This window comes from Oligella sp. HMSC09E12, from assembly GCF_001808505.1.
In the GTDB taxonomy this organism is placed as follows: Bacteria; Pseudomonadota; Gammaproteobacteria; order Burkholderiales; family Burkholderiaceae_B; genus Oligella; species Oligella urethralis.
Genome location: NZ_KV793571.1, coordinates 1 through 51,545 on the forward strand (window position 1 = coordinate 1; position 51,545 = coordinate 51,545).

Annotated in this window: 42 protein-coding genes; 22 read left to right on the forward strand and 20 right to left on the reverse strand. The window is 47.0% G+C overall.

What is annotated here, in order from left to right; genetic code table 11:
• Window positions 1-100: 100 nt before the first annotated feature.
• Window positions 101-1,054, reverse strand: coding sequence for a bile acid:sodium symporter family protein (locus HMPREF3179_RS04860; protein WP_048767977.1), 954 nt, complete (start codon window positions 1,052-1,054; stop codon window positions 101-103).
• A gap of 163 nt (window positions 1,055-1,217) precedes the next feature.
• Here HMPREF3179_RS04860 and HMPREF3179_RS04865 point away from each other — a divergent pair, with 163 nt between their 5' ends.
• Window positions 1,218-2,174 carry an AEC family transporter gene (locus tag HMPREF3179_RS04865; RefSeq protein ID WP_070469894.1) on the forward strand — a complete coding sequence of 319 codons (957 nt, stop codon included), beginning with the start codon at window positions 1,218-1,220 and terminating at the stop codon, window positions 2,172-2,174.
• A 157-nt stretch (window positions 2,175-2,331) separates the two neighbouring features.
• Here the strand turns inward: HMPREF3179_RS04865 and HMPREF3179_RS04870 are convergent, their stop codons facing one another.
• From HMPREF3179_RS04870 to dsrO, 3 genes are read right to left on the reverse strand one after another with little or no spacing between them, the layout of a single operon-like run.
• Window positions 2,332-5,427: a molybdopterin-dependent oxidoreductase gene (locus tag HMPREF3179_RS04870; RefSeq protein ID WP_018026719.1), complete on the reverse strand. Its 3,096-nt coding sequence runs from the start codon at window positions 5,425-5,427 to the stop codon at window positions 2,332-2,334.
• Window positions 5,428-5,442: 15 nt separating this feature from the next.
• The gene (gene nrfD / locus HMPREF3179_RS04875) at window positions 5,443-6,531 is read right to left on the reverse strand and encodes an NrfD/PsrC family molybdoenzyme membrane anchor subunit (RefSeq protein ID WP_018026718.1); all 1,089 of its coding nucleotides are present in this window, start codon (window positions 6,529-6,531) and stop codon (window positions 5,443-5,445) included.
• 16 nt (window positions 6,532-6,547) lie between these two features.
• Window positions 6,548-7,321 carry a sulfate reduction electron transfer complex DsrMKJOP subunit DsrO gene (dsrO, locus tag HMPREF3179_RS04880; RefSeq protein WP_036559091.1) on the reverse strand — a complete coding sequence of 258 codons (774 nt, stop codon included), beginning with the start codon at window positions 7,319-7,321 and terminating at the stop codon, window positions 6,548-6,550.
• 260 nt (window positions 7,322-7,581) lie between these two features.
• On the opposite strand from dsrO, the gene HMPREF3179_RS04885 reads away from it, so the two are divergent.
• The 5 genes from HMPREF3179_RS04885 to putP all read left to right on the forward strand — a co-directional run bounded on the left by HMPREF3179_RS04885 (window position 7,582) and on the right by putP (window position 16,151).
• On the forward strand, window positions 7,582-8,952 hold the full coding sequence (locus tag HMPREF3179_RS04885; protein ID WP_070469895.1) for an FAD-binding oxidoreductase: 1,371 nt from the start codon (window positions 7,582-7,584) through the stop codon (window positions 8,950-8,952).
• Between the two features lie 19 nt (window positions 8,953-8,971).
• Window positions 8,972-9,346, forward strand: coding sequence for a glutaredoxin family protein (locus tag HMPREF3179_RS04890; protein WP_036559084.1), 375 nt, complete (start codon window positions 8,972-8,974; stop codon window positions 9,344-9,346).
• A 60-nt stretch (window positions 9,347-9,406) separates the two neighbouring features.
• Entirely contained in the window at window positions 9,407-10,219 is an 813-nt protein-coding gene (locus tag HMPREF3179_RS04895; protein ID WP_070469896.1) for an aspartate dehydrogenase, read from the forward strand.
• 283 nt (window positions 10,220-10,502) lie between these two features.
• Window positions 10,503-14,483 carry a trifunctional transcriptional regulator/proline dehydrogenase/L-glutamate gamma-semialdehyde dehydrogenase gene (putA, locus tag HMPREF3179_RS04900; protein WP_070469897.1) on the forward strand — a complete coding sequence of 1,327 codons (3,981 nt, stop codon included), beginning with the start codon at window positions 10,503-10,505 and terminating at the stop codon, window positions 14,481-14,483.
• A 147-nt stretch (window positions 14,484-14,630) separates the two neighbouring features.
• A complete protein-coding gene (gene putP / locus HMPREF3179_RS04905; protein WP_018026712.1) occupies window positions 14,631-16,151 on the forward strand; it encodes a sodium/proline symporter PutP in 1,521 nt (506 codons plus the stop codon).
• 58 nt (window positions 16,152-16,209) lie between these two features.
• Here putP and HMPREF3179_RS04910 read toward each other — a convergent pair whose 3' ends face one another.
• The 4 genes from HMPREF3179_RS04910 to HMPREF3179_RS04925 all read right to left on the reverse strand — a co-directional run bounded on the left by HMPREF3179_RS04910 (window position 16,210) and on the right by HMPREF3179_RS04925 (window position 20,388).
• Complete coding sequence (locus tag HMPREF3179_RS04910) at window positions 16,210-16,842, reverse strand: response regulator transcription factor (protein ID WP_070469898.1); 633 nt, start codon at window positions 16,840-16,842, stop codon at window positions 16,210-16,212.
• Window positions 16,843-16,889: 47 nt separating this feature from the next.
• Complete coding sequence (locus tag HMPREF3179_RS04915) at window positions 16,890-18,812, reverse strand: sensor histidine kinase (protein WP_239660540.1); 1,923 nt, start codon at window positions 18,810-18,812, stop codon at window positions 16,890-16,892.
• A 158-nt stretch (window positions 18,813-18,970) separates the two neighbouring features.
• A complete protein-coding gene (locus HMPREF3179_RS04920; protein WP_048767971.1) occupies window positions 18,971-19,588 on the reverse strand; it encodes a pseudouridine synthase in 618 nt (205 codons plus the stop codon).
• A complete protein-coding gene (locus HMPREF3179_RS04925) occupies window positions 19,588-20,388 on the reverse strand; it encodes an IclR family transcriptional regulator (protein ID WP_070469899.1) in 801 nt (266 codons plus the stop codon). Before HMPREF3179_RS04925 ends, HMPREF3179_RS04920 begins: the two co-directional genes overlap by 1 nt.
• Before the next feature lie 113 nt (window positions 20,389-20,501).
• Between HMPREF3179_RS04925 and HMPREF3179_RS04930 the strand changes: the two genes are divergently transcribed.
• Window positions 20,502-21,683, forward strand: coding sequence for an acyl-CoA dehydrogenase (locus HMPREF3179_RS04930; RefSeq protein WP_018026706.1), 1,182 nt, complete (start codon window positions 20,502-20,504; stop codon window positions 21,681-21,683).
• Window positions 21,684-21,792: 109 nt separating this feature from the next.
• Window positions 21,793-22,974, forward strand: coding sequence for a CaiB/BaiF CoA transferase family protein (locus HMPREF3179_RS04935; RefSeq protein ID WP_048767967.1), 1,182 nt, complete (start codon window positions 21,793-21,795; stop codon window positions 22,972-22,974).
• Between the two features lie 90 nt (window positions 22,975-23,064).
• Here HMPREF3179_RS04935 and HMPREF3179_RS04940 read toward each other — a convergent pair whose 3' ends face one another.
• From HMPREF3179_RS04940 to HMPREF3179_RS04950, 3 genes are read right to left on the reverse strand one after another with little or no spacing between them, the layout of a single operon-like run.
• Window positions 23,065-23,856 carry an ABC transporter ATP-binding protein gene (locus tag HMPREF3179_RS04940; RefSeq protein ID WP_070469900.1) on the reverse strand — a complete coding sequence of 264 codons (792 nt, stop codon included), beginning with the start codon at window positions 23,854-23,856 and terminating at the stop codon, window positions 23,065-23,067.
• On the reverse strand, window positions 23,849-24,853 hold the full coding sequence (locus HMPREF3179_RS04945) for a FecCD family ABC transporter permease (RefSeq protein ID WP_070469901.1): 1,005 nt from the start codon (window positions 24,851-24,853) through the stop codon (window positions 23,849-23,851). Before HMPREF3179_RS04945 ends, HMPREF3179_RS04940 begins: the two co-directional genes overlap by 8 nt.
• Before the next feature lie 9 nt (window positions 24,854-24,862).
• Window positions 24,863-25,327 carry an ABC transporter substrate-binding protein gene (locus HMPREF3179_RS04950; protein ID WP_070469902.1) on the reverse strand — a complete coding sequence of 155 codons (465 nt, stop codon included), beginning with the start codon at window positions 25,325-25,327 and terminating at the stop codon, window positions 24,863-24,865.
• 325 nt (window positions 25,328-25,652) lie between these two features.
• Between HMPREF3179_RS04950 and HMPREF3179_RS04955 the strand changes: the two genes are divergently transcribed.
• On the forward strand, window positions 25,653-27,617 hold the full coding sequence (locus HMPREF3179_RS04955) for a Dam family site-specific DNA-(adenine-N6)-methyltransferase (protein ID WP_083290695.1): 1,965 nt from the start codon (window positions 25,653-25,655) through the stop codon (window positions 27,615-27,617).
• Between the two features lie 46 nt (window positions 27,618-27,663).
• Here HMPREF3179_RS04955 and HMPREF3179_RS11950 read toward each other — a convergent pair whose 3' ends face one another.
• The 3 genes from HMPREF3179_RS11950 to cysG form a co-directional block, all read right to left on the reverse strand.
• Complete coding sequence (locus HMPREF3179_RS11950) at window positions 27,664-28,518, reverse strand: restriction endonuclease FokI C-terminal domain-containing protein (protein WP_083290696.1); 855 nt, start codon at window positions 28,516-28,518, stop codon at window positions 27,664-27,666.
• Complete coding sequence (locus HMPREF3179_RS12495; RefSeq protein ID WP_083290697.1) at window positions 28,518-29,405, reverse strand: restriction endonuclease FokI recognition domain-containing protein; 888 nt, start codon at window positions 29,403-29,405, stop codon at window positions 28,518-28,520. Before HMPREF3179_RS12495 ends, HMPREF3179_RS11950 begins: the two co-directional genes overlap by 1 nt.
• A gap of 342 nt (window positions 29,406-29,747) precedes the next feature.
• Window positions 29,748-31,178 (reverse strand): siroheme synthase CysG, encoded by a 1,431-nt coding sequence (gene cysG / locus HMPREF3179_RS04965; RefSeq protein ID WP_070469904.1) that lies wholly within the window; start codon window positions 31,176-31,178, stop codon window positions 29,748-29,750.
• Between the two features lie 345 nt (window positions 31,179-31,523).
• Here cysG and HMPREF3179_RS04970 point away from each other — a divergent pair, with 345 nt between their 5' ends.
• The 7 genes from HMPREF3179_RS04970 to HMPREF3179_RS05000 all read left to right on the forward strand — a co-directional run bounded on the left by HMPREF3179_RS04970 (window position 31,524) and on the right by HMPREF3179_RS05000 (window position 41,403).
• Window positions 31,524-32,258, forward strand: a complete 735-nt coding sequence (locus HMPREF3179_RS04970) for a phosphoadenylyl-sulfate reductase (protein ID WP_204369813.1) — start codon at window positions 31,524-31,526, stop codon at window positions 32,256-32,258.
• A gap of 27 nt (window positions 32,259-32,285) precedes the next feature.
• On the forward strand, window positions 32,286-33,200 hold the full coding sequence (cysD, locus tag HMPREF3179_RS04975) for a sulfate adenylyltransferase subunit CysD (protein ID WP_018026697.1): 915 nt from the start codon (window positions 32,286-32,288) through the stop codon (window positions 33,198-33,200).
• Window positions 33,201-33,215: 15 nt separating this feature from the next.
• A complete protein-coding gene (locus HMPREF3179_RS04980) occupies window positions 33,216-34,514 on the forward strand; it encodes a sulfate adenylyltransferase subunit 1 (protein WP_018026696.1) in 1,299 nt (432 codons plus the stop codon).
• Window positions 34,515-34,527: 13 nt separating this feature from the next.
• On the forward strand, window positions 34,528-36,405 hold the full coding sequence (locus tag HMPREF3179_RS04985; protein ID WP_070469905.1) for an assimilatory sulfite reductase (NADPH) flavoprotein subunit: 1,878 nt from the start codon (window positions 34,528-34,530) through the stop codon (window positions 36,403-36,405).
• A 30-nt stretch (window positions 36,406-36,435) separates the two neighbouring features.
• Window positions 36,436-38,202, forward strand: coding sequence for an assimilatory sulfite reductase (NADPH) hemoprotein subunit (gene cysI / locus HMPREF3179_RS04990; RefSeq protein WP_070469906.1), 1,767 nt, complete (start codon window positions 36,436-36,438; stop codon window positions 38,200-38,202).
• Between the two features lie 634 nt (window positions 38,203-38,836).
• Window positions 38,837-39,961, forward strand: coding sequence for a cobalamin-independent methionine synthase II family protein (locus tag HMPREF3179_RS04995; RefSeq protein ID WP_036559671.1), 1,125 nt, complete (start codon window positions 38,837-38,839; stop codon window positions 39,959-39,961).
• A gap of 104 nt (window positions 39,962-40,065) precedes the next feature.
• Entirely contained in the window at window positions 40,066-41,403 is a 1,338-nt protein-coding gene (locus tag HMPREF3179_RS05000) for an MFS transporter (protein ID WP_048767492.1), read from the forward strand.
• Here the strand turns inward: HMPREF3179_RS05000 and HMPREF3179_RS12390 are convergent.
• Window positions 41,377-41,553: an integrase core domain-containing protein gene (locus HMPREF3179_RS12390; protein WP_210398754.1), complete on the reverse strand. Its 177-nt coding sequence runs from the start codon at window positions 41,551-41,553 to the stop codon at window positions 41,377-41,379. The two genes, HMPREF3179_RS05000 and HMPREF3179_RS12390, sit on opposite strands and share 27 nt — an antisense overlap.
• 322 nt (window positions 41,554-41,875) lie before the next feature.
• Here HMPREF3179_RS12390 and HMPREF3179_RS05005 point away from each other — a divergent pair, with 322 nt between their 5' ends.
• A complete protein-coding gene (locus tag HMPREF3179_RS05005; RefSeq protein ID WP_036559677.1) occupies window positions 41,876-42,133 on the forward strand; it encodes a DUF2789 domain-containing protein in 258 nt (85 codons plus the stop codon).
• A 407-nt stretch (window positions 42,134-42,540) separates the two neighbouring features.
• Entirely contained in the window at window positions 42,541-44,121 is a 1,581-nt protein-coding gene (locus HMPREF3179_RS05010; RefSeq protein ID WP_070469907.1) for a fatty acyl-CoA synthetase, read from the forward strand.
• A 132-nt stretch (window positions 44,122-44,253) separates the two neighbouring features.
• On the opposite strand, the gene HMPREF3179_RS05015 is transcribed toward HMPREF3179_RS05010, so the two are convergent.
• Window positions 44,254-45,066: an enoyl-CoA hydratase/isomerase family protein gene (locus HMPREF3179_RS05015; RefSeq protein ID WP_070469908.1), complete on the reverse strand. Its 813-nt coding sequence runs from the start codon at window positions 45,064-45,066 to the stop codon at window positions 44,254-44,256.
• Between the two features lie 118 nt (window positions 45,067-45,184).
• Complete coding sequence (locus HMPREF3179_RS05020) at window positions 45,185-46,198, reverse strand: AraC family transcriptional regulator (protein ID WP_070469909.1); 1,014 nt, start codon at window positions 46,196-46,198, stop codon at window positions 45,185-45,187.
• 444 nt (window positions 46,199-46,642) lie between these two features.
• Between HMPREF3179_RS05020 and HMPREF3179_RS05025 the strand changes: the two genes are divergently transcribed.
• The 3 genes from HMPREF3179_RS05025 to HMPREF3179_RS05035 all read left to right on the forward strand — a co-directional run bounded on the left by HMPREF3179_RS05025 (window position 46,643) and on the right by HMPREF3179_RS05035 (window position 49,447).
• A complete protein-coding gene (locus tag HMPREF3179_RS05025; protein ID WP_070469910.1) occupies window positions 46,643-47,773 on the forward strand; it encodes an acyl-CoA dehydrogenase family protein in 1,131 nt (376 codons plus the stop codon).
• Between the two features lie 23 nt (window positions 47,774-47,796).
• Window positions 47,797-48,990, forward strand: coding sequence for a thiolase family protein (locus HMPREF3179_RS05030; protein WP_070469911.1), 1,194 nt, complete (start codon window positions 47,797-47,799; stop codon window positions 48,988-48,990).
• Window positions 48,991-49,201: 211 nt separating this feature from the next.
• Window positions 49,202-49,447: a DUF2789 domain-containing protein gene (locus HMPREF3179_RS05035; protein WP_070469912.1), complete on the forward strand. Its 246-nt coding sequence runs from the start codon at window positions 49,202-49,204 to the stop codon at window positions 49,445-49,447.
• Window positions 49,448-49,688: 241 nt separating this feature from the next.
• Here the strand turns inward: HMPREF3179_RS05035 and HMPREF3179_RS05040 are convergent, their stop codons facing one another.
• Window positions 49,689-50,477, reverse strand: coding sequence for a hypothetical protein (locus tag HMPREF3179_RS05040; RefSeq protein ID WP_052043644.1), 789 nt, complete (start codon window positions 50,475-50,477; stop codon window positions 49,689-49,691).
• 31 nt (window positions 50,478-50,508) lie between these two features.
• Window positions 50,509-50,721, reverse strand: coding sequence for a hypothetical protein (locus HMPREF3179_RS05045; protein ID WP_036559696.1), 213 nt, complete (start codon window positions 50,719-50,721; stop codon window positions 50,509-50,511).
• 131 nt (window positions 50,722-50,852) lie between these two features.
• Here HMPREF3179_RS05045 and HMPREF3179_RS05050 point away from each other — a divergent pair, with 131 nt between their 5' ends.
• Window positions 50,853-51,206, forward strand: coding sequence for a hypothetical protein (locus tag HMPREF3179_RS05050; RefSeq protein WP_070469913.1), 354 nt, complete (start codon window positions 50,853-50,855; stop codon window positions 51,204-51,206).
• Between the two features lie 247 nt (window positions 51,207-51,453).
• Here HMPREF3179_RS05050 and HMPREF3179_RS12500 read toward each other — a convergent pair.
• Window positions 51,454-51,545: YadA-like family protein (locus HMPREF3179_RS12500; RefSeq protein WP_246824379.1), on the reverse strand; the 92-nt coding region annotated here is incomplete at its 5' end.

Consider the following 51,545-nt stretch of genomic DNA (forward strand, 5'->3'; position numbering starts at 1 on the left):
TAAAGGAAGGGGTCTTACGGCAATTGTTGATAAACAAGATAAAAAACGATTTTTTTACCTAAAGATCACTGGGCGCACTTGGCGCCCAGTTTTGTATCAATTACTTGGTGCTCGGCGTAGTGTCTGCTGCACTGCCTTTACCAGCCCAATAGGTTGCCAATAAAGGCCCTGAAATATTGTGCCAAAAACTAAAGATAGCACTTGGCACCGCTGTTACTGGACTCGCCGCAAAATGCACGCCCGCCAAAGCAACACCCAGGCCTGAGTTTTGCATACCAACCTCAATCGAGACCGCTTTCTGATCGGCATAATTTAGGCGGCAAACTTTCGCTACGATAAAGCCGATCAAATACCCCAAGCCATTATGCAAAACAACCACCGCAAAGATTAGCAGCCCCGATTCGATAATGCGATCTTTGGAGGCACCCACCACAAAAGCGACAATCAGCACAATACCGATGACGGACACTAAAGGCATCACCTCACCATAGGAGGCGGCCTTTTTACCCAACACAGAGCGCACAATCAAACCTAAGACGATGGGTACCAGCACAATTTGTAAAATGCTTTTAAACATAGCGACTGCGTTAATATCAAGCCATTCGCTTGCGAGCAAAAAGAAAATCGCTGGCGTCAAGAGCGGGGATAGCACGGTAGACACTGCGGTCGTACTGACGGATAAAGCGGTATTACCACGTGCCAGATAAGTCATCACATTAGACGAGGTACCCCCAGGGCAACATCCCACCAGAATCACCCCAACCGCTATTTCTGCCGGTAGTTGAAATAGAATGCACAGCCCATAAGCTAATAAGGGCATGATGGTGTACTGAGCTACCGTCGCTATCAGAACAGACTTCGGCTGCTTTAGAACACCTTTAAAATCATCAACCGTCATGGTGACGCCCATACCGAACATGATCACCCCCAAAATCAAGGCAATATAGGGTCCTACGAAGCGAAATAGCGTAGGATTTATAAAGGCAATCGCAGCAAAAAGTAAAACCCACAGGGCAAAGGTTTTTTGAACAAAACGACTAAAACTTATAATCATCGAACTCTCTCTTTCCAATCAAAATACCACTAGTATATCCTAGTGTTAAATTGTTACCTTCGACAAGCTGCCGCTAGTCGCTTATTGTTGCCTGATAGAATGAGCAAGTGCGCAAAATCGCTCACGTTTCAAATGATGTTTTAATTTTTTCTTTGGCGGTGTTATGACGGGATCGTTTTTAGATGCGATGCTCTTCTCGGTGGGCGTCACGCTACCTAGTATTTTATTATTGGTGTTGGGTTGGTATTTACGGCGTTCCGACCAAATTGATCAGCGCTTTTGTGATCAAGCATCAAAAATCGTGTTTAATTATTCCCTGCCCGCACTACTCTTTTTTAGTATTTATCGCAGCGATACCGACTTATTGGAAAACCTTAATTTGATCCTAGCCGGTGTGGTTACGATCATGAGCCTCTTTCTAGGTGCGGAGCTGGTGGCACATCGCCTGGTTAAAGCGCCTCGCGATCATGGCGTGTTTGTACAGGGTGTATTTAGAGCCAATATGATGATTATTGGCTTAGCATTTGTTAGTAGTGCCTACGGCGCTAACGGTGTTGCCATTGCCGCTATTTTTGGTGGTGTACTCACGCTATTACTTAATGTGCTTGCCGTGATTACGCTCAGCAAAGCCACTGGCAACAAAAAATTCAACCCCTTATTAATGGCTCGCCAAATCGTCACTAATCCATTAATTATCGGGATCCTATTGTCGCTCGCTTGTAAATGGCTGCATGTGCCCATCCCTTCACTCATTGCCGAAGCCGGCGGTTATGTGTCGAGTCTGGCCTTACCCCTAGCCTTAATTTGTGCGGGCGCAACGCTAGATTTTAGAAAAATCTTCAGCGCAAGCGATATTGCCATGTGGTCTAGTGTGGGTCGCTTAATTGTCGCCCCCATCGTAGCCGTGATTGTCGGCTTAGTCTTTGCTTTGAGTAGCATGGAGCTCGGTGTGATGCTACTGATGACCGCTTCTCCCGCCGCTGCCGCTAGCTATGTTATGGCCAAAGCAATGGGAGCTAATGACGTTGCCGCTGCCAATATCATTGGCATCACCACAGTCGGCGCCATGCCAACCATGGCCGTCAGCTTAACCCTATTGCGATTTTTTGGATTAATTTAGCAAAGCCATTACGCTCTCGAACACACAAAAAATAACCGACCAACTTACTAACACGAAGTTGGTCGGTCATCCTAGCAGAAGATGCGGGGGAGCCATCATGCTGCTAGCTCAAGCTTATTGTTAAGGGTCCTTGAGTAACCCTCCTTGCCGCATCCTCTTAGCCTGCGATAGGCTCCACCTTGGCAGGTAAGCCATTACGCACGACCGCACCGGACACACTATCAACCCAGATATTTTCATGGTTGCGGGTCGGATCGGTTAAGCCAATATCGTTAATATTGACCCCAGCACGAATAAAGGGTGCATCAGGCCAGGTGTGATCACCGATTTGGTGCGCACGACCGCCCAACTCAGTGTGACCGAAACCATGCTCAATGCCCACACAACCGCGCATCACGCCTGGGTACACAATAATCGTACCTTCAACCGCTCCGCCTGGAGTTGAGACCTTGGCCACTTGACCGGTGGTTAAACCAAAGCGCTTGGCATCATCCGGGTGAATAATCATCGGATTATCCGGCTTTAAAATCGTCAAGGAGGTACCGATGGTATACGGACTTAGCAACTGCGATTTAAAGCTCACCAATAATAATGGCCAATCCTCTTCGCTATAAATCTCACGCATCGGTGTACCGTTAGAGAAGTGCGGCTCACGGAACTGTGCCGTGCCCCAGTTATGCTCGCCGTTAAGGTAGTTTCTGGAGCTGCCGACATTCTCATTCCAAATCCACAGTACATTGCTAAAGCGATGCTTTTGCCACTCAGGGTTGTTTTTATCCTGCGCTTGATCGGCATTTTCAAAGCGTCCACCGCGGGTGTAGAGATAAGCAATTTTACGCCACTCTTCTGGCTTTAAACGGCTTTCTAAATCTGCGCGCATACGCTCTACGCCGGAGAAAAGCAAGTCTTCATCAGTCGCATCAGGCACTGGCTTGCCGCCGGCATACGCAATATTGGCCCCGCCACGGAAGTACCAGTCCTCAGCCGTTTCTAAGGGTACCGGATTACCATCAGCGTCCTTTAAACCCTCCTTACCAAAGCCCGGTAAGCCCATGTACTTCGCCAGCTCAATATGGAAGCTCTCCACCGCAATCGGCTGACCACTCGGTGTTTTGGCTGCGGCGGCTTCGACCACAGGCCAACGTGCTGCCATGGTTTTTGTAGGCACACCGTTCCACGGCGAGACCCAACCCCAGCTTTCATACAGCAAGCTATCCGGCACAATGTAGTCGGCATAGCAGTTTGTCTCATTAATAAATGGATCGATTGAGACAATCAACGGAATTTTCTTCGGATCGAGTAACTGCTCTTCAAACTTTTTCTTGAGACCAGCAATACCGTACACCGGGTTACACATCCAAAGGATCAAGGCATCCAATTTGTATGGATAGTCATTGGCAATGGAAGCAAACCACTCCGTACCTAAACCCGGCGCATTAGGGTACCACTGGGTTGGTGCCGGATAGAGAGGCTCACCCGCTTCCTTACGACGTTTAAACTCGCTGGTACGCTCAAACGGTACATTACGACCAATAGGAATACCGCGTGGCTGCACCTTGCCCTCAAAATCAACTAAGTTATAACGAGGACCGGCACTTGCATCACGGAAGCCGCCACCGCCCATCACAAAACCACCCTTGGTATTAAGGTTGCCAATGAGCGTATTTAAGGTCACCACCGCAAAGGCATTGTAGAAGCCATTACCTGACATCATGCCACCGTGCGCCACAATACTGGCATTGGTGCCGTGTGAGGTAAACTCATCAGCCAAGCCTTCAATCACTGGTACTGGAATACCACAATAGGCTGACGCCTCCTCAATGGTCTGGCGCATAGCGGATTCTTTGAGTAGCTGTAAGGCAGTTTTTAGCTTGATATCTTTGCCGTTTAATAATAAACCCTCTGGCGCTTCTAATTGCGCTGGGCTCATTAGATTAATCGCCGACTCAAATTCATTATGCTCATTGAGCACAATATATGGGTCATCATCACCGTAGCGCTTTTCTTCCTCAATCTCTACGCCAATATCGGAACCGCGTAAATACTTACCGTAACGCGGATGGCTCGGCTCCTGAATCACTAACCAAGCGGCGCTACAGTACGATGGAAAACCACGCGACTCAGCATATTCAGGGTTAGCACAAGATAAATAGTCCTTGTTATGACGGTCATTTTCAAAAATCCAACGCATCATCGCCATCAATAAGGCACTATCCGTACCTGGGATAATTGGCACCCAGTTAGAACGGTCACCGGCGGCGCGGTTATCGGCATTACTCAGCACGGGGTCAATGATGACGTAATCCATTTTACCGTCCGTACGTGCTTTGGCAATTAACTCACCCGTGCGACGGAACGGGTTACCGGTTGCACCCGGCGCGGTACCAATAAAGATAACAAACTCCGCATTTTCCATATCCGGCTTAGCGTGCGGCATGGCTCGGTGATCCCCGAACACTGCACCCGAACCCGAACGCCAAGAGCCACCACACCAAGCACCGTGACGCACAAAGTTTTGCGTACCGAATGACTGGTTCCAGAAGCGACGTATTAAGGCCTCACGACCATCGTTGACCGAGGTGATAACCCCCACTTTATTCGCAATGGGACCAAATTCTGGGGCCTCTGCTTTGATCGGCGTTTTTAAATCGCGTAATTCTTTAAAGCCTTTGACATGACCTTCACCAAACAAATCACCGCCATCGGCCACTTCACGAATTAATTGCTCAAAGGAGATGGGCTCCCATTTACCTGAGTTACGTGGACCCACACGCTTGAGGGGTTGCAATACACGGAATGGCGAGCTATGGTGCTCTTTTACCGCATTACCACGACCGCAAAGCGTGGCACGATTTCGTTGCCCTAACTCCTGATGTTGTGAGGTAGCGATAAAGCTGTCTTTAACCGAGGTTTCATAGGGTAAGTGATTAGCCGCTGCCAATGGATGGAAAGGGTTACCGCCCACTCGTAACACACGACCTGTTTCCTTATCAATGCGCACACGCACACCACAGATGGTGGTACAGCCTAAGCAAGTGGTGTAACTAACCTGCTGCTTCGGATTCAGTGTGATCTCACCAGTCTCTTTATTCACACGATACTCCGGCTCGTGCGAATAACCGTTTAACTTATCCTCTTTGGGATCTTTTTTTGCCAGCATCCCATGAGCCATACGACTAAGAGTTTGTGAAAAACCCAGCGCACCGGCCGCCAGACCACCGGCTGCAATCATTTCTCTACGCTTTAATTTCATGATAGTACTCCTAGATTAATTCTCTTCTAATTCCAACTGTCTTAAAGGCACGAGGGAAGTTAAGACGATATACACAAAGACACATAAACCTAAGGTGCCAACAATCCCCAATAAACCATCTGGACCCCACGGTAGGGTGTAGCTATAAGAACCAGCACCGGTTTTAGGAATTTCCTGACCACCCATAAACACGGTCCAGCGGAACATCCATACCGTAATCACCGTCAATAAGCCTAATAACAAGCCATTACCAGGGAAGCGCCAAGCCATTAATAAGGTGGCAAACACAATCAGCACGCCAACGATGGTAAATAGCTCCCAATGATTAATAAAGGTAATTAAGCTCATGGCCTGAGCAATTTTCGGGCTTAGACCGCTAAAGCCTAAGAGCAACCAAATACCGCCTACCACCACCATCGCTAATTGGGCCCAGAAAATCACCTTTACCAAAGGATTCATCACCGCTTTATCGCCGCGATTGGCAGTAAAAAAATTTAGGATTAAGGCAGCACCCGCAGCACCCGCCATGGCGGTTAAGACAAACTGCACCGGTACCGCAAAGTTATTCCACATCGGGCGTGATTTAATCACTGCGACCTCCATCCCGGTATACACCATCACTAACATGGCGCCAATAAAAGCAAATAAGGCAGCTACCTTAAGCCACGTCGTCTTAGGCTGCTTTTTAAGCGTCACCCAAGCAGCCAATTTAGCGTAACGGTGATTTGCTGCAGCGGATTCTTTGAGTAGGGGCTGCAAGGCTAAAAAGCCGTAAATTACCATCCACGCCACATAGAACACCAAGAAAATCGAACCCCACGACATCCATGACGTTTTTTGGAAATGCAAATAGAAGTTCATAAAGCGTCCCGGCTGGTGTAAGTCAGCCAATAGCGCAACGGGTGCAATTAAGCCACAGGTGAGCATAACAATCAGGGCATAGTTAGACGCCACCTTCCACTGAGGCTTTTTAAATACAACCCCCGGTAGGGATAGTAAGAATGAGCAATAGCAAATACCAATTAAAAAGAAGTACTGCACTGCCCACGGTAACCAACCCACTTTGTGGGTGATGTTTAAGGTTTCAATAATTTGTGCTTCCATGATTCTCTCCTACGCCCTAAGCCTTAGCCGCTTCACCACGATTACGTGGCTTCCATAGGGTGCTATCACCCTCGATTTTGTCGGTAAAGCGATCGTCTAAGCCAATGTAGTAAACGCGTGGTTCCGTTGACATTTCCGGTTTCAACACTTTAAGTTCGGACTTATGCTCTTCCATACGTTGGCGAATTTCACTCTCAGGATCGTTTAAATCACCAAAGATACGGGCACCACCCACACAGGTTTCAACACAACCAGGTAATAAGCCCGCTTCAACGCGGTGCAAACAGAAGGTACATTTATCGGCTTTATGCGTTACGGGATTAATAAAGCGCGCATCGTATGGACAGGCTTGTACACAGTAGGCACAGGCCACACAGCGGTCGCTGTCGACCACCACAATACCGTCTTTACGCTTATAGGTTGCACCGACCGGACAAACTGGCACGCAAGGTGGCTTATCGCAATGATTACAGAGTCGCGGCAAAACGTAGGAGCCGGCCTGTTGTTCTGTCGGATCATCCGACATTTTGACGCTGTAGGAGGAAACAATGGTTCTGAAGTTGCCCTCAGGCACGGCATTTTCCTGAATACAGGTCATGGTACAGGCTTGGCAACCGATGCAACGACGCACATCGATTAACATGGCCCAGTATTTGCTCGCATCATCGGGGGTGGAGGCGGTTGCCACCTTAGGCATTGCCACGGCACCCGCCGTCACCACGGGTATCCCCTTTAAAAAGCTACGACGCGACTTTTCGACTTGGTGTTTACAGTTGACGTGAGTATTCATTTTTAACTCCTTTTGTTTATATGCTTATTCTAGGAGTCGGCTATTTTTTTGCCTATCGGAAGTTCTTACCCTCACTAGATGAAATCATCTAGTTCTGGGGCTTTTTAAGAAAAATTAGCGCTAACACTTGATGTAGATCAATTGACGTACAATAGTAAAAAAGCTTTGTTATGCTGCTCTTGTTGAAGCGGCATAGCGTTTAATTTATAAGCTAGAGCGAGTAAAATACCCGCATCGCTATTTTTTTAAGGAACGCATCCATGACAGCACAGGAACAATTCCTACAAGCAACCGCATCCCTACAACCGATTAAGGATGAAAGTTTATACACCCAATTTTTAACGGATTTTACCGATATCAAGCCGGGCAAGCCCTTGGCTGTATTTCGCCCTAAAAGCACTGAGCAGGTGGCCGCCATTATGCGCGCCTGCACCGAGTATGGCATTAAGGCAGTGGTGCAAGGTGGCCTCACCGGTCTAGCCGGCGGCGCCACGGTGCAAGATGATGAAGTCATCATCAATATGGGACAAATGAATCAAGTAGTGGAGTTCGACGAGGTTGGCGGCACCCTCTGCGTTGAGGCCGGTATGGTGTTAGAGGAGCTATGCCAATTGGTTGAGGCCAAAGACTGGTACTTCCCACTGGATCTGGGTGCACGTGGCAGCTGCCGTATCGGTGGCAATGTTAGCACCAATGCGGGTGGTAATCGCGTGCTACGCTACGGCACCACACGTGACTTAGTGATGGGGATTGAGGTCGTGCTACCTGATGGTACCGTACTCAATATGTTGCGACGCCTGATCAAAAATAACACAGGCTTAGACTTAAAGCACCTCTTTATCGGCACAGAGGGTCGCTACGGTATTATCACCAAGGTCATGTTACGACTCTTTCCAAAACCGCAACGACGCTACTCCGCCCTCCTAGCCACTGACAGTTTTACGCAAGTCACGGACTTATTAAAGGCCGCCCGTGCTCAACTGCCTGAGCTTTCTAGCTTTGAGCTTATGTGGAAAAACTACATCTCGGTCGCGGCCGAGGTCACACAATCTGAGATACCTTTTGAGGGCGCTTATGCGCATTACATCTTAATTGAAATTGAAGGCGCTGATGACGAGCAATTAGAAGAAAAATTCCAGCGCTTTTTAGAGCACGCGATTGAAGCAGGCCTAGCTGATGACGCCATTATTCCGCAAAATATGACCCAGGCTAAAGCGCTATGGGTATTACGTGATGCGGCTGCGGAGGCCATGCGTGCGCGTGCCCCCTACGTAGCCTTTGATATTGGCATCCCATTGCGAGATATGCCTAAGTTTATCGAGGAGGCGGAGGCTGCTATTGCTGCTGCCTACCCACAGATAGAGTGTCAGTTATTCGGCCACTTGGGCGACGGTAACTTACACCTTACCACGGGTAAAATGCGTGAGGAGGACTATATTCCAATTGAGCAATTAGTCTATGAAATCGTTGAAAAATATCATGGCAGTGTCACTGCGGAACATGGTATTGGGGTGATTAAAAAGCCATTTTTGCACCATAGCCGTAGCGGTGAAGAGCTACTGTTAATGTCGCTCATCCGTAAACTACTTAACCCGCACAACACCCTGAATCCAGGGCGTGTGATTGATTAATGCATTCAGGAGAAAGCGCATGTTAGCCAAAGCACTTAGAAACGGCTTAGGGTGTATCCTTGCCAGCGTCGACCAACTGACGCGACCTACACCACGACAACGCAGCGCAGAAGCGCAGGCAGAGGTTAATGCACGCACCGCCAAGATGAGCTTATACCAGTTTCACGGCTGCCCTTTTTGCATTAAGGTACGCCGTGAAATGCATAAGTTGAATTTAGCGATACAAACGCATGATGTGAATAAGGATCCGCAAGCCGAGCAAGCATTAATTAGTGGTGGCGGTAAACGCACCGTGCCTTGCTTACGCATTGAGCATGAGGATGGCACGGTACAGTGGATGTACGAGTCGCAAGATATTATTAACTATTTACAGGATCAGTTCGGCTCACTTTAAGTCCTGCTATTGAGCGGGAGAGACGGTCGTAGTCGCATTGCTAGAGGATTTAATTAAGTCATGATGAAACGTATTGCTGTGATTGGCTACGGCGCCATTGCCAAGGATGTCTTAAAGGCATTGCAGGCATTGATAGACACGCATCACATTGCCATCTTAGTACATACGCGCTCAGCACTCAGTGATGCCGACTTAGCAAGCCTACCCACGACAGCCGAGGTTACGCAGGAGCCGGCACGGCTTTGGTCATTTAAGCCAGACTTAGTGATTGAAGCAGCGGGACAGGCAGCGGTGGCCCAATATGTGCCTGCCTGTTTAAGTGCCGGCGCCGATGTGTTAATCAGCTCCATTGGCGCCTTGGCCGATACGGATTTGTACGCCGAGCTACTTAAAGTGGCGCAGCAGTTTCAGCGCCGTATTCTCCTGCCGGCTGGCGCCATTGCCGGTTTAGACTATCTCCAATCCATTCAAGGAGCAACAGCGCTACAGGTTATTTACGAATCACATAAACCGGTGGCTGCGTGGTTGCCAGAGCTTGTAGCATTAGGCATTGCACCGGCATCGGTGCAGGAGCCTTTAACGCTGTTTGAGGGTTCGGCCGCTGAAGCCGCTAAACGCTACCCACAAAATCTTAATGTTGCCGCCACCCTCGCCTTGGCCGGGATTGGCATGGAGCAAACACAGGTGCGGGTAGTGGTCGATCCTCACATTCAAGAAAATCAACACCATATTTTGATCCGCAGTGAATATGGCGAAATGCGTCTGCAACTCAGCAATACCCCTGCACCGAGTAATCCTAAATCCTCCCGGGTGGTTGCGCAAAGCATTGCTGCCGTGGTGAAAAAAGAGTTTGCGCAGTTAAGAATTGCTTAAACAGCGACTTGCGAGGCTTTGACTGCTAGTACCAACGGCCTAGCGTGCGTTGAGAGCCTAAGGCGGTTGCTCAGGTGCTATTTTAGAGGCTCGCCCCACACCCCGGTTGCACCCCTACCCCCCTAATAAACACCAGCTATCCTATTATTTTTACGCTTATTTTTATCCTATCAAGGGTTATTCCTGATTGTTCAAATATAGCAAAAAGCTATATAAAACAACCGCAAAGTATAAAAGGTTGCGCCTTTTTTGCGCTGTTTGCAACCCACCTTAGGAGAATGTGATGAGTGCCACCACCTTGGGCGTCAAGGTTGACCCCGTTTTAAAAGAGCGTATCCGTGAGGCCGCCGAACGCATCGGTCGTACCCAGCATTGGTTTATTAAGCAATCCATTTATTCCATGTTGGAGGAAATTGAGGCCGGACGTCTACCCGCCTCCCTGCAACATGCCTTAGCCTCAGAGGCTGTCAGCCTAGCGGATTTAGAAGAGGCCGGTCTTAGCCCGAGCAATGAGGAGCAGCGTCAGCCCTTTTTACATTTTGCACAAAACATCGCCGCCCAATCGGTTTTGCGTGCCGCCATTACTGCCGCCTATCGCCGCAGCGAGCCAGAATGTCTACCGATGTTATTGGCCTTGGCCGATCCCGGCGAACAAAAAAATGCCATTTTACAAACTGCCCGCAAACTGGTTGATGCCCTACGCAATAAGCGCATCGGCAGTGGCGTCGATGGTTTAATTCATGAGTACTCTCTGTCCAGTCAAGAAGGCGTCGCCTTAATGTGCTTAGCGGAAGCGTTGTTGCGCATCCCAGATAAAGAAAGCCGCGATGCCTTGATTCGCGACAAAATCAGCCGCGGTGACTGGCAATCGCACCTCAGCTCCGGTTCCTTATTTGTAAATGCCGCAACCTGGGGGCTCATGATCACTGGCAAACTCGTTTCCACCAACAGTGAAAAGCGGATGTCATCTGCCCTCAGCCGTCTCATCGCCAAAGGCGGTGAGCCTTTAATTCGCCAAGGGGTAGATCGTGCGATGCGACTGATGGGCGAGCATTTTGTCTGCGGTCAAACCATCGCCAACGCCCTCGCTAACAGTCGCAAATGGGTTAATAAAGGCTTTAACTACTCCTACGATATGCTGGGCGAAGCGGCGATGACAGATGCCGATGCCTTAAACTACTACGCCGCCTATGAGCAAGCGATTCACGCCATCGGTAAAAGTGCCGCCGGCTTGGGTATTTATCAGGGACCGGGCATTTCCATTAAACTCTCCGCTCTGCACCCGCGCTACTCGCGTTCACGCTACGATACCGTGATGACAGAGCTGTATCCACGCTTACGCGACTTAACCCTGTTAGCGCATCGCTACGATATCGGCATTAATATTGATGCCGAAGAAGCCGATCGCTTAGAGCTCTCGCTTGACCTCTTAGAGCGTCTCTGCCATGAGCCAGCACTTAGTGGCTGGAATGGCATTGGCTTTGTGATTCAAGCCTATCAAAAACGCGCGCCGTTTGTAATTGATTACGTTATTGATCTGGCACGCCGCACTAAGCGCAGACTGATGATCCGCTTGGTCAAAGGCGCTTACTGGGATAGCGAAATCAAGCGAGCGCAAGTTGACGGTTTGGAGGGTTACCCAGTCTATACGCGCAAAGTGCATACCGATGTGTGCTATCTCGCCTGCGCACGTAAGCTATTGGATGCCCCAGAATTTATTTTCCCGCAATTTGCCACGCATAATGCACAAACCGTGGCCTCCATCTACCATATGGCGGGCAATAACTACTATCAGGGGCAGTTTGAGTTCCAATGTTTACATGGCATGGGTGAGCCGCTATACGAGGAGGTCGTGGGCGCAAGCAGTGCCGGTAAGCTCAATCGTCCTTGCCGTATCTACGCCCCCGTTGGTTCTCACGAAACACTACTGGCTTATTTGGTGCGTCGTTTATTGGAAAATGGCGCTAACTCGTCCTTTGTTAACCAAATTGCCAATAAAGAGATCGCTATTGACGGCTTAATTGCCAACCCGGTTGATGTCGCTCGTGCCATTGAACCGCTGGGCTCAGCCCATCCAATGATTCCAGAGCCGCGCAAGCTCTATCAAAGCCAAGGTGAGGATCGATTAAATTCCCTCGGCTTAGATCTATCCAATGAGCATCGCTTAGCCTCACTATCGGCGGGTTTATTAGCGAGCGCCCTAAAACATCGCTTAGCCCTACCAGCAAGCTTTAAGCATGGTGAAGACAGTGAAACATGGCCAGCGGCGGCGCAAACGCGCTTAATCGATATTATTAATCCGGCCGATCAGCGCGATATCATAGGTCAAGCCGTATTTAGTAATGAGGAGGAAATCGCTGCTGCCTTAGCACGTGCCGAGCAGGAACAAGCGATTTGGGCAGTCACACCAGCCCAGGAACGTGCCGACTATCTACTTAAAGCAGCCGATTTACTAGAACATAAAAGTTCGGATTTTATTGCGCTAGCGGTACGTGAAGCGGGCAAAAGCTACCCCAATGCCATTGCCGAACTACGTGAAGCGGTGGATTTTCTACGTTACTATGCACGCCAAGTGGCAGAAAACTTTGAAATCGACACCCACCCACCCTTAGGCCCAGTGCTATGCATTAGCCCGTGGAATTTCCCCCTAGCCATTTTCTTAGGGCAAATCAGTGCGGCCTTGGCAGCCGGTAATGTGGTGCTTGCCAAGCCAGCAGAACAAACACCCTTAATTGCTTATTATGCGGTGCAGTTACTACATCAAGCAGGTGTGCCGGAAGCAGCGCTACAACTACTACCCGGTGAGGGTGATGTGGGGGCTGCGCTGGTGGCAGATGCACGTATCCAAGGGGTGCTCTTTACGGGCTCCACGGCGGTTGCCAAAGCCATTGCCGACACCCTATCACAGCGTTTAAATGCAGCGGGTCAGCCGATTCCTTTGATTGCCGAAACCGGTGGTCTTAACGCCATGATTGTGGATTCCTCTGCCTTGGCTGAACAAGTGACTGCCGACGTGATTAATTCGGCCTTTGACTCGGCCGGTCAACGCTGCTCCGCCTTACGCTTATTATGTGTGCAGGAGGATGTGGCAGAAGCCATTATCACCATGATCAAAGGGGCCATGAAGGAATTATGCTTAGGAAACCCTGACCGCTTACGCACTGATGTGGGGCCAGTCATTGATGCGGAAGCACAAAAGAACATCGCCGATTATATTGAATCAATGCGAAGCAAAGGCTTTAAGGTTGAACAGTTGCCTCGCCCTGCGCACACAAATCACGGCACCTTTATTCCGCCCACCATCATTGAAATCAATCAGGCAGGCGATTTGGAGCGCGAAGTCTTCGGTCCCGTGCTGCATATTGTGCGCTACCGTCGCGAGCAGTTAAATGACTTAATGACGCAGATTAATGCCAGCGGCTACGGTCTGACCTTTGGCGTGCATTCACGTATTGATGAAAGCATTGATAAACTAACTGCACAAATCAAAGCAGGTAATGTCTATGTGAACCGCAATATTGTCGGTGCGGTGGTGGGCGTACAGCCCTTTGGTGGTCAAGGGCTGTCTGGTACAGGCCCGAAAGCAGGTGGACCGCTCTACCTACATCGTTTAGTACAACAAAGCCCAGCCTTAACCCTGGATCCTGATGCATTCAACGAGGAAACCAGGGATGCGGCGGCATTCAATGCGATTCAACATTATCGCGAGTGGATTAAGACGCACGCTGAGGCCGAGGAAGCCGCCCTAGTGGAAAAAACTTTAAATCAGCAGACCCTGGGCTATAGTCAAACGCTACCCGGCCCTACCGGTGAGCGTAATATTTACCGCTTATTACCACGCGGTCGTGTGCTATGTATGCCAAGCACGGCATTAGGTTTTAAAGTGCAATTGGCTGCGTGCCTAGCGGGGGGTAATCAGGCCGTCTTTGTGACGGAGGCAGCCTTAGATAGTCAGAATTTACGAGCACAATTACCGCCGGAAGTTCAAGCCTATGTTGAGCTACAGCCCGCCTTAGAGCCATTACTCAAGGATCAGGCGAAGCCACTGGATGCGGCCTTATTTGAAGGTGATAGTGACCGCTTAAAGCCTTTAGCACAGGCCTTAGCCAATTATGAGGCAGCCATTATTCAACCGCAAGCACTGAGTAGCGAAGCCCTGAAAGCGGGGCAACTGTACCGTGCCGAAAGGCTCTGCGTTGAGCGCTCTCTAAGCATTAACACGGCCGCAGCAGGAGGTAACGCCACCCTAATGACCATGATTTAATCTGAGAGCAGGCAGTGAGGGCTTGAAACATGTTGCGCGCAATTGCTGAAAGCACGGATTTCAAGCCCGATAAGGCTTGATTATTTTAAATAAATACTTTTAAATAAACACACTTTCACTTTTTTCCAATATGCAAAGGAGATTGATATGCATGGTGCAGTGAGCTCATCGATTATTATCGTCTTCTCGATTTATATTATCGGGATGGTACTAATCGGTTATTTAGGCTACCGTTCGACTAAGGACTTATCCGACTATATCTTAGGCGGCCGCAGTCTAGGTCCTTTTGTGGTGGCATTAGCAGCCGGCGCTTCCGATATGAGTGGTTGGCTGTTGATGGGTTTACCAGGTGAGGTATTTACAGCCGGTATTTCCGCTTCGTGGATTGCCATCGGCTTAACCATCGGTGCTTATATTAACTGGTTACTCGTTGCTGGTCGTTTGCGTGCCTACACCGAAACAGCGGGCAATGCCCTCACCCTATCGGACTATTTTGCTAATCGCTTTGAGGACCGTAGCAACTTGCTACGCATTGTATCGTCCATTGTGATTTTGCTATTCTTTACGCTCTATTGTGCCTCCGGTGTGGTCGCTTCGGCACGCCTCTTTGAGAGTATGTTCGGCTGGGATTACAACACCGCCATGCTCTTAGGTGCGTTATTTACCATTGCCTACGTTTTTATCGGCGGTTTCTTAGCCGTCAGCTGGACCGATGCAGTGCAAGCCTCCATGATGTTTACCGCCTTAGTGCTAACGCCAATCATCGTGCTGAATCAAGTGGGTGGTGTTGAAGCGGCTTCAAGCATCAGCTTGGACTTTAACCCCAATAGCTTAAGCATGTTCTCAGGGGTTAGCGCCATCGGCATCATCTCCTCTTTAGCATGGGGTTTAGGCTACTTCGGTCAACCGCATATCTTAGCGCGCTTTATGGCCGCTGAATCCATTAAAAGCATTCCGGCAGCGCGTCGCATCAGTATCACATGGATGATTTTGTGCTTAGCGGGTGCCGTCGCCGTGGGCTTTTTCGGTATTGCTTACTTCTCGCCAGTCGAGACCATCACGGATGAGGCTACCTTGGCCGCTGCTAACCGTGTCTTAGAGAATCCTGAGCGTGTCTTTATTGAGTTCTCCGTACTGCTGTTCCACCCTTTAATTGCGGGTCTACTACTAGCAGCGATTTTAGCAGCGGTGATGAGTACCTTATCAGCGCAATTATTAGTATGCTCTAGCTCGCTGACCCAAGACATTTATAAGCCCTTTATTCGTCCGGGCGCTAGCCAAAAAGAATTGGTCTGGTTCGGTCGCTTTATGGTGTTAGCAGTGGCCTTAGTTGCTATCTACCTCGCCAGAGATCCAAACAGCAAGGTGCTAGGCATGGTGAGCTATGCGTGGGCTGGTTTCGGTGCCGCTTTCGGTCCGATTGTGATCCTCTCTGTCTTCTGGTCACGTCTAACGGCTAAGGGTGCCTTAATCGGTATGATTGTCGGTGCCGCCACCGTATTGCTATGGAAAAACTATGTTGACAGTCAACTCTATGAAATCGTACCGGGCTTTATCTTGTGCGGTTTAGCTGCGATCGTCGTGAGCTTAATCGACAAAAAACCATCGGCCACGATGCTACAAACCTTTGATAAGGTCAATCAAATCATGATCGACTCACGTCGCTAGGTCGATTGCTGACGATTGGATAAAGCGCCTCGCTTACCCCATGGGTGAGCGAGGTTTTTTAATCTAAGCTGTGGGGATCGGCCTTTAGCATCAAATGAGCTAGTTCTGCGGCACTGCTGATCTCCGCCTTTTCCATCACATTTTGACGATGAATATGCACCGTTTTTTCGCTAATATCTAATTGCTGTGCAATTAAGCGATTGGATTGACCACGGGCAAGTAAATTGGCCACCTGCTTTTCGCGCGGCGATAAGCGCGCCAAAATCTCTTCGGCCTCCTGCTGACGTTGTAGACTTTCCCTCGTTTGCTGAGCAAAACGCACCGCTGCCGCCACCTCATCTAACAGCACTTGGTCTTTAAAGGGCTTACTTAAAAAACCATATGCGCCTAACTTCATGGCTTGCACGGCCATTTCAATATCACCATGACCCGTCAGAAAAATGATCGGCGTAATCCAACCCAGCTCATTTAACTTAAGCTGTAATTCCATACCGCTCATCAAGGGCATACGAATATCCAATAAGATACAACCCGCCTCCGCGACCGGTTCGGGACAGGCCTCTAAAAACTCAGCCGCCGAGGCAAATGCTTCGACGCGCCAGTCCAAATCCTCTAATAAAAAAACCAAGGAACGACGAAAGGCATCGTCATCATCAATGACAAAAACTAGATTCGTATCTATGGCGTCCATGGTGATCCTAATAATGCGTGTAATGAATAATTAAGGATAACGACAAATTACTGATCAGGCAAACTTAAGGTGAAAATTGCGCCATTTAATGCCACCCCAGCGTGCCCCGACAAATCATCAGCAGGGGGCGCTAAATCGACCTCCAACTTACCGCCATGGGCCTCGGCAATGGTTCTACAAACCGACACGCCCAGACCCAAACCCTCAGCTTTACTAGTGTAAAAGGTTTCAAATAGATTGTCATAGGCTTCAGCGCTTAAGCCTGGACCATTATCCTGTACCGTAAGATGTACTTGATGCTCCGTTTGCCAGAGGTGTAGGCACATCATCGACTGCTCGACCTTCGCTTCAACCATCGCATCATAGCCATTTTTTAAGAGGTTAATTAAAGCTTGTTGAATTTGCACCGGATCCACGGTCAAGCGCTTATCGGGCGCCAAATGGTCAATTATTAGGACCTCTGGTGGCATGGACAGCATGCCACTAAATAACTGCACCGCCTCCTCACATACCTGACGAATCGGCACCTTTTCTAAACGCATCGGTCGTTTACGGGCAAAGGAACGCACGCCCTGAATAATATTCGACGCCCGTTCAGTTTGCTCGATAATTTCATTGGTGGCCAAGCGTAAATCGTCCTCACTTAAGCGCTGCTTATCCAAACGGCGTAACAGACTGCGCGAGTAATTGCCGATGGTCGCCAAGGGCTGATTCAATTCATGCGCCAAGGTTCCGGACATTTCCCCCAAAATCACCAATTTTGCTTGGTGATTGGACTGTGCCTGCACCTCATTAATACGGTCTTGTAAGGCCTTTTGATATTCCAACGCGTGCTCTAAGGCAGCGGTTCGTTTACTGACCAAATAACGTACCCGCGCGGTATACAAACCACCGCAAGCAATTAACACTAAAAGCGCCGCTAAGAGCCACCAATAGCGCTTAAAATAGTCGAATAGTGGAACCTCAGTGGGTTGATAAAACACCAATTCCAGCTCTTTAAACAAATCAAAGAGGTCAAGTGCATTGCCCAAAACCGACCACAACATGGCACCGCTACCACCATCATGTGGCGGGGCATCTAACAAGCTGCGCAGTAACTCACGATGCTGCTCCAGTTGCTCATTTTTCACGCCAGAAAATACCCAGCCAGGATAGAGGCGAGTGCTCACCAGGCAAGGAAAATCGCTATTTGCCACTGGCTCAAGCACCTCAAAGCGGCTCTGCCAATCAGGCACATTTTCCAACACGCAAGCACGCAGCACGCCCGTGTCGGCTTGACCATTTGCCACCGCCTCCAGCACACGGCTCATGGGGAAGCCCACAGTCTGTAATTGCATTTGCTTTTCAGGATTAACACCGCGTGCGCGAAGCTCACGCAAGATCATACGATAACCACCAAAGGCCTCATTACTCACAATCGCCATACTGTGACCGGGCAAATCCTCAAAGCGCTGAATAGCGTGGTTATCACGCCGTTTAATCAATACCGAACCCAAACTATAAGGCGATAATGGCTTGGCGGCATAAACTTGCACGAGCATATTATTAATGCCATAGTCATAGTGCAATTCGGAATACAGCCCGGGATTGCTTATCACATAGTCCACCGCTTGATGGCGCACCAAGCTAATCAGCTCATCATGCTCCACCGCAATCAATTCAAACTGATACTGAGGCAAGTCCTGACGCAACCAGTCCAACATAAAGCGCCACTCTTCTAAGGTATGCTCGGTGCCCAAATAGCTTTGCGCCGCAATGCGTATCAATGGCTTCTGCGCTAAATCATGCGCTGACTGGGACTGATTGGCAACAGAGGTGGGCGGCTGTTGAACACTCGCAGCTTGTGCAATCACCGGTGTTAACAGAAGTAGCAGGCTTAGGCAAAGTACAGCGAGCAGCCTGCCTATAGTTAACAGGCATTGATTGCTCGCTTGTGTTGGCTGATTTAATACTTGTTCACAATGCTTCACCGCACTCACCATGTATAGGAAAACTCGCCGACTGAGCCTTTACTCTACCCTGGCTAGTATAACCTGAGCCAAAAGCTTGCACTTTACATGTTTCAGCAGTTGCAGGCTTAGGAGGTGCTCTATTGGCACTAGTCTTGAGAGGGATAGTACCTTATCCATCAAATCTTAGGGGCGACTTCTTTCCACTGCCCTGGCTGTAAATCACCTAAAGACCAAGGACCAATTCGTACTCGCACCAAACGCAAGGTCGGCAGCCCCACCGCCGCTGTCATACGGCGCACCTGTCTATTTTTCCCCTCTGTAATCGTCAATGCCAACCAGGCAGTCGGGATAGTGGCGCGATAGCGTATCGGTGGTTGCCGCGGCCACACATCTGGCGTTGCGATTAATTCCACTTGAGCGGGCAAGGTCATACCGTCCTTTAACATCACCCCCTGACGCAACGACTCTAACTGCGCTGCTGTCGGCTCACCCTCTACTTGCGCCCAATAGGTCTTTTGCATACCGTATTTCGGTTCCGCGATACGAGCCTGCAAACTGCCGTCATTTGTTAGCAATAATAAGCCTTCGCTATTTCTATCCAATCGACCGGCAGCGTACACCTGCTGAATCGGAATATAGTCCTTTAAGGTGCGACGTCCAGCCTCATCCGTAAACTGCGTGAGCACATCGTAGGGCTTATTAAAAAGAATCAATCTTGGTGTTTGCGGCGAGCGCTGTGACTGGCGAGTGCGTTGACCACGATAAGGACTACGTTTTTTATTATCAGCTTGCATTATAATTGCTCCAATGCCGCACCCAAGGCCTTAAGTGGCTCAGCTACCTGCTCAATTAACTGCCTCAAATCAAGGCGCGATGAGGGCACACTCGCATTGAGCGCATACAAGCCATTTTTTGCGGCATCATTACGCACGGGGATCGCAATGGCCGTAATATCATGCGAAAACTCGCCCACCGAATAACAAAAGCCATACTGCTGATACACTTCCATTTGTCGTGCTAAGAGCGCTTTTTTAGGACCATAATCCTGCGCTAACAAGGGGCGTAAATGACTCTCCTCCAACAGTATCCGTTGCGCTTCAGTTAAGGCACAATAATAAACCCGTCCAATGGCGGTATCAATCAGCGGCACCGTCGATCCCACCGTCAACTGTACAGCCAGACGCGCAGGCGAACGAATACTTTCAAGGTAAAGCATCTCCCCACTCTCTTCAACCGCCAGACTCACCGAGACCTCGTACTTTTCCGCAAACGCCATTAATAAAGGCTTGGCATCACGCACCAAATGATCGCTATGGAGCGCAAAGGCGCCTAACTCACGTAGGTGTATATCACTCACATATAAGCCGGTCACCGGATGCTTACGTAGAAAGCGCAGTTTAATCAGGGTATTCAATATACGACTGACGGTGGCCTTAGGTAATTGCGTCATCTCCGTGATTTGTTGATGCGAAATACCATGGCTATAAAAACGCAAGGCATATAACACCGCCAGTCCACGTGCCAAGGAGGTAATAAACTGACGGTCCTGCTCCGCTTCGCTCTGCGCAATCGTTGCTAATAATTCATCTAACACTTTACAAAACCATTTAAAAAGAGTAAATTTAAGCCTAGTGTTCCGCTAAGTATATCATTAATTTCGCACAGCGAAACTATATTTTTTTAAACCGGCTGAGGAGAGTTAACACTATGTCACGAGCACCTTTTAAATGGGAAGACCCTTTTTTACTAGATGAGCAGCTTACTGAAGAAGAGCGTATGGTCGCCGAGAGCGCAGAGACCTTCTGTCAGGAAGTATTAATGCCCGGTATTCTTGAGGCGAATCGCAATGAACATTTTGATACCGAGCTAATGAAGCGCATGGGTGAGTTGGGACTATTAGGCGCAACCATTGACGGTTACGGTTGTGCCGGTATGTCACATGTTTCTTATGGCCTTATTGCTCGTGCAGTAGAGCGTGTGGACTCCGGTTATCGTTCGGCCATGAGCGTACAGTCCAGCTTAGTGATGCACCCAATCTGGGCTTATGGTACTGAGGAGCAAAAGCAAAAGTTCCTACCTAAATTAGCCAGCGGTGAGTATATCGGCTGCTTCGGTTTAACTGAACCCGATGCAGGTTCCGACCCCGCCTCCATGAAAACCCGCGCCCGCAAGGTTGAGGGCGGTTACTCGCTAACTGGCAATAAAATGTGGATTACCAATAGCCCCGTGGCGGATGTTTTCGTGGTTTGGGCTAAAGACGATGCCGGCGAGATTCGCGGCTTTATCCTTGAAAAAGGCATGCAGGGCCTATCTGCGCCTAAGATTGAGGGCAAATTCTCCCTCCGCGCTTCCATTACCGGTGAAATCGTGATGGACAATGTCTTTGTCCCAGAAGAAAATGCATTCCCCGATATCCGTGGCCTTAAAGGTCCTTTCGGCTGCTTAAATAAAGCTCGCTACGGTATTGCTTGGGGCGCCATGGGTGCGGCCGAATTCTGCTGGCATGCCGCCCGCCAATATAGTTTAGACCGCAAACAATTCGACCGTCCTTTAGCGGCTACTCAGCTATTCCAATTAAAACTAGCCAATATGCAGACGGAAATCAGCTTAGGGCTACAGGCCGCTTTACGCGTGGGCCGTTTGATGGATGAAAACCGTGCTGCCCCAGAAATGATTTCCCTCATCAAACGTAATAACTGCGGTAAGGCCTTAGATATCGCTCGTATCGCCCGTGATATGCACGGTGGTAACGGTGTGTCCGATGAGTTCCATGTTATCCGTCATGTGATGAACCTAGAAGCCGTTAATACCTACGAGGGTACGCATGATGTGCATGCGCTGATCCTTGGACGTGCCCAAACAGGCATTCAAGCCTTTGCGGCGCGCTAATCACTACCTCCTATGCGTCCCTGTGCCTGCCCTGGCTGTGATTAACACGCGGGCAAGCGCAGGAGCGCAGCTTATACCACCGCATGGTTGATTATCTTAAGAGTAAATTATGACGACGTCCGCCCTTGCTGGCATCAAAGTGCTTGATTTATCACGGGTACTGGCTGCACCCGGCTGCACACAAATTCTGGCTGATTTGGGGGCTGAGGTCCTAAAGATCGAGCGACCCGTTCAGGGTGATGAAACTCGCCAATGGACACCGCCCACCTTTGAAGATGGCACTTCGGCCTACTTTGCCACGGTTAATCGTAATAAAAAATCCCTCACCATTGATATGAGTCGCCCCGAAGGTCAGGCAATAATACGTCGTCTGGCCCAAGAAGCCGATATTCTGGTAGAAAACTTCAAGGTCGGCGGCTTAAAAAAATATGGCTTAGACTATGAATCGCTCAAAGCCGTCAATCCGCGACTGATTTACGCTTCCTTAACCGGTTTTGGACAATACGGCCCCGATGCCCATAAGCCTGGCTATGACTATATTATTCAAGCTTTATCCGGCTTAATGAGCATTACTGGTCCGGCCGACGGCATGCCGCATAAGGTAGGCGTGGCGGTAGTGGATTTATTTACCGGTTTACAGCTTAGCATCGGGATTTTAGCCGCCTTACGTGCACGCGAGCAAAGCGGATGCGGTCAACAGGTTGATGTGTCATTACTAGACAGCGCCTTGGCGATGACAGCAAATATCGGTCAAAACTACCTCGCCAATGGCAAAACGCCTCAGCGCTTGGGCAATGCCCATCAAAGCATTGTGCCTTATCAAGTATTTGAAGTGGCCAATCAACAGCATATGGTCTTGGCTTGTGGCAATGACAAGCAATTTGCCGCGGTCTGCCAAGTGATGTCTGAAGCGTGGGATCAAGATGCGCGTTTTGCCACCAATCCGCTGCGCGTTCAACACCGCAAGGAGTTGATTCCCTTGATGCAGCATGTGTTTTTAAGCAAATCACGAGATGAATGGATTCGCCTATTTGAAGCGGCAGGCGTGCCTTGCGGTGCCATCAATACCATTGATGAGGCCCTGCAATTGCCGCAAGCCGTGGCTCGTGAGATGACAGTCTCATTTGAAAATAGCCCAGTGCGCGTCTTAGGCAATCCGATTAAGCTTTCCGATACACCGGTGCAGTATCAAAGCCCACCACCTCGCTTAGGGCAGCATACGGAAGCGGTGCTAAAGACCTTTTTTGATAGCGCAGAAATTGCACAATGGAAAAAAGACGGCATTATCTAAAACCTAGCGATTGCTAGGCACCATTATGACTAGGGTGAGGCTGCGGCCTTGCCCTAGTTAAGGATGTACTCAAGCACGAGAAGGCGCCCGTTATGGCGCGAGGACTGGCTCTTTAAACAGCCTAGATTGCAAATAATCACGCACTTGTGCCGATTCTAAACCGTACACAGCAGCCAAATTATCTACGCTTAACACATCTTCACTGCGTCCCAAGGCAAAAGGACGTCCAGCCGCTAGCAACAATGCCGTATCCGCCACGCGCGCCGCATGCTCTGGTTGATGCGTACAAAGCAAAATCGCTAAGCCCTGTTGCCTGAGTTGCTGAATTTGCTCCAACACCAAAATCTGATTAGCAAAATCCAAACTGGCCGTTGGCTCATCCAAGATCAAGGCCTGCGGTTGTTGTGCCAAGGCACGTGCCAACAACACCAATTGTTGCTCACCCCCGCTCATTTGCGGAAATAAGCGCTCGGCCAAATGACTAATGCCCAGACGCTCCAATGACTGTGCTGCTATTTCCCGATCGGCTTTGGAGGGCGAAGAAAAAAAATCAACATAGGCACTACGCCCCATCAACACCATATCCAAGGCACTAAAGGAAAAGCTCATACTACTTTGTTGCGGCACAAAGGCCAGCGTTTGCGCTATCTCACGACGACGCCATTGCGCCACATCCTTTGCCAATAACTGCACCGAGCCACCCAGACTCGGTAACAGCGCTAATACCGTTTTTAATAAGGTGGATTTACCGCTGCCGTTGGGACCTAATAAACACAGCACCTGCCCCGCCTCTAGTTCAAAACTAATCCCCTCGGCAACCCGTTTATTGGCATAACCGATGGCCAAATCACGTACGCTTAAAATACTTGCTTGCTTAGCCATCAGTGCGTCTCTTTAATAACAAATAAAGAAAAAAAGGCGCGCCGATTAAGGCTGTCAGCACACCTAAGGGCAATTCAATCGCTGCCGCATTTCGTGCCACATTATCCGTTAAAACTAAAAAAATCGCCCCTATCATCAAGGAGGTCGGCATCAATCGTGAGAACTCGGGACCAACGATCAAGCGCGCAATATGCGGTATAACCAGACCAACCCAAGCAATAATGCCGGTAAAGGACACGGCAGCGGCCGTCAGCAAGGTCGCACACATAATCACCAACACCCGCAATAAAGCCACATTCAGCCCCAAAGCTTGTGCTTCTATCTCGGACAAACTGAGTAAATTAATGCGCCAACGTAGTAGAAATAAGGGGATCAGCGCCACAACCATCAAGGGTGAGGCCCACAACAACTCCTCTCTCGACACCGCATTTAAACCACCTAGCAACCAAAAGGTAATGGTGGCTAACTGCGAATAAGGATCGGCCAATATCTTAAGTAAAGAAATACCTGCGCCTAGTAAACTCCCTACAGCAATGCCGGCTAACACCAGTAATAACACAGGATCATAATGACGGCGACTGCTAAGCGAAATCAAATAAACCACAGCCACTGCGATCAAACCGCCAATAAACGCAAATAACTGCACCGTGGCCAAGGGCAAGGACAGAAAAATGGCCAGCACCGCCCCCAAACTCGCCCCAGCAGAGACGCCTAAAATATCCGGTGACACCAAAGGATTACGAAACATTGACTGATAACTTGCACCGGCAACCGCTAGCGCAGCACCCACCAGTATCGCAGCCGACAAACGCGGCAGGCGTAAATTCCATAACACCACATCAGCGTTGCTACCCTCACGACCGGCGGTCACGAAACTATGCCATAACTCAGCCAGGCTTAAAGGGTATTTGCCGCTCATCAAGGTGAACAGTGAAAGGGCTACCAAAAGCACAAAAAGTAAAGCAAACAACCCCACAGACCGAGTTTTTGCTAACATTGTCACTCCCTAGTGCTCGTCGAAAATGACAGGCGCAATCAAAAAAGAACGGATTTGCTCATCATCCAACGACACATCATAAAATAAGCGATAAAACTCCCTTATTTTAGCGATTTGTTCAGCTTCTGGTGCTTGTTTTAACCAATGACTTAACCACAATAGCCCTAATAATCGATTAACCCCGGGTGGTTCATCTAGCCAACCAAAAGGCAGCGATGGCACAAGATACACTTGTTGCTTTTGTACCGCTGGCACTTTACGCCAGAGCGGATGCTCATAGACGGTGGCTAAAAACGCCTCGCTATGCGTCAAAATCACGTCTGGTTGCCATAGCAACACTTGCTCCATGGACACTCGGGCTAAACGCTCACCTGCCAGCTCATCAGCCACATGGTGAATGCCTAGTGTTCTCAGCACCTCGGTATGGATGGAGTGACTCAGACCAGTTTCTAAACCATCTGCCGAACGCGCCATATAAACCCTATGGTAGTTATAAGCGGAAAAACGGCTGTGCTTAGGATCTTGCAAAGCAAGGTCTAAACCACCAGCAGCTTCCTCTATCTTCGTTATTGGTAAAAAATATAAATACTATAAAATCGCTCTTAAACGATATATCCTAAATAAATAACGAAATTAACATAGAGTAACAACAATAACAAGCAATAACATTTCTTATCACGAAACGCTTACTTTCTAACAACAAAAATCCAAGCCTTCCTTCGAAGGCTTGGGTTTTGAAGCTAGTCCACATCCTTTTTATGCTAGAATTGCTTAAACAACAAGGATGATTAGGGATGTCATGCTGAGATACATTGGCGCAAAAGCGCTGCTGCTTCAAGAGATAGAAGCACTACTGAACAAACATATCAACGGTACCGAAGAAAGCTTCCTAGACCTATTTGCAGGTACAAATATCGTCGGTAGACATTTTAAAAAGGACTACCGAATTATCACTAATGACTTACTATACTTCTCCTATTGTCATAGTAAGGCTGTGATTGAGAATAATTTACCACTTCTGTTCAAAGGCTTAGGCTTCGATCCTTTTGTGTATTTAAATGACAAGAATAATGTCCAGCAATATAGAGGGGACTTATACTACACGAAAAACTATACTCCTCTAGGTGAGGCAATGTATTTCAGTGAAGATAATGGTAGGCGTTTGGACTTTATTCGCAATACCATTGATGAGTGGTTTAGCGAGAAACGATTAGAAGAGCACGAGTATTTTTATCTCCTTGCATGTTTAATAGCAGCTGTCCCGCCAGTAAGCAATACAACAGGCACATATGGCGCCTTTTTAAAGCATTGGGATAATCGAGCCTTAAAACCGCTACAGCTCAACCCCTTAGCAGTATTAAACAATAACAGAGCTAATCAGGCCTACAACCAAGATGCTAACCAGCTGGTGAAAGAGGTTTCGGCAGATATCGTATACATTGACCCGCCATATAATAATAGACAATATGCGGCTAACTACCATGTGCTCGAAAATATTGCGCTCAATACAAAACCACGTTTAAAGGGGGTCACAAGACTTTTTGACTGGCAATCAAAAAGAAGTAACTACTCCACATCAAACGGAGCCTTAGCGGCGATGACAAACCTTATCGATAATATTGAGGCCACTCATATTATTATTAGTTACAACGATGAGGGAATCATAAACCACGAGGATATGTTGAATTTACTAAAAGAACGTGCTATTGATAAACGCATAGATGTAGTTAAAATTCCTTACCGTAAATATCAATCCAAAATTTCCTCAAAAAAAGCCGATCTAAACGAGTATCTCTTTTATATCAAGAAGAAAGAATTACAGCAAAATAAGCAATTTTTTTTAAGAAGTCCAACGCATGAGGAAAGCACGTGGACACCAAAAAGAAATGCTTATATCAAAAGCCCTTTGAACTACATAGGGGGCAAATATCGCCTGCTAAGTCAAATTATTCCTTTATTCCCAAAGCATATTGATACCTTTGTGGATTTGTTTTCTGGCGGTGCTAATGTGGGCATTAACGTGCCTGCTAAAAAACATATCTTTAATGATATGAACACTAAGGTTAATGAGATGTTCATTTTTTTTGCTAGTCAAGATACGGAACGTTGTATTGCGGCCATCAAAAACAATATCGAAAAATATGACTTAAGCAAAACAAATGAAGAAGGTTTTTTGAAGTTGCGTGAAGCTTACAATGCGCAGCCTAATCCACTCGACTTATATACTCTGGTGTCGTATAGCTACAATTATCAGCTGCGATTTAATAATGAGATGAAGTTCAATAATCCATTTGGTAGGAATCGAAGCTCCTTTAGCCAAAATATGGAAAATAATTTGCGTGCGTTTAATAATAAGCTACAGACCTTAGACTATCAGTTTACTAGCGATTATTTTGACAATGCGGACTTAACATTTTTAGATAGTAATGACTTTGTGTATCTTGACCCGCCATACCTAATCACCACTGGAAACTATAATGATGGCAACCGTGGTTTTAAGAACTGGGGTGATGAAGAAGAGCGTAAGCTTTTGAAGCTTTTAGATTACCTAAACGCTAAAGGTGTTAGGTATGCGCTTAGCAATGTCATTTCTCATAAGGGCAAGGAAAATTACTTACTAAAAGAATATCTTAATAATACAAACACAACTGTGCATCAAATAAATTCCTCTTATGGAAACGCTTCGTATAACACCAAGAAAGAGACCAGCAAAGAGGTTTTAGTGACAAATTATTGTCCTACCAGCTTTGAGCTCTTAAACTAAGTTGTTAGTCAATCGATCTTTGATGAATTAGATTGATTGACAGCCTCTACTCAAAACTGATCACGCTGTTATTAAAATAAGATGGTAAATCGTTAATATTGATTTTACCCTTTTGAATTGCATCGGCTCCAATTAAAAACTGCCGTGCGCTTAGCGCCCCGCCTCTATAACCCGTATCATAATTCAACTGATTAATCTGTGTATCGCAGTTTCTTTGAAATTTACCTGATATCCATAAAAAGTAAAAGTTATTCGCTGGAATATGCTCATTAAATGAGCGCCACCATAATGACTGATTCCTCTTCGGGTCTCTTTTCTTGTTATCTTCGATATAGCGGAACATTTTATCTGCCTCAGCTCTACTCCTCGAATAAGCACCTTTATACGCTTTAGTGTCAACAATGATGCCGAAGTTTTGATTAAAGGCTATACCATCGGGCTTTAAACCACCTCCTAAATGGATAGACTCTAATTGATAGTAATTCTTAAAAACCTCTGCACTTAAAATTTCTAAATCCCGATTTTTGGAGCCATCAAAAGCTATTTCTAATATTGAAATATGTCGTTTGCTGAGAGCCGTATTTTTGTAAAAATATGCTTTCTCTTTCTGTAACGCAATATCAGAAATCTCCTCAGTTACTTCAACTATTGGAATATCAAAATCTTTGATCTCGTCCAATAATTTAATTCTATCCGAATCAAGCTCTATTCTTAAGCCAAAATTAATTAAACCCTCGATATCCAGGTTCATGATGGCCGGCTCTGTATAAAATCCAAGATATTGCATCCGTTTTATAATTTCATTTGCAGAGCTCGTTTTTTGTAGGTTTTTAATAAGATGCGCTCTCCTTGTCCTTATATAATCGACGCTAGAAACATCAGTAGCCAAAAACTCCCACATTAGAAATTTTGCTTGTTTTTTATGCCTTGATTTACCAAGCGACTGATTATAACGGTGAATACCCTTTGCAGTAATACTATACTTTTGAAGAGCGCTATCCCTTCTTTTTTTACTGATTGCGTTTTCACAAGACCTAACTTGTTCAGCCAACTACAAATCATTCGTGCATACTTGTCACTCGTCCCCTCCACATTCGAACGTATTTTTGTCCGCTCCTTAGGGTCAGTTTCTTCCATCAAATAGTCCAACATCACTTCTTCACCGTACGAAGTGAAGCCACTTTCACCTATAAAACCCAAACGGTTGCCAATATAAAACTTATTTTTTGGTTCATTAGCATCAGATAAGAGCTGTAGCACTCTAGTTGCAGGAGGATATGACAATAAGGCTGTAATTAGGATTTCTTGTTGCTCTTCTGAATCATTGTCGGACTCAGAAAACTGCTTGCCTAATTCAGTTATTTTAAAGCTGTCATTTTTGCGGTCTACTTCTACAAAGTTAAGACTAACTGCCCATCTAAGAAAGCCATCTGAAGTCCAATCGTCAACATATGCTTTCGCTGTTTTTTTATGAGTTTGTGGCAATAGTGAAATCTGTATCAGTCCATTCGCTACCGCATCAGCCCTTTTCGCTGCACTCTCATTATTTTTATTACGGCTGCTGCCAACAAGCTCAGCATATGTAAACTCCTCAACAGCATGATTAAACTTTTCTTGTAAAGAGCTTCTTAGCTGAGGGAAATAAATTTTTTGATTTATCCAATCGTCTCTTAATAATTGATAATGACTTGAACGATTATCGAAAATTTGTACAGTGGTTTTGAGCTTATTAAAATCCGATGGATTTTGAATCCAACCATAAGTGCGACGTTTAAAATTAATAGACATGGACTTAACACAAAAGCAGCTTTAAAGGTTCAAACTAACTTCTTATTCAACAAAGCAACGGTAACACTATATGGTCACCTAGCAATCATTATGCCTTTAATTGTATTTAATTGTTAGCTTATCTTAAGCTTATCTGTATATGTGCATCATGAATCTAAGGGTAACGCTCTCTTTTTCAAAAGCTGCATCAGAGCAAGTCGAAATGCATATATAAATTAATGCACCTATTACCCGCCTTTTATACCCACACCTACTCTGTCGCAACGGCAACCACCCTAGGGTAGTATTACCCAAGCCTTCCTTCGAAGACTTGGGCTTTGAAGCTAGTCATTTAGCGGCTGTTTAAACGGCTACTGCTTCAACGATAGGTTCTTGAGTTTGCTGAAACCAAGCTAACTGCTTTTGCAAACTAACCACCTCACCAATCACTATCAATGCTGGACGAGGCACTTCAGTTGCTAGCTGAACTAAATCACTCAACACACCGAGTCTGACCTCTTGCGCTGCCGTGGTACCGCGACTAATAATCGCTACCGGCGTATTAGCGTCACGACCATGAGCAACTAATTGCTCCTGTATCACCGTCGCTTTCAACGTGCCCATATAGATCACCAAGGTTTGCTGACTCTTGGCCAAGGCCTGCCAATCATTAGCGTCATGATCCTCCGTACCATGGCCACTAATCAAAATAGCGCTATGTGCAAGCTCTCGATGAGTTAAAGGAATACCTGCATAAGCCGTGGCGCCGAGTGCCGCACTAACACCGGGCACCACTCGATAAGGTATCCCTTCAGCAGTCAACACCTGCGCTTCTTCACCGCCCCGACCAAAGACAAAAGGATCGCCGCCTTTGAGACGAACCACGCGTTTACCCTCTTTGGCTAATTTCACCATCAATGCGTTGGTATTTTCCTGAATCACATGGTGCGCGCCAGCACGTTTACCGACATTCACCCGATCTGCATCACGACGCACTAACTCTAGCACCTCAGGTGAGACTAGGGCATCATACAGCACGACATCTGCGGCTTGTATCGCTTGTAAAGCCTTTAAGGTCAGCAAACCCGCATCGCCCGGACCCGCCCCCACGAGCACCACCTCGCCAAGCGGTTTTTTCTTCTGATTAATTTGAGCCTGCAATAGCGTCTCACGCATAATTTGATCAGCGCGTTCCTCGTCGCCCACCTCAATGGTTCCGCTTAATGGACCGATAAAGATTTCTTCCCAAAAATAACGACGCTTAGCAAGGGTTTTAAGCGTACGTCTCACCTCTTGGCGCCACTTCTCAACAAAGCTCGCCACCCTGCCGATATGTTGAGGCAAAATGCGCTCAATCCGCTCACGCCATAAACGTGCCAACACCGGTGCCGTACCGCCACTACTGATCGCAACTTGTAAGGGGTGCCTATCGATCACCGCAGGCGTAATATAAGAACAATGCGCTGGACTATCCACCACATTGCAAAGTTTAGACCGAGCCTCTGCTGCTGCAAAAACACGTTGATTTAAGGCCTCATCATCGGTTGCCGCTACCGCTAAATACACTGGCGCTAAGAGTTCAGGAGAAAACTCCTTGCCCAGATACTCAATGGTGCCCTCTTCTTGCCAACACACAAATCGCTCAGATAACTCCTGCGCTACGACTTGGATGCGTGCGCCGGCTTTTAATAATGCGAGCGCTTTACGCTCAGCCACGACACCAGCCCCAACTAAAAGCACAGGTCGGTTCTGTAAATTCACAAAAAGTGCAAAAAAACTTGGAGAGTCACTCATAACAAACGCTTAATCATTTAAATAAAAAACAGACTCTTCATTAAAGGACAATTTTTCTCTAAAACAAACGAATAAAAAACTCTATGCTTAGTCAATTTGGTTATATGCCCCTCAGATATAAAGCCTGTTATTAAAGGCCAAATGATACTTTTTACATAGTTTAAGATTAAATAATATGCTTATTAGCTTAAAACCAAATGGCATATACACAGGCAAGCGCTGATCAAGCCTAGCTTATGATTTAAAGGTATATGGATAGAAAAAATAAGTCTTTTTAATCTTGAAGTGCCTGTTGCTAGACTGAATGACACCCAAATTAACACGAATGTATTTCGGTAAATAGCTATGTTTAATCAGCAACTATGGCACGTTCCCATGGTGAGCGAAGCCATTTTTAAACAATTGCCCCTGCTGCAAGAGGAGCTTCAAGAAAATTTGCGCCATATCGCCACCAGCCATCATGACGTTCGCTTTGCGTCTAGTTTAGCGATTGAGGATATGGTGATCACAGAAGTGATTGCCCGTCTTAAACTGCCAATTAAGGTGTTTACCTTAAACACTGGCAAATTACACAAAGAGACGCTGGAACTACTGGCTGCCATCAATACGCGCTTTCCAACACTACAAATCACACAGTACGAGCCAAGAGAAGAGGCGCTTCGTGACTTTGATCGTAAGCATGGCATCCATTCAATTTACGAAAGTCTTGAACAGCGAAAACTCTGCTGCCACATCCGCAAAATCGAGCCCCTGCAACGTGCACTCACAGGTGCTGATGCCTGGATCACCGGACAGCGTCGGGCTCAATCAACGACTCGCAGTGAGCTCGCTTATGAAGAATGGGATGAACAACGAGGCATTGCTAAATTCAATCCACTTTATGCGTGGTGTGAGGACGCCGTTTGGGGCTATAGCAAAGCCCACAAGCTACCACTAAATAAACTCTACGAAAATGGTTACCCCAGTATTGGCTGTGAACCGTGTACCCGCCCCATCAGACTACATGAAGACATTCGCGCCGGTCGTTGGTGGTGGGAACAACAAAACAGCAAAGAATGCGGTCTCCACCAACAACAATAATTAATCACATCAGTAGGATGAACAACCATGTTTATTGATAATCAACATTTAAATGACTTAGAAGCGGAATCGATTTATATCATTCGCGAAGTCATCGCTGAGGCCAACCATCCGGCCTTGTTATTTTCCGGGGGTAAAGACTCTGTCGTGCTTCTTGCCTTAGCCGTCAAAGCCTTTCAGATCCCTGGTCGTCCCTTGCGTTTACCTTTTAAATTACTGCACGTCGACACGGGTCATAACTACCCCGAAGTGATTGCATTTCGCGACCAAACCGTGGCCGAACTACGCGCCGATTTAGTGGTTGCGCATGTGGAAGACTCGATCAAAAAAGGGACCGTGGTGTTACGTCATGAGACCGACTCTCGCAATGCAGCGCAGGCCATTACCTTACTTGAAGCCATTGAAACTCACGGTTTTGATGCCCTGATGGGTGGCGCTCGACGTGATGAAGAAAAGGCTCGTGCTAAAGAACGTATCTTCTCCTTTAGAGATGCGTTTGGTCAATGGGATCCCAAAGCGCAACGACCCGAACTTTGGGACATATACAACATGCGCCTAAACCCAGATGAAAGCATGCGAATTTTTCCCATCTCTAACTGGACTGAACTGGATGTTTGGCAATACATTAAGCGTGAACAACTTGCCTTACCACCGATTTATTACGCTCATCAACGTGAAGTCGTCAACCGTAACGGTCTGCTCGTACCAGTTACTCCACTCACGCCAAAACGTGAGAATGAAACCAGTGAGCTTCGCTCTGTACGCTTTAGAACAGTAGGTGATATTTCATGCACCTGCCCAGTAGCCAGTCATGCACTTAGCGCCGCAGAAATCATTGCTGAAACGGCGAGTAGCACCATTTCAGAACGCCGTGCCACCCGCTTGGACGACCAAGTTTCTGAGGTGGCCATGGAAGAAAGAAAGCGCGCGGGTTATTTTTAAATTGGAAGGTCAGGTATGTCAAACAATTCTCTTTTACGCATTATTACCGCCGGCAGCGTGGATGACGGTAAATCCACCTTGATCGGCCGTCTTTTATACGATAGCCATAGCCTGATGAGCGATCAAATAGCGCATCTGGAAAAAAGTCATGATGCCACCAATAACAGCTTGGATTTTGCTCAATTAACTGACGGTCTAGCGGCCGAGCGGGAACAAGGCATCACGATTGATGTAGCCTATCGCTACTTTGCCACACCTAAACGAAAGTTTATTTTGGCAGATACCCCGGGGCATGAGCAATACACCCGCAATATGGTCACCGGTGCTTCAACAGCCGATGTTGCCATTCTCTTAATTGATGCAAGTCGTTTAAACCTAAACCAGGCAAATATCGAGCTGCAAAGACAAAGCAAAAGACATAGTGCGCTGTTAAAGCTGCTCGCGACACCAACGATTATCGTGGCCATTAATAAGTTGGATTTACTAAATTACGAGGAGACGGCTTTTCATCAAATCGTTGATGCCTATAAAAAACTAGCCGCACAAATTAACTTAACCGCCAGCTTACACTTCATCCCCATCTCAGCGTTGCACGGTGAAAACATCGTCACAAGCAGCGCTCAAACGCCGTGGTATGGTGGACTTGCCCTATTACCTTTATTAGAAAGCCTACCGAGTAAAAAGCAAGCCCAAGACGACAGCATTCAACACAGTCTATTTCCGGTGCAACGCGTGCTGCGACAAGACGGTAGTGCCCTCGATGATTTCCGAGGTTATCAGGGCCGTTTAAACGTCGGCACCTTACGCATCGGTCAAGAAGTACGCGTGGAACCTCAAGGTCAACGCAGTCGCATCAAAGAAATTTTTGGTCCTAACGGATCCCAAGATGAAGCCCACAGTTCTCAGGTTTTAACCATCACCTTAGAAGATGATATTGATATCTCTCGCGGCAATACCCTAGTCGCCGCTGACCATCCAATTCAAGCCAGTCGTTCTATTCGCGCGCATCTTGCCTGGATGGACGATAAACCACTGAATCCGGCTCGCCGCTATTGGTTAAAACATGGTCACCAGTCCGTTTACGCCAAAATTAAGCACTTGGATTATCGATGGGATGTCAATAACTTAGCTCGCGAAGAAAACATCGACCAGCTCGCGATAAATGATATCGGCCAAGTTCAACTATCGTTACAACAAGCCATTACCGCTACCCCCTATGCCGATAATCAACTGAGTGGCGCCTTTATTTTAATTGATGAGGCAACGAATAACACGGTTGCTGCTGGCATGATTAACCAGCTGTTAGACCAATAGGAGCAAGAATAACATGCTTGATCAAGCACCACAATCAGTCATAGGGAGCAATAACCCTCCGCTGACATACATTATCCAACAACTTACGACCCTGGATCCGACTCAGTTAGCTTGGGTTTCTGGCTACAGCTGGGCTCTCAGTCAACAAAACACGAGCTTAAATAACGGCGATAATTTAAACGGCATCAATGGTATCAGCCCTCCTGAGACCCTAGCGCCTAATGTAGCCATCGACGCTGTCGCGCCTGCAGAAGAACGACGGATTTTGATTTTATCGTGTTCTCAAACCGGCAATGCCCAAAGCGTTGCCAAGCTTTTATTTGAACAATTACAAGGCCTTCATGCCGACATTCGTTTTGTGTCGGCCAACGATTATCGCAGCCGTAGCTTAGTCAGCGAAGACATTGTGCTGTTAGTTACCTCAACTCAAGGTGAAGGTGAGGCACCGGAAGAAGCGGTACCGTTGTACAAATTTATGTTCCACAAAAAAGCACCGGATTTGAGCGGTGTCAGCTTTGCTGTATTAGGTCTTGGCGACTCAAGTTACCCTAAATACAATCAAGCGGCCAAAGACTTTGATAAGCAATTTGAAAAGCTAGGGGCGAAGCGCTTAGTTGAACGTGTGGACTGTGATCTGGACTTTAGCGCTCAGGCTAACGAATGGCGCAATGCAATTGAAAAACAGCTAAAAACCTTGCTGATCGATACCCCGAGCAATGGCACTACCGATCATACCGTTACCATTAGCACGCCCGTAGAACAAGGCCAACACTATGGCAAAAGCAATCCCTACCGGGCCGAGCTATTGACTAAGCAGCGCATCACGACGGAACAGGCGAATGAAGTCATTCATTATGAAATTGACCTTGGCGATTCCGGTATCCGCTACCAAGCAGGGGACGCCTTAGGCATCTATTTCTCAAACGCCGAACGCCTAGTCGATGAACTCTTAGACTTATCCTCAATCAATGCAGATGAGCTCATCCACCTAGCCGACGGTACCGAAACAACGATCAAAGATGCGCTTATCAATCACCTTGATATCACGGAAACCACACCACAATTCGTGCGCGCTTACGCCGAATACCTAGCCAGCACGGACAATCAGGCGTTGTCTGCTATCGTGGCAGACTCCACCACGCTGAGCGAATTTATTCAGGCCCGTCCGCCGGTATTTATTATGGCTGAGCACCCCATCACACTGAAGGCACAGCAATTGCACGACTTATTCAGACCGTTAACGCCAAGACTCTACTCCATTGCCAGTTCACAGGAGGAAGTAGGTAATGAAGTGCACATCACTGTCAAAACTGTACGCTTCAACAAGGATGATACGGCTTATCAAGGTGCAGCTAGTGGCTTTTTGGCTGATCAACTCGAAGAAGGTGATGAGGTCAACGTTTATATTGAACCTAACCGCAACTTCCGCCTCCCTGAAGAGGGTGAAACCCCCATCATTATGATTGGCGCAGGCACCGGCATCGCCCCTTTTAGAGCCTTTTTACAGGAGCGTCACGCCAAAGGAGACGCTGGCCAAAACTGGTTAATTTTCGGCAATCAACGCTTTACGGAAGACTTCTTATATCAAAACGAATGGATTCAGTTAAACCAAGCCGGCTTTTTGCCCAAATACGATTTTGCTTGGTCGCGCCAAGGCGACAAAAAAGAATATGTTCAACACAAACTCGCTCAGCGTAGTCGAGATGTTTGGGACTGGCTACAACAAGGTGCGCATATTTACCTCTGTGGTGACGCTAACCGCATGGCTAAGGACGTAGAAAACACCTTAATCGACATTATCAGCCAGGAAGGAAAACTATCCCTAGACGATGCAGAGGACTATTTAAATGAACTCCGCGAAGAAAAACGCTACCAACGCGATGTTTATTAACTTAACAACAAAGCATTTAGGATATTAACAATGAGTCAACACAAGTTTACAGAGGACGATCGCCTAGTCGTTGATGGCCCTCTCTCAGATAACGAACGCTTAAAGGAGCAAAGTGACTATCTCAGGGGTGGCATTGCCGATGACCTGCAGGATGGCTTAACGGGTGGTTTTAGAGGCGATAACTTTCAATTAATTCGCTTCCATGGCATGTACGAACAGGACGATCGCGACATCCGTGCCGCTCGACTAGAGAAAAAACTAGAACCCAAAAAAAACGTCATGCTAAGATGCCGCTTGCCAGGCGGCATCATCACACCCAAGCAATGGTTAGGGATCGATGAATTTGCCACTCAGCATACGGACTACGGTAGTATTCGTATTACCAATCGTCAAACCTTTCAATTCCACGGCGTCTTAAAAGACGATATTAAGCCAATGCACCAATGGCTCCACCAATTAGGATTAGATTCGCTAGCTACGGCCGGCGATGTTAATCGTAATGTGCTTTGCACCTCGAATCCAGTCGAAAGTGAGTTACACCAAGAGGCCTATGAATGGGCTAAAAAGATTTCGGAACACTTATTACCCAAAACCAATGCCTATGCGGATATTTGGTTAGATGGTGAAAAGCTCTTTAGCACTGAGCACTCAAAACCCACAACCCGTGAGGCTAAGGATCCTAATGAGCCGATCTTAGGAAAAAGCTATTTGCCGCGCAAATTCAAAACCGCCGTGGTTATCCCACCGCACAACGACGTGGACATCCATGCCAATGATATGAGCTTTGTGGTCATTGGGGACAATGGCAAACTGATTGGTTTTAACCTCTTGGTTGGTGGCGGTTTATCTTTTGAACACGGTAATACCAACACCTTCCCTGAACTTGCGTATGAGGTCGGTTTTGTAAAACTGGATGATGTGCTTAAAGTCGCCGAGTCGGTTGTCACCACACAACGCGACTGGGGTAATCGTAGCGACCGCAAAAACGCTAAAACCCGCTATACAATCCAGCGAGTTGGTCTTGAGCGCTTTATCGCTGAGGTAGAAAAACGTGCCGGTATTACCTTTGGTGAGCTGCGACCATACGAGTTTACAAGTCGTGGGGATCGTATCGGTTGGGTAGAAGGGCTTGATAAAAAATGGCACCTTACGCTCTTTATTGAAAATGGGCGTTTAATAGACTATCCAGATCGCCCGCTTAAAACCGGCGTGCGTAAAATCGCCGAAATTCATACTGGCGATTTTCGCTTAACGGCCAACCAGAATATCATTGTCGCCAATGTCTCAGCAGCACAGAAAGAAACGATCGAAGCTATCGCTCGCGAACACGCCTTACTGCTTGATAGCGTAACGCCTCTACGCAAACAAGCCATGGCTTGCGTCTCCTTGCCGACTTGCCCATTAGCCATGGCTGAAGCGGAGCGCTACTTACCATCCTTTATCGATACGCTAGACGGTATTATGGCTAAGCACGGTGTGGCCGATGAAACCATCATCACGCGGATCACTGGCTGTCCGAACGGATGTGGTCGTGCCATGCTCGCTGAAATCGCCTTAGTCGGCAAAGCGCCTGGTCGCTATAACTTGCATGTGGGCGGCAATCTGATCGGCACACGGATTCCTAAACTGTATAAGGAAAACATCAGCACCGATGACATTATCGAAATCATCGATGGCTGGGTCAAGGATTGGTCTGAGCACCGCTTGGATAACGAATGCTTTGGCGATTTTGCGATTCGACGTGAGATTGTAAAGCCGGTCATTAATTCAGCCAAGGACTTTTGGGCGGCGAATTAAACAACCCACATAGTCATAGCACACATCAAAACATGGTCCATACTTCTTTATATGAGTATGGACTATGTTTTATTTTTAGTAGAGCTAATTAAGCACGACGTATTTAGTAACTAGCTTCCCATTTCTTAACTTCTCCCGCTTGCTGACGTGCATAGCCGTTCTGCGCTCAGACTCGACCAACGGTTCACGATAATCACGCGCCAAAAACATCTCGATTTCCAGACGAACGGTGGCGTAACTGATGGATTTAACGATTTTATAGATAGCGTTCAATTCATTGATTTAAGACTGAGTAGCTATCATCAGACATCATCAATGCTCGTCTGAATGAGGTTTCCACTATAGGTCCAAGCACAAAGCCTAAAACAAAAGGAGCCCTAAGACACCATCTCTCTGAAACGTTGTCTCACATTCCGACTATTTGCCAGCTTTACCCAGACTACATTCATTTAGCTATCACAAAACATCTCTAAAAGAAAATGCAATGCATTCATGTCAAAAACCATTAACATGAATAAAATTCATACCAAAGTGAAAAACTATCATTTTCTTTTATCGCTTATAACGAATATGATTTAACTATTGATTTTTTTCACTCATGCTGAGGCATGAGGACGCTTTTTAGAGGTATTACATGTCTTTATTCCGATCCTTGCCCCCTTTTCGTGCAGATGTAGTGGGCAGCTATTTACGTCCAACTGCTTTAAAACAAGCACGTCAAGCCTTTGAAAAAGGCGAATTATCCGCCAGTGGGTTACGTGAAGAAGAAGATAAAGCCATCCGTCATAGCGTACAAAACCAGTGTAGTTGCGGTCTACACGTTGTTACCGATGGCGAGTTCCGTCGCACCTGGTGGCACTTTGACTTTTTTGATGGGCTTGAGGGCGTTGAGCGCTACGACGCCGACGAAGGCATTCAGTTTTCTGGCATACAAACTAAATCACACAACGTACGTGTCATCGGCAAGGTCAAGTTTGGTGATCACCCCATGCTTAAAGACTTCGAGTTCTTAAAATCACTCGAATCCGGCGCCACCCCTAAAATGACTATCCCCAGCCCAAGCGTTTTGCATTTTCGTGGCGGCCGTAATGTAGTCAGTCCAGACGTTTACCCCGATTTAAACGAGTTTTTCGACGATTTAGTACAAACCTACCGTGATGCGCTCACTGCGTTCTATCAAGCAGGCTGCCGCTATCTACAGTTGGATGACACCGTTTGGGCGTATCTCTGCTCCGAAGAACAAAAACAAATTGTGCGCGATCGCGGCGACGACCCCGACCAACTCGCTAAAATCTACGCCGATGTTTTAAACCGCATCCTCGAAGGCAAACCCGATGACCTCGTTATCGGTCTACATGTATGTCGCGGCAACTTCCGCTCTACATGGATTTCCTCAGGTGGTTATGAACCCGTCGCCGAACTGCTCTTTGGCACCGTCAATGTGGATGCCTTCTTCTTAGAGTACGACAACGATCGCTCTGGCGATTTCCGTCCTTTGCGTTTTGTAAAACCGGGTAAGCAGCAGGTGGTATTGGGCTTGGTCACCACTAAAACCGGCGAGCTTGAAGACAAAGAATTAATTAAAGCCCGTATTCGAGAAGCCTCACAATATGTCGCGCTGGACCAACTTTGTCTCAGTCCTCAGTGCGGTTTCTCTTCCACCGAAGAAGGCAACAACATCACTGAAGCCGAGCAAGACGCCAAGCTGCGCTTTGTAGTAGAAGTCGCTAACGAAGTTTGGGGCACACCCAACAACTAAACCCCAGCGGTTTAGCGCTATTCGCTACAGCTAAGAGCTCTTCGGAGCTCTTTTTCCCTTTTTCACAGCAAATCCCTATTTCGTGAACTGAGCCGTACGTTGCTATGAACTCCTCAACCACTCCTGCCCCTCTCACCTTACGTCAACATTTAGACGCTGCCTCCATGAGCACCTTACAGTGGCGTGCCATTGCTTTATGTTTTTTAATTAATGCCATCGATGGCATTGATGTCCTTGTCATGGCGTTCACCGCTTCAGCGGTTTCCAAAGACTGGGGGCTAAATAACGTCGTGCTGGGTTGGTTGCTCTCGGCAGGCATTATTGGCATGACGGTGGGATCTGTGTTTTTAGCTCCACTCTCAGACCGCTGGGGCCGTCGTCCCATGGTCTTAGCCAGTTTGGTCGCAGCAGGGGCGTTTATGGTGGTGACTGAATGGGTACAAGATCCATGGACACTGGGCGCTTTGCGCTTTTTGACGGGCATAGGCATTGGTTGTAGCATTGTGAACGCTAACGTGCTCACTAGCGAATACGCCAACGCCAAATGGCGCGCTCTGGCGATTGGTTTGCAATCGGTGGGTTTTGCCCTAGGTGCTACCTTCGGCGGTATGCTGGCGGCCTATCTGTTAAAACACAGCGCTTGGCAGGACGTGTTTGTTTGGGGCGGTATCTTAACGTGGACCACAGCCTTGTTAATTGCCATTGGCCTACCCGAGTCCCTCGATCAGCTCTTACAAGGACGCCACCCTAAAGACAAACAACGCGCCCAGCGCCTCCTGCAACGCATGGGGCAAGGTCAACTGCCTATGTCGGCCACCCCAACCCCCAGCCTGAAACCCAACGCTTTACAAGCGCTACGACTTTTGTGGAGCCCCGGTGCAGTACGCACTTGGTTACTGGGTGGTAGTTTTTTTGCCTTAATGTTTAGTTTTTATTTTGTCACCAGCTGGACCCCTAAACTGCTAGAACAAGCCGGTCTTTCTGCCGACAAAGGCGTAGCCGGTGGTGTCCTGCTGCATGTGGGCGGTATGCTGGGCGCGTTGGCTTTGGGCTTATTAGCCAGTCGCTGGCACTTACAGCGCGTGGCTCAATCATTAATGGTATTAGGCGTCTTTGCGTTGTGTACCGTCATTCCAGCCACTAGCTGGTCCCTGCCCGCCGCCATTATTCTAGGCATTGCCATTGGTTTTTTAATTAATGGATCCATTGCCGGACTGTATGCCACCACCCCGCAAAGCTTTGAAGCCGCTACCCGTAGCTCGGGCGTCGGTATGGTGCTTGCTTTTGCACGCCTAGGCGGCATGGCCTCGCCGGTAGTAGCCGGCCATTTGTTGGAAGCCAACTGGTCTGTTAGCCATTTATATTGGTTGTATGCGGGAGCATTACTACTGGCGGCAACATTTTTACAGCTATTTTTAAAAACACAGCCGCGCCATGCCTAAGGACGGGTGTGGACGAGGGTGGTTGTAAAATCCAATCCAGTCCGCTAACACTCGCTTAGCATGCTGTATGATCTCAAAACGCTGACGATGGACATATTGCTCTTTGAGCGTAAGAATAAAGCGTTCGCCATGCCATTCTGTTGAGGGCAATGTGGCATGATAAACTCCTGGCGCAACCCGTAGCGTCTAAGCAACGACGTATCGTGCTGTGAGCTAAAGATTAAGCCCTTGTCTGAGCGCAAGGTGAGTGGTCTGGTGACGCGTCCTAATGTCCCAAAACGATTAACTCTCGATGATGGTAGTCAATCACGAGCGCTGAGCTTGCCCAACCATCACGACCGGTCCACACGCAGCAAAGGTCTGTAGCCCGCCGTTCCTTCAGAGACAGCTAGGACTGCTCATAATAGACAGCTTAGACTGCTTCCGCTAAGCTATGCTTTAGTAATCACAATTGAAACCTAAGGAGACTGCTATGACGGCCACCCCTCGTATGAGCAATTTATTTTTACAACTCGGCTTAGACGCCAGTGATGAAGCGATTGCTGACTTCATCAACAAGCATCAATTAGCGGCTGATGTGCATATCGTCGATGCGCCGTTTTGGAACGAAGCTCAGCGTCAATTTATCGCAGAAAAACTGGCTGTTGATGGCAGCTGGACAACGGTTGTCGATCAACTCAATGAATCCCTACACGAAGATGCGGTTAAACGTCAAACCGGTTTAGATTAAGCAAGCTCAGCAATCAACTGCATTCGTTTAAACTTAATCTGACACCTCGGCCATTAGTGGGTAGTTGTGTCGGCGACAAGCCGAGTTCAGTTTAGCTACACACATATTCCGTGGCAGCTTTTGCATAGTTTTAGTCTTTCTCTGCCATTTGCATATATAAACGACTGCCATAGAATGGTTAGTACAACTCAAGTCAGATACATAGCAATCTAGACTAAAAAAATAGTGCCGCATTAAAAATCGATAGCGGCAATTACAGGAGACATCGCGTAGGCTTAGCGCAACCAGCGCTAGTCTTATGGCTAACATGCTTTTAGGATTGGCGCCTCAAGTAGTCGCTACAGCTTACAGCTAAGGCGTATCGGTCACGGCATAGCAGTGGCTATTATTGTGGAGGAACTCGCATCATGAATCACCAAATCGCAAGAAAAAACACCATCAACGAGGCAATTAAAAGAGCAATCAGGAAGTTTTCTGATAAAGAAGCCATTGCCTTTGACGGCCGCCGTTGGACTTATCAGCAAATGGACATCGCCATCGATCATATTGCTAGCTATTTGCTTGAGCAAGGCTTTAAGAGCGGTGATCATATTGCGGCCTACGGCGCTAATAGCGATGCCTACGTCTTACTGTGGCTAAGCTGCGTACGCTTAGGTATTGTGCATGTGCCAGTCAACTTTGCACTGACCGCCAATGAGTTAAAATACATCCTCAAACAAAGTGAATCCGTCGCTGTCTTTTATGACAAAGACTTAAGCAAGACCGTTGCGTCATTAAAAGATGAGCTGCCCAATCTGCGCCTCTATGGCACAATCCATGGCGGTGAAACTGCGCATGATATTCTCAACATCGCACTAAACAAAGCGGCCCTTAAGACCCCACTGGAAGACAGCGCCTTGTATCAGCAAGCGGTAGACTTCAATGCGCAATCAGCAGCTCAAATCCTTTACACCTCAGGCACCACCTCACTACCTAAAGGCGCTTTATTAAGCCATGAGGCCTTTTTAGCCGAATATATGAGCGCCATTTATGCCTTAGAATTCAATAGTGAGGACCGCCACTTAGCCGCCTTGCCACTGTATCATTCAGCGCAAATGCATGTATTTTTAATGCCAGCCCTACTGACTGGCGCAGAAAATATTATCATTAAATCGCCTAAACCAGAAATCTGCTTCAAGCTCTTTGTGGACGAAAAGATTAACACTTTCTTTGCCGCACCCACCGTGTGGATCTCTTTGTTGCGACACAGCGAATTCACACCAGAGCATTACACTAGCCTACGCAAAGGCTATTATGGCGCCTCCATCATGCCTTTGCCCGTCTTACAAGAGCTGCGCAAGTTGCTACCAGAGTTACGATTTTTTAACTGCTATGGCCAAAGTGAATGTGCGCCCTTAGTGTCTTGCCTCTCTCCTGAATATCATGAAATCGCCCCCGCATCTGCTGGTCGCCCTGTACTTAATGTCGAGACTCGCATTGTCGACATCAATATGCAGGACGTGCCATTAGGCGAAATGGGTGAAATTGTCCATCGCACCCCACACTTAATGACTGAATACTGGAACAACCCTGAAGAAACCGATGCGGCATTCGAGGGTGGTTGGTTCCACTCCGGTGACCTAGGTTATATGGATGAGCATGGCTTTATTTATATCGTCGATCGCATTAAGGACACCATCAATAGTGGTGGCGTATTAGTTGCCAGCCGCGAGGTTGAAGAATGCCTTTACAAGCACCCTGCCGTAGCTGAGGTAGCCGTGATTGGTCTTGATGACGAAAAATGGGTTGAGGTCGTCTGCGCTGTCGTCACGCTCAAAGAGGGCAGCCAAGTTAGTGCGGAGGAGCTCATCGCCTATGCCAGACAGCACCTAGCACCTTTTAAAGTGCCCAAGGCCGTACATTTCAAAGACGATTTGCCACGCAATGCCTCTGGTAAATTATTAAAACGCGAACTGCGCAAAGAGTTCAAAGGCCTTGAAAACGCCTAATCACTAATCCAAAAACCCAAACTTTCCTGTGATCGTTTGGGTTTTTTTATGCCTGGCAATTGACTCATAATCTAGCGACAGCGCCGTGGGCACACCAACGCCAAAAAATTAAGCGCCAGCTGCCAACTGAGACTAGGAGAAATTAGCTTGACGCTTTTCCATAAAAGCAAGTATGCCTTCTTGCGCATCCCCTTCGGCCGCACTGTCAATAATCAATTTTCGTTCTAGGTCTAAATGATTTTTAAATGTCCGTTGAGTGATCGAATGATCGAGCAAATACTTTACCCTAGACATCGCTTTGGCGGAGCCACCACGAAGCGCCGCTACCAAACGCTGGGCTTGCGTCAACAAATCAGCATCTGGATAAACCCCATCAACAAGCCCTAGATTTAAACAAGCCTGTGCATCGATGGTTGAATTAGAAAGCAATAACTGCCTCGCACGAAATGCGCCAACGCGATTTGCCAACAACCAGGAACTACCAGCATCAGGGGATAACCCAATGGCCGTATATCCACAACGCAACTTCATGGACTCTGCGGCCAATACAAAATCAGCAATCAATGCTAAACCAATTCCAGCACCACCTACGGCACCATTAAGCGCCGCTACAATAGGAAGATGCGAGGCCTCTAATTGCGCTAGCGCATTGTGCAAAGGCTCAGTGATGGCAGCAACAAAACCGGATAAATCATCTCGTTCCTCTATAAACGACTGTATATCACCGCCTACGCAAAAATTCTTGCCAGATCCGGTTAACAAGACCACTCGCACCGATGAAGTATTCACAATCTGATTGACTGCATTCGCAAAGGCCTCAACCAGCGCCATATTAAGCGCATTGCCATGATTCGCTCTATTCAAACGAATCGTTGCAACGCCTGCATCAATATGACAATGAAGCACTTCACTGCTCGGTGGAAGATTATTTTCTGCGGTTGTCATGTTGTCTCCTAAATACTCTTGTTTTTACTAAGGGGAGCTCTTATGCGAGCATATTTTTGTACATATATTCTCATGCCTTCAACACATCTCATCACATTATTTTCGCTAAAGTATAGCCCTAAGCAGTTAAAACCGTCTGTTTACGATAGGCACCAGGTGCACTACCGGTCCATAGTTTAAAGGCCCGATTAAATGCTGCCGGATCCTCGAAACCCAGATTAGTTCCGATCGTTGCGATAGGGGTATCTGTTTTATTTAACAACTCAATCGCAACATCCCGCCGCAAATTATCCTTGATGGTTTGAAAGGTTGTGCCTTCTGCAGCAAGGCGCCTAGCTAGGGTTCGGGGCGATATATGATGAACTAATGCAACATCGCTAACGGTTAAATTTTGATCTAATCTGCCTTGCAAATAGTGACGCAACTGGTGCGTGTGTGGTCTGTCATTGGGTGAAAAATAAAACCAGTTAAGCGGTGCGTTGCGTATAAATTCATTTAACACAGCTGGATCCTGACGAATTGGCTCACGCAAATAAGCCGCATCCAAGTAAAGCGCTGTTATCTTTTGAACAAAGGCGATAGGACCGGGATAAAGCTGATCGTATTCTGACGCATGGCTTGGCTTAGCAAAAGGAAAAGCGATACGTTTAAAGGGTATTTTGCGTCCTATTAACCACGATGAAACGCCCTGCACCAGCATCAACATCAACTCGAGTGTCAGTATGCGTGTATGGCCTAAATCCTTTTTTTCTTCGAGCTCTATTTTAATGATCCCCTTTGAACTGGTTTTGACCTTAAATTCCACATCGTCAAGCAGTAGATAAAAAAAATTTCTAAACCGATTAAGCGCCACACCCAGATCCGGGGCATCTAACATCACCATGCATAAGTATTTAAGCGTGCCATTTCGCAAAGGCCGTGAAAAAAGACCGGGCGTCTCATCGTTGAACTCAATCGCAATCATACGATAGAGCTGAGCGAATTTGTTCATACTAATGCGTGTACCCTCACAGTCCAACAGTGCCGGTGAAATCCCAATTTTAGCCACCCACTCCTCACCGTTGCTTGTGTACTTTGAGGCACCAGCGAGCAAGGCATTCACAAAACGTACGGAAATAGTCTGAATTTCCATGGCCTATCACCCCAATTTACGTGTTTATTTAAAAGAATGGCTTAGCAAGTAGACAAATCAACAAAACAACTGAGTTCATTTTACATATAAACATACTTCGTGGCAGCTTTTGCATAGTTTTAGTCCTTCCCTGCCATTTGAATATATAAACGACTGCCATAGAATGGTTAATAACAACTAAAGTCAGAAACATAAAAATAGTGCCGTATTAAAAATAGATAGCGGCAACGACAGGAGACATTGCTAACGCTTGATGAGGTCACAACAACCCTGAAAGATAGGCGCTCAAGGCCCCACCAAGAAGAGACAGAGGCTATCTACGCCACTTAGCTTTTAAATGACTTTAACTATTTATATTTAACTGAATAACAGCCTCTTAGTGCTGTTCTAGGGTGCTTGTTGCCTGCATTTTGTGACATGCAACAACACCAAGGGAGTATAGCCATGCAATTTGAATTAACTCAAGAACAGAAGCAAATACAATCGTTGGCACAACAATTCGCAAACAACGAAATAAAACCCATTGCCGCTCAAGCAGACCAAAACGCACAGTTTCCTATGTCTATCTATGATAATGCCTTTTCTCTTGGCTTATTAAACTCCTCACTACCACAGGAGTACGGGGGTGCAGGTCTGGGTTGTATGGAGTTGGTGCTGATCACAGAGGAACTTTGCTATGGTTGCTTAGGCATCGGTGCCGCCTTATGCATCAATTCCCTAGCCGCTGAACCAATCTTAATCGCTGGTACTCTCGAACAAAAAACAAAGTACCTAAGCCGCCTAACATCGGGGGCGATGGCAAGCTTCGCACTAACTGAGCCTTCAGCCGGCTCTGATGTCGCATCGATAAAAACCAAGGCAGAAAAAGTTCAGGGTGGCTATCGATTAACAGGTAGCAAAATATGGATCTCCAACGCCAATATGGCTGAGTTTTTTGTGGTCTTTGCAAAAACCGATCCTCAAGGTGGTTATAAGGGCTTATCTGCTTTTATCGTATCCGCCGACACAGAGGGACTCTCGGTAGGTGCCCCGATTTCCAAAATGGGACAAAAAGCAGCGCCCGCGTGCGAGGTATTTTTGGATAATGTCTTTGTGCCAGACGAGCAATTGTTGGGCGAAGAAGGCAGTGGTTTCAACATCGCAATGAAAGTGTTTGACCGCTCAAGACCGATGGTAGCCGCCTTTGGGGTTGGCTTAATCCAGCGCTGTCTTGATGAATCTCTTGCCTATGCCAGAGAACGTGAATCAATGGGTAGACCGTTGATAGCACACCAAGCGATTGCACACAAGCTAGCAGATATGCGCATGCGCTTAGAGACTGCCCGTTTACTGACATACCAAGCCGCATGGCGTTTAGATAATGGTCTTAACAACACAATCGAAGCATCAATGGCCAAGGTAAATGCCGCTGATTCAGCCATGTGGGCAGCCACAGAAACCATACAAATTTTTGGCGGTATGGGTTATTCAACCGAATATCCGGCCGAAAAACTTTTCCGTGATGCCAAAGTATTACAAATCTACGAGGGCACTTCCGAAATCCAGCGCAATATCATCGCACGTGAACTAATGTAAATTGTCATTTAAAGGGTAATAATATGAGTAAAATTCATTCTGATGAAGTGGTTATTCTAGAGGCTGTACGTACAGCATTTGGTCGTCGTGGCGGCGCTTTTAGAGAAACACGCCCAGACACCATGTTAGCAGCTGCGCTTAAGGCGCTTATCAGTCGTTCGGGCCTACCAAGCAACAGGGTAGGTGATGTGTTAGCAGGTTGCGTCAGCCAAGCCGGTGAGCAAGGGGGCAATATCGCTCGCCAAGCTTTGTTAGTTGCAGGCTTTCCTGAAACCGTACCTGGTGTCAGCATGAATCGCATGTGTGGCTCTAGCCAATACGCCATCCATGCGGCAGCCCAAGCGGTAGGTATGCAAGATATGGATTTTGCTATCGCTTGCGGGGTCGAAAGCATGAGCCGAGTGCCCATGTTTCTTGACTTAACTTTAGGACAACATGATTTTACCGGCTTCGACAATTTGCATCCGGACTTATTAAAACGTTTTGATATTCCGCATCAAGTAGAAAGTGCGGAGCTGATTGCAGAGCATTGGTCTTTAACTCGGACGGAATTAGATGATTATGCAGTAGAGAGTCATAAGCGGGCTAAAGCAGCGCGTGATGCCGGCTTACACTCTGAAATCGTGCCATTGCAAGGCGTGGATAAAGAGGGCAATCCCCTCACCCTAGATTACGATGAAGGCATCAGAGACACCATTGATAGAGCCCGCATGGATGCGATGGCACCGGTTTTTAGACCCGCTGATACAGGTAAAATAACCGCCGCCAATGCCAGCCAGATGTCTGATGGAGCCGCCGCAGTTTTAGTTGGTCGTTATGGTCCTGCCTCTGAATTAGGACTCAAAGCTAAAGCAAAGTTTTTAGCTAGAGTTGTGGTGGGCTCCGATCCCATCATGCAACTCACCGGTGTGATACCTGCCACACATCAAGCCTTAGCCAAAGCCGGGTTGAGCATTAAGGATTTAGACTGGATCGAAGTAAACGAAGCCTTTGCCAGTGTCACCCTTTGTTTTGAGCGTGAATTTAAACCTGATACAACCATTCTTAACCCGTGGGGTGGCGCCATCGCTCATGGTCACCCTCTAGGCGGCACAGGCGCTGGTTTAATGGCCAAAATGCTCTCGGGACTACGCCATGTCGATGGCGAGCTAGGTTTACAAGTGATGTGTATTGGTCATGGCATGGCAACGGCAACGATCGTACAGCGCTTGGATTAAGGCCATGATTAGTTAATCACGGTCATCAGCAAATCATGCGTAGATGAGCCATGTTAAATCAGACACATACTAAAAACCTCAACCCCAGGTTGGGGTTTTTTGCTTTTCTTAACAAAACATAAAATCTGTAGATAGCTTCATGATAGACATGTTAAAACGCTTCCGCTAAGCTATTCTTTGGTAATAAAAACGCTAAAGCTAAGGAGAATTTATGACAACACCACGTATAACGAATCTGTTTTTACAGTTAGGCTTAGATGCGAGCGAAGAGGCGATTGCCGAGTTCATTGCTAAGCATCAGCTGGCGGCCGATGTAGAGATTCAAGACGCACCCTTCTGGACAGATGGGCAGCGTCAATTTATTCAGGAAAAGTTGGCAAGTGACGGTGAGTGGGCACCCATTGTGGATCAATTAAATGAGGCCTTACACGAAGATTCGCTAAAAACACAAAATTAAGGAGATAAAAGCCAAGTCGTTTGATGATCGAGTCGGATGTGGCTTAGGCCACATCCGACTCACAGAGCCGTGGGTACGTGGTCCGTAACGATACTCACACTTAACGCCTTCAGTATGATCCGCTGAACAGCCTAGGCTTAGCAAATCAGTGACACTTCTGGGGTGAGCATCAAAGTAGCAATGCGGGTAGGTTGCAACTAGTTGTGTAACTATATAGCTCTAGACAATCTACTACGGAGAACTAAACTCCTCCGCCATACAGATTCTGATTGTGCTCAGAATTATTATCATTATCACCAAAATCGGCGAAATAGTCTGAGTCAAAGAACGACAGGCTTTCTAGCTCCTCCAAACGAATAACCACTCTAAATTTTGATAATTTAGAAAAGCTATCTGTTTCTAGAATGTTTTTCTTCTGGTAAATCGAATGATAATTATGATCTATAATCATTCGAAGAGTATCTTTGTCTCTGTGTCCACTGAGATAAGGAATAATTACAATATTATCTATATCCTCTCTTTCGAACTGTTCACTCTCAATAATTCCTATATAAACTTTGCGAGATTTTAACGATATCCTTAATGGTGTTTGTGTTTCAGCCGCTTCAAGGATTATGTTTAATACAGCGTCTTGATTTTTAAACGACTCCTTCCACGCTTGTTTATTTGCTTCATCAATATGCTTTTGGTAATAGTAAAAATATGAAAAGCAGATAACTAAAACATCAAAAACATAAACCTTTCGATACACATCAAAACTAAGAATACGATAAACAAACGCATAAGGCTTAATCTCTAGCTCAATAAACAACTCGACCAGATAAACCAAGGTAGCCAATATATAAAGCGGCATTACAGCCACTGATAGGGTAAGCAATAAACCTGGAATTAAAATTTCTATCCCATTTTTTGCTAAATGAGCATACGCTTCCCACCCTTGGTTGCGCCTCAGTGTTATCTTACCAAAAGGTGTCGAAGTCAGCTTAAGATAGCCAAAGCATAAAACCACTAGAATAAAAACTAGCCACACCTCTTTTTTTCCTATCTATATATCAATACATTTAAGAGTGATTGCTTTTATTTATATCAATTCGAGCAAGCGCCTCAAGTTGATGTGTAATTTTTCTTTGTACTTTTTTATTGGCTAAGTTGAGCGATATAGAACCATTATCGTGGTATAAAAGCGCTCCCGCCTGATGCTCAGACGTTCTTGGTGTAGTAGGAATCAATTTTGAAGACAGCTTATCTGCTAATTTTATTAAGAAATTAGTCATTACAGCCTCCATAATTAAATTAGATATACAGCAATAAGCTATTTATAATACCCTTTGATTCTAACATAGTTAATAAAAAGCAACTAAGGGTCACGGACTTTTTTATCTAGCCTATTGAGCTCTAAGATAGTTTGCCTAACCTAATTTTCTTTATCTTTGCTTTTTGCTTACAAGGTTCTTTGTGTAATGGCTTGTTGGTTGATGCCTTGCCCATTATGCCAATATGGTTGCGTTTATTGCCTTTTTATATGGCTAAGGCTTTATTGACTACAAGTGACGGCATTCTGACCCCTAAAGTTTTAGATTTTATCACTGCTATTTTCTTTAATCTTGTTAATACCCTGCTTATTTGTCTTGTGTTGTATGCCTTATGGTCACTACATCACAAAGACCATTTTATCCATAGAGCGCCAGGAAAAACAGGATCTATCCCACAAAATAAAAGCCACTTGCTGCTAGCGCTTTTATTGCGCCAATCTACCTAATTATCGAATTTCCAATCAATTTCTTATTGATGTTGTTAATGCCTTGATCTTGTTATTAGCTATTTTTGGTATTTCTCGTTTACTGCTGGGCGCAACTTCAGCAAAATCACTCAACCACGCTAACACTATCTAGGGCCTTATTGCTCAGGGTGACTCTTGCATTCTAAGCGCTTTGCCATTTCGCTAACAAACGATATAGCTCCTGCTGTCCTTACGGAGCGCAGGAGCTGAACTTAATTTATCAATACTACCATTGATAACCAGCGCCAATCGTACCACCTGCACCACCACGGCCAGATGTATTAGCACTGCCTTTTAGGACCCACTTGCCGTTCGCAC

Excerpts from the sequence above, each read along its gene's own strand:
- HMPREF3179_RS04860 (WP_048767977.1), bottom strand. The coding sequence starts at position 1,054 with ATGATTATAAGTTTTAGTCGTTTTGTTCAAAAAACCTTTGCCCTGTGG.
- HMPREF3179_RS04865 (WP_070469894.1), top strand. The coding sequence starts at position 1,218 with ATGACGGGATCGTTTTTAGATGCGATGCTCTTCTCGGTGGGCGTCACG.
- HMPREF3179_RS04870 (WP_018026719.1), bottom strand. The coding sequence starts at position 5,427 with ATGAAATTAAAGCGTAGAGAAATGATTGCAGCCGGTGGTCTGGCGGCC.
- nrfD (WP_018026718.1), bottom strand. The coding sequence starts at position 6,531 with ATGGAAGCACAAATTATTGAAACCTTAAACATCACCCACAAAGTGGGT.
- dsrO (WP_036559091.1), bottom strand. The coding sequence starts at position 7,321 with ATGAATACTCACGTCAACTGTAAACACCAAGTCGAAAAGTCGCGTCGT.
- HMPREF3179_RS04885 (WP_070469895.1), top strand. The coding sequence starts at position 7,582 with ATGACAGCACAGGAACAATTCCTACAAGCAACCGCATCCCTACAACCG.
- HMPREF3179_RS04890 (WP_036559084.1), top strand. The coding sequence starts at position 8,972 with ATGTTAGCCAAAGCACTTAGAAACGGCTTAGGGTGTATCCTTGCCAGC.
- HMPREF3179_RS04895 (WP_070469896.1), top strand. The coding sequence starts at position 9,407 with ATGATGAAACGTATTGCTGTGATTGGCTACGGCGCCATTGCCAAGGAT.
- putA (WP_070469897.1), top strand. The coding sequence starts at position 10,503 with ATGAGTGCCACCACCTTGGGCGTCAAGGTTGACCCCGTTTTAAAAGAG.
- putP (WP_018026712.1), top strand. The coding sequence starts at position 14,631 with ATGCATGGTGCAGTGAGCTCATCGATTATTATCGTCTTCTCGATTTAT.
- HMPREF3179_RS04910 (WP_070469898.1), bottom strand. The coding sequence starts at position 16,842 with ATGGACGCCATAGATACGAATCTAGTTTTTGTCATTGATGATGACGAT.
- HMPREF3179_RS04920 (WP_048767971.1), bottom strand. The coding sequence starts at position 19,588 with ATGCAAGCTGATAATAAAAAACGTAGTCCTTATCGTGGTCAACGCACT.
- HMPREF3179_RS04930 (WP_018026706.1), top strand. The coding sequence starts at position 20,502 with ATGTCACGAGCACCTTTTAAATGGGAAGACCCTTTTTTACTAGATGAG.
- HMPREF3179_RS04935 (WP_048767967.1), top strand. The coding sequence starts at position 21,793 with ATGACGACGTCCGCCCTTGCTGGCATCAAAGTGCTTGATTTATCACGG.
- HMPREF3179_RS04940 (WP_070469900.1), bottom strand. The coding sequence starts at position 23,856 with ATGGCTAAGCAAGCAAGTATTTTAAGCGTACGTGATTTGGCCATCGGT.
- HMPREF3179_RS04945 (WP_070469901.1), bottom strand. The coding sequence starts at position 24,853 with ATGTTAGCAAAAACTCGGTCTGTGGGGTTGTTTGCTTTACTTTTTGTG.
- HMPREF3179_RS04950 (WP_070469902.1), bottom strand. The coding sequence starts at position 25,327 with ATGGCGCGTTCGGCAGATGGTTTAGAAACTGGTCTGAGTCACTCCATC.
- HMPREF3179_RS04955 (WP_083290695.1), top strand. The coding sequence starts at position 25,653 with ATGCTGAGATACATTGGCGCAAAAGCGCTGCTGCTTCAAGAGATAGAA.
- HMPREF3179_RS11950 (WP_083290696.1), bottom strand. The coding sequence starts at position 28,518 with ATGTGGGAGTTTTTGGCTACTGATGTTTCTAGCGTCGATTATATAAGG.
- HMPREF3179_RS12495 (WP_083290697.1), bottom strand. The coding sequence starts at position 29,405 with ATGTCTATTAATTTTAAACGTCGCACTTATGGTTGGATTCAAAATCCA.
- cysG (WP_070469904.1), bottom strand. The coding sequence starts at position 31,178 with ATGAGTGACTCTCCAAGTTTTTTTGCACTTTTTGTGAATTTACAGAAC.
- HMPREF3179_RS04970 (WP_204369813.1), top strand. The coding sequence starts at position 31,524 with ATGTTTAATCAGCAACTATGGCACGTTCCCATGGTGAGCGAAGCCATT.
- cysD (WP_018026697.1), top strand. The coding sequence starts at position 32,286 with ATGTTTATTGATAATCAACATTTAAATGACTTAGAAGCGGAATCGATT.
- HMPREF3179_RS04980 (WP_018026696.1), top strand. The coding sequence starts at position 33,216 with ATGTCAAACAATTCTCTTTTACGCATTATTACCGCCGGCAGCGTGGAT.
- HMPREF3179_RS04985 (WP_070469905.1), top strand. The coding sequence starts at position 34,528 with ATGCTTGATCAAGCACCACAATCAGTCATAGGGAGCAATAACCCTCCG.
- cysI (WP_070469906.1), top strand. The coding sequence starts at position 36,436 with ATGAGTCAACACAAGTTTACAGAGGACGATCGCCTAGTCGTTGATGGC.
- HMPREF3179_RS04995 (WP_036559671.1), top strand. The coding sequence starts at position 38,837 with ATGTCTTTATTCCGATCCTTGCCCCCTTTTCGTGCAGATGTAGTGGGC.
- HMPREF3179_RS05000 (WP_048767492.1), top strand. The coding sequence starts at position 40,066 with ATGAACTCCTCAACCACTCCTGCCCCTCTCACCTTACGTCAACATTTA.
- HMPREF3179_RS05005 (WP_036559677.1), top strand. The coding sequence starts at position 41,876 with ATGACGGCCACCCCTCGTATGAGCAATTTATTTTTACAACTCGGCTTA.
- HMPREF3179_RS05010 (WP_070469907.1), top strand. The coding sequence starts at position 42,541 with ATGAATCACCAAATCGCAAGAAAAAACACCATCAACGAGGCAATTAAA.
- HMPREF3179_RS05015 (WP_070469908.1), bottom strand. The coding sequence starts at position 45,066 with ATGACAACCGCAGAAAATAATCTTCCACCGAGCAGTGAAGTGCTTCAT.
- HMPREF3179_RS05020 (WP_070469909.1), bottom strand. The coding sequence starts at position 46,198 with ATGGAAATTCAGACTATTTCCGTACGTTTTGTGAATGCCTTGCTCGCT.
- HMPREF3179_RS05025 (WP_070469910.1), top strand. The coding sequence starts at position 46,643 with ATGCAATTTGAATTAACTCAAGAACAGAAGCAAATACAATCGTTGGCA.
- HMPREF3179_RS05030 (WP_070469911.1), top strand. The coding sequence starts at position 47,797 with ATGAGTAAAATTCATTCTGATGAAGTGGTTATTCTAGAGGCTGTACGT.
- HMPREF3179_RS05035 (WP_070469912.1), top strand. The coding sequence starts at position 49,202 with ATGACAACACCACGTATAACGAATCTGTTTTTACAGTTAGGCTTAGAT.
- HMPREF3179_RS05045 (WP_036559696.1), bottom strand. The coding sequence starts at position 50,721 with ATGACTAATTTCTTAATAAAATTAGCAGATAAGCTGTCTTCAAAATTG.